This is a genomic window from Streptococcus porcorum (assembly GCF_053203725.1).
Genome location: NZ_JBRUDG010000011.1, coordinates 1 through 57,671, shown reverse-complemented (window position 1 = coordinate 57,671; position 57,671 = coordinate 1). Strand labels below are relative to the sequence as shown.

The window sequence follows — 57,671 nt, the reverse complement described above, 5'->3', positions numbered from 1 at the left end:
AAGCGGTTTAAAGCTTTTTATAATCCGTTTGAAGACTTAACGGACTCAGGACACCAGTTAGCCAATTCTTATTATGCCATGAGTAATGGTGGTTGGTTTGGTCGCGGTTTGGGAAACTCTATTGAAAAAAATGGTTACCTTCCAGAAGCTCAGACGGATTTTGTGTTCTCAATTGTTATTGAAGAGCTTGGTCTGATTGGTGCTAGTTTAATATTAGCTCTAGTGTTCTTCCTTATCTTACGTATTTTTTTAGTTGGTATTAAAGCTAGAAATCCCTTCAACTCAATGGTAGCACTTGGTTTGGGTGCTATGATGTTAATGCAGGTTTTTGTAAATATCGGTGGGATTTCAGGCTTAATTCCATCAACAGGGGTAACTTTTCCTTTCTTATCGCAAGGAGGAAATAGCTTATTGGTATTATCGATTGCTGTAGGTATTGTTTTGAATATAGATGCTACCGAAAAAAGAGAGAAACTGACGCAAGAAATTGAAGAAGAATTATATGAAGTATTCTAAAAAAGATTGGATTGACCAATCTTTTTTATTTATTTGATATTTATTGATGGATGATTGATTGATAAATAACTAATCTATAGAAAGAGTAGGGATATTAAATCAATCCAGTCCTGAACGGCTAAAAAGAAGTTAGTACAGCGAGATTAAAAGAAAAATTCTGAGCTTGCTATAGAGAGTTACTTTTATTAAAGTAGTTTATTTGATATAGGAGAGAAGAAATCGGTAAAAAAAAAGTAAAACACTTGCATTTTTATCATAATTTGATAAAATAATAAGGTAAAGTTAGACTGTATTGCCTACTGTCTATCTATAAAATATATTTTATTGGAGGCTTTTACTCAAATGGCAAAAGAAAAATATGACCGTAGTAAACCGCACGTTAACATTGGTACAATCGGACACGTTGACCACGGTAAAACTACCCTAACTGCAGCTATCACAACTGTACTTGCACGTCGTCTTCCATCAGCTGTTAACCAGCCAAAAGACTACGCGTCAATCGATGCTGCTCCAGAAGAACGCGAACGCGGTATCACAATCAACACTGCACACGTTGAGTACGAAACTGAAAAACGCCACTACGCTCACATCGACGCTCCAGGACACGCGGACTACGTTAAAAACATGATCACTGGTGCCGCTCAAATGGACGGTGCTATCCTTGTAGTAGCTTCAACTGACGGACCAATGCCACAAACTCGTGAGCACATCCTTCTTTCACGTCAGGTTGGTGTTAAACACCTTATCGTCTTCATGAACAAAATCGACCTTGTTGATGATGAAGAATTGCTTGAATTGGTTGAAATGGAAATCCGTGACCTTCTTTCAGAATACGATTTCCCAGGTGATGACCTTCCAGTTATCCAAGGTTCAGCTCTTAAAGCTCTTGAAGGTGACACTCAATTTGAAGATATCATCATGGAATTGATGAGCACTGTAGATGAGTACATCCCAGAACCAGAACGTGATACTGACAAACCACTTCTTCTTCCAGTCGAGGACGTATTCTCAATCACTGGTCGTGGTACAGTAGCATCAGGACGTATCGACCGTGGTACTGTTCGTGTTAACGATGAAATCGAAATCGTTGGTATCAAAGAAGAAACTTCAAAAGCAGTTGTTACTGGTGTTGAAATGTTCCGTAAACAACTTGACGAAGGTCTTGCTGGAGATAACGTTGGTGTTCTTCTTCGTGGTGTACAACGTGACGAAATCGAACGTGGACAAGTTATTGCTAAACCAGGTTCAATCAACCCACACACTAAATTCAAAGGTGAAGTTTACATCCTTACTAAAGAAGAAGGTGGACGTCATACTCCATTCTTCAACAACTACCGTCCACAGTTCTACTTCCGTACAACTGACGTAACTGGTTCTATCGAACTTCCTGCAGGTACTGAAATGGTTATGCCTGGTGATAACGTGACAATCGACGTTGAGTTGATCCACCCAATCGCCGTAGAACAAGGTACAACATTCTCAATCCGTGAGGGTGGACGTACTGTTGGTTCAGGTATCGTTTCAGAAATCGAAGCTTAATTTAAATTAAGTTCCCAAATTAACAATTAGAGTCAGACAACTTTAATTGAAGCTCCACTTAGGTGGAGCTTTTTTTGATAAAATCTGATAAATTCCTTTTGTTGCTTCTAAAAATATGATAAAATAGTAAGGTAAATAAAAAAAGAAGAGGTATGTGAAATGTCACGTAAACCAATTATTGCTGGTAACTGGAAAATGAACAAAAACCCTCAAGAAGCTCAAGCTTTTGTTGAGGCAATTGCAGGTAAATTACCTTCAGCTGATCTTGTAGAAGCAGCCATTGCAGCTCCTGCAGTTGATTTGAATGCACTTCTTTGGTTCGCTAAAGATTCAGAACTTAAAGTTGCAGCACAAAACTGCTACTTTGAAGATGCAGGTGCTTTTACTGGTGAAAACAGCCCTAAAGTATTGTCTGAAATGGGTGTTAACTATGTTGTTATTGGTCACTCAGAGCGTCGTGATTACTTCCACGAAACTGATGAAGACATCAATAAAAAAGCCCATGCTATCTTCCGTAATGGTATGACGCCAATCATTTGTTGTGGTGAGTCACTTGAAACTTACGAAGCTGGTAAAGCAGTTGAATTTGTGGGTGCTCAAGTTTCAGCAGCACTTAAAGATCTTTCGGCAGAACAAGTTGCTTCACTTGTGATTGCTTATGAGCCAATTTGGGCTATTGGTACTGGTAAGTCAGCGACTCAAGATGATGCACAAAAAATGTGTAAAGCAGTTCGTGATGTTGTTGCAGCTGATTTTGGACAAGATGTTGCTGATAAAGTACGTGTTCAATATGGTGGTTCTGTAAACCCATCAAACGTTGCAGAGTACATGGCATCTCCTGATGTGGATGGTGCACTTGTAGGTGGTGCTTCACTTGAAGCAGATAGCTTCCTAGCTCTTCTTGACTTTGTAAAATAAAATTTAAAAAGACTTGTGTTTTTCACAAGTCTTTTTAAATTTTATAAATATTTTTAGTTTCCTATTTTTTGGAAGATATAATGGATCTCAATTAGGGATGTTCTGTTAATTTCTACCGAGTAGTTTTTTGATGAATTGATAAGTCTTATGCTTGAGTGGATGTGGATGGTAAAGGAAATATCCTGGTTTATGTTCAATATATCCCTCAAAGTTTTGCTTAAACCTTAAAATACTATCAGTACCATCAAATACTCCTTTTATACCAAGAAAGTTGTAGCGTTTTAAACCACGTTTCATGGCTTCTAACATAGCATATTCTTGTAAGATAGCAGGAGCATAGAAACGGTTAAATTCAGAATAAGATCCACTGTAGAGGTAGAAGGCTTCTTTTTCTAAATAGAGGAAGAGACTAGCACATAAAGGGGTGTCGTTTTGTCCATATTGGTTGATTAATTCTTGGGCCTCTTTTTTACGGACATCAAATGTCTCGAATTGACTAGATAACTCTCGGTACTGATTCTGTTTTTTCTCAGAATTTGGGTTTTTCTCAAGGTCATTTGCTAGTCGATCAATTTTTTCTTTTAATTTAGCTTGATCGGTATTAAGGTTATCCAAGTAGTCTTGGAAATTTAATGTCGCGATGACAAATTCTGCCTTATCGCCAAAGCTATCAAAAAGATACTCATAGTATTCCAATGGTTTATCATCAAAGTCACGACGATCAGAGGTGGCAGAGGTGATTTCCTTGAAAATTGCTAAATCTGATCTCTCTAATTTTTTGATTTTTATTCCAAAGGTTTTAGCTTTTTTAACGAGCGGTCGTCCCTTTTTACTGAAAGATTTAAAGAGTGTCTCAGGTGTTAGCTGACTAAGATCTTTAACATAATTCCAATCTCCTGTATGATAGCCAACTTCTAAGCCAGAGTGTTGAAACCCTAAATGTTGCATGTGGTCAATCAGGGCCTGATTTTCCTCTGATAAGGCTGAGCCATTACTGTCTAAGATTTGATAATTATCGTAAGGTTTAACCTTTAACTCAATAGCACCTTCTTGTTTTGAGAAATTTTGGAGGCCCTTATAAAAATCTTCCAAGTAGGTTGGATCGGTAACAATAGGACCGTTATTGATTTCCATAGCTAGTCCACCAGCGATAGGAGTGCTGAATACTAGAGCAGAAACCTTAATGTCGTTATCTTTTACATAGCCGACCATTTGGATACGATAACCTCTTTTTTTCAATAGAAGAGCCATCTGAGGAGATTGCTCAAATGCTTGGGCGTCTGCTGCTAAAATATGGTTATGAAATTGTTGAGGGGTAATAATTTGGAATGCCATAAGACTCCTTTATGAACGATGAAGTAATGATTTTAGTATTTGAATAACTTTGTATAAAATAGGTTTTGGATAGTAACGGAAGGTTCCCATTTTTCTAACAATATAGCCATTGAAGTTTTGCTTAAATCGTAAAACACCATCAGAACCGTCAAATTCTCCCATTATCCCTAAGAAGTTATAAAAAGTGATGCCACGCTTAATGGCTTCTTGCATGACATACTCTTGTAAAAGGGCAGGAGCATAGAATTTATTAAATTCTGGATAAGATCCGCTGAAAAGGTAAACTGCTTCTTGAGGAGTATAAAGAAAGAGGCTTCCTGCTAAGATCTTATCTTCATTTCCATATTTCTGAATGAATTCTTTTGCTTCTTGTTTCCGAGTTTCGAAGGTTTCATGTTGCTGAGAAAACTCTCGGATTTGGTTTTGGAGTTTTTGGGACTGAGGTTGAGCTTCTAAGCGTTCTGTTAATTGATTTATTTTATTTGAAAGTTTTTCTTGATCCTCCTCGAGGTGTTGGTAATAATCTTGAAAATTTAAGACTGCCACCATAAATTCAGCTTTATCACCAAAACTATCATAAAAATCTTGATAATAGTCTAAACTTTTATCGCTATATTCTCTGCGTTCTGAGGTAGAGCTAGTAATTTCTTTAAATAAGTGAAGTTCGTCCCGATTTAGGCGTTTCAATTTTATCCCAAATGTTTGGGATTTTTTTACTAAGGGTCTGCCCTTTTTACTAAAGGACTTTAGAAGTGTTTGAGGATTAAGGTCAGTTAAATCTTTGACATAATGCCAATCAGGCTCCCCACCAGGATAACCTGTTTTTAAGCCATCGTGGAGATAGCCTAGGGAAGTTAAATCAGTAATCAATTCAGTGTGTTCTTTCGAGATTGGATTTCCATCAGTGTCAAAGGTTTGATAGGTTTGATAGGGTTTGACGACAAGTTCTATCACACCTTTTTGTTTAGCATAAATTTGTAATTCTCTATAAAAATCAGAAAGATAGGAGAGATCAGTAGCGACGGGGCCAGAATTTAATTCCATGTATAGCCCACCAGTCATTGGTTTTGTATAAACTAAACTAGAAATCACTATTTCCTTTTGGGAGTTTTTTAGACCAAGATAAGTAACAGTGTATCCACGTTTTTTTAACAATGTGGCCATTTCTTCTGATTGTAAAAAGGATTTTTTGTCAGCGAGTTGACAGTGGTTTAAAAACTCTTTCTTGCTAATAGTAGAAAAAATCATTAATTTTTACTCCTCAATTTTTTACGAATTTTATAAGCACTATTAGTGAGACGGTAGAAAATAGTGTTTACGGGGAGGTTAAATTCACCTGCAAATTCTTCAATAATAGGATTAAATTTAGATTTATAGTTGTAGAGTCCTCCGTCAAGGCCATTTTCTACTCCTCCCATATTTTGCCAGATGGCACCACGTTTAAAAGCATGTTTAGCCGTTTCATACCAAGTGATAATAGCAGGCTGATAACGACGGAACTCGTCATCCATACCTGCGTAGACGTTTTCAGAGGTTTGAGCGAACTCTAAGGTTAAAGTTCCAGCTAAGGCAACTTTTTTTGGACCATCTTTCAGTTTTTCTTCCAAAAATGCGAGTTCCTCTGTTATTCTATCTAACTCTTGTTGGTTATGAGTGATTTTACTTGCTTTGGTTTTTTCAGTAAATTTAGCAGCTTCATTCTCTAATTTAGTTTTTTGTTGAAGAAGAGAAGTTTGACGTTTTTCTAGGTCTAAGTGAGCTAGAGTGATATAAGAGTGTTCAGGGTAGGTTTCTAGTAATTTTTTGTAGTAGTTTTTTCCGCGAAGTGAGATGGATTTGCGGTCCTCTGTTTTTTTCATGAGATCTGAAAATTCATCTAAAAATTCGGTCTGTCCAAAACTAATTTCCACCCCTTTATTTAGAGAGGTTCGGATGGCTTGCTTAGTACTTTTGGAGAGTTGTTCATCTGAAAAATAATCTTGATAGATATTGGCTTGGAAACGAGGTTGAATATTTTCATCAAGATTTGTTGTTCGTCCAGTCCATTCACAACCTAAACTCTCTAAAGTAGTGATGATTTCAAGAGTTTCAGCATTGTCTGATTTTTCTTCTGTGATCAACCCTTTGGTTAAAAATAAGCTAGGATCAAATTTGATGAAAATAGCTCGTTTGGTTTTTCCAAACTCTTTAAGACTTTTTAGAACAAAAGCGACAAGTTTCTTATCTGTGTAATCCATAATGGGACCGCGAGGGATATATAAGAGGGTAAATCCAAGTGGCAGGGGCTGGATAAGGATAGAAGCCACAGCTTTTAGTATCTCATTTTCATAAAAGCCAATTCTTGCATTTCCCCAATTATCTTTTACCTTTGCCCAAGAGCTACTTTGTAAGAGATTAGCTTGTTTATGAGAGCTGACAAAGTCATCATGCTCTTTTTCAGTAATATTCACTTGATAGGTGTACATTATTTTAATACCCACTCTCTAATAGCATGTGCAACACCAGATTCATCGTTTGATTTGGTGATATGTTTGGCGATTTTTTTCAGTTCAGGATTCCCATTTTCCATAACGACTGGATGGCCAACAACTTCTAGCATGGCACGGTCATTTTCCTCATCTCCAATAGCCATGGTTTGCTCCATAGTAAGACCAAGTTTTTTAGCAAGATGAATAATTGCATTCCCCTTGCTGACATTTTTGTGAACCACTTCTAGGTAGAAGGGTTGTGATTTAACCAGGTTATACTTTTCATAAAATTCAGCTGGAATATTTTTGATAGCAGGGTCAAGAATCTCAGGTTCATCAATAAACATGATTTTGACAATTTCTTTATCTGCCATCTCTTCAGGCGTGCGGTAAAAAATTGGCATATTGACTAGCGTTGCTTCATGAACGGTGTATTTACCAATATTTCGGTTGGCGGTATAGATACCATCTTTGGTAATGGCGTGCATATGAAGACCAAGTTTTCGTGCTAGGTATTCAATTTCCAAATAGTCTTCATAAGTGAGCGTCTCTTTCACTAAATCTTCACCAGTCGCCGTATCTTGAACCAGTCCTCCGTTGAAAGTAATGACATAGTCACCTTCATCTTCGAGATTGAGTTGAGATAAGAGAGATTTAACTCCTGCAATGGGACGTCCTGTCGTAATAACAATTTTGACATCAGCTTGTTTTGCTTCTTGTACAGCTTGATAGACTTCTGGAGTGATTTCGCGTTTACTGTTAATGAGTGTACCGTCAATATCGACAGCAACAAGTTTGATGGACATAGGTTCTCCTTATTGTTTCAAAAGTAATTTAAAAGCTTGCTTGGTTTCTAAAAACAGATCATCTTCTTCTAACATTTCTTTTGGAAAATAGAAACGAAAGTCGATTTGATGTTTTCCAGTTAGGCTACTGACTAGACTGGAGAGTTGTGAGAGTTCAACAATAGATCCGTGCTTATCTAATATATCAATTTGTGTCCGAGGTTTTTTATCTCTTGGATGATAACTATCGTAGGGTAAATCTACAGTTTTGTGGCATCCTGTGTAATAATCAGGATCAAATCCAACTGCTGCGATACATTGTTTGAGAGCAGACAAGGTACTGGTATCCTTTTCATCTAGAGAAAGTGATTTGAATAGCTTACGGTTGATAAAAGAAGCAGCCAAATCAGATAAAATAGCATCCTCAGACTCTATCCAACTTTGAAAATAGCTCGTTAAGATGCTATCATCTAGATAGAGATAATCTTCTAGGGTAGTGATTTCTTTAAAGAAGGGAACTAGCTTTGGAGCACTCAAAGAAAAATAATTTGGATTTTTTTGATAGAGCCATTTTGCACGTTGTAACAATTTTTCTAACACTAATTCAACCGACCGACTAGCAGGGTGGAAATAGATTTGCGTGTACATTTGATAGCGACGGATGATATAGTCCTCGACAGCATGCATCCCTTTTTGATCAAAAGCAATTCCTGATGCTACAGGGCGAATGGTTCTTAGAATATGGGTTAAATCAAACTGTCCGTAACTTGCCCCAGTATAGTAAGAATCTCTTAATAAATAATCCATTCTATCCACATCAATTTGACTTGAAATCAGAGAGACAATAGTCTTATTAGGATGTGTATGGTCAATCACACTAGCCACTTGATTTGGGAAATCCTCAGAAACGGTTTTAAGAATCTGACAAATTTCTGTCTCAGGATTTGTAATAATCTCTTGAGTTACAGCCTCATGATCAGTATGAAATAAGCGTTCAAAGGTGTGTGAAAAGGGACCATGCCCCAAGTCATGTAAAAGTGCAGCAACCATGGTTAAAAAAGACTCCTTGGGAGACCACTGATTTGGATAATGCCGTTCAAATTTATCAGAGACCCGTCGGGCGATCTCATAAGCCCCTAAACAGTGAGAAAAGCGACTATGTTCAGCACCGTGAAAGGTAAATGAGCTTGTTCCCAGTTGTTTGATTCGTCTAAGACGCTGAAATTCTTTGGTATTGATGAGGTTATAGATAACCAAAGAATTGACTTGAATGTAATTGTGAACAGGATCACGGAAGATTTTTTCAATCATAGTTAGTATTATAGCAAAAAGTCCTATTTTTTGGAAAAGTTAGCGCTAAACAAACAAAGACAAATTTGTGGAATTTTTGATAGAATAGAAAAGAATAGTTTAAGAGGAGATGTCGTGGTGAAAATTAGTCTAAAAAATAAGATTCAAATGGGTGAAGAGGTCGAATACATTCACGAAGTCCATGAGGGAGAATGGCTTCAAAAAGGAGGGTATGACTATTTACTGTTTACTAATTCAGAGAAAGAAAAGGTTGTGATCAAGTTCTCATCCGTTGAGATGACAATGACACGCTTTTCAACTCCTAAAACCATTATGCGCTTTTTAGAAGGTCAGGAAGCAGTTGTCACTATTCCGACACCTTTAGGGATTCAACACTTTGTTACTCAAACTGACGTTTATCAAGTTGATTTAAATCAACAATGTCTTCATTTATCTTATCGTTTAAAAGGGTTAGAGAGTCAAGAAATATTTGCAGACTACGAAATGAAAATTTCATGGATTTAGAAAACGATTTCAAAAGTAGAAATGGTTTGAATTTCCTTATAAATTTGCTATAATAGAGAACAAATCGAGGGAGTAGCTAACGATATTTATCGTGATAGGGTCGTCAGTCCGAAATTATTTCCGGCCCTATCTTAAATAGCGAGACTTGTTTTAATAAAAACAGGTCTCTTTTTCATTTAGAAATAGAGGCCAAGGAGGAGAAAAATTGTCCAAAGAACAAAAGCGTGATACTTTTTACACGCAAAATGCAGACGATGTGTTGACAAGCTTAGGCTCTTCAGCAGAAGGATTAACTGGTGAAGAAGTAAGTAAACGTCTCACAGAGTACGGTCGTAATGAACTTGATGAAGGGGAAAAACGCACCCTCTTAGCAAAATTTCTAGATCAGTTCAAAGACCTGATGATCATTATCCTGTTGGTTGCCGCAGTTCTATCAGTTATTACCACAGGTGGTCATGATTGGGCAGATGCTGTCATCATTTTGGCAGTAGTTGTCCTTAACGCAGCTTTTGGTGTCTATCAAGAAGGTCAAGCTGAAGCAGCAATCGAAGCCTTAAAAAACATGTCTAGTCCAGTTGCTCGTGTCCTTCGTGATGGTCACGTAGTAGAGGTGGACTCTAAAGATCTTGTTCCAGGTGATGTGGTTATGCTTGAAGCGGGAGATGTGGTGCCTGCAGATATGCGCTTGTTAGAAGCAAACTCTCTTAAAATTGAAGAAGCTGCGCTGACAGGTGAGTCTGTTCCTGTTGAAAAAGATTTGACGGTAACATTAGAAGCTGATGCAGGGATTGGTGACCGTGTAAACATGGCTTATCAAAACTCTAACGTCACTTATGGTCGTGGTATTGGTGTCGTAACCAATACAGGAATGTTTACCGAAGTTGGTAAAATTGCAGGGATGTTGGCTAATGCAGACGAATCTGATACACCACTTAAGCAAAACTTGAATGGCTTATCTAAGACACTTACTTATGCTGTTTTAGTGATTGCAGCCATTACTTTTGCGGTTGGTGTGTTCATCCAAGGACAGGCTCCACTTGAAGGTTTGATGACCTCTGTGGCACTTGCTGTTGCAGCTATTCCAGAAGGACTTCCTGCCATCGTTACCGTGGTGCTTTCTCTTGGAACACAGGTTCTTGCTAAACGTAATTCAATTGTACGTAAGTTGCCTGCTGTTGAGACACTTGGTTCAACTGAAATTATTGCATCAGATAAAACTGGTACTTTAACGATGAACCAAATGACAGTTGAAAAAGTCTATACAAACGGTCAATTGATTGATGCAAAAGAAGCATTTGAGGCAAGTAACTCAACTCTTCGTGTCATGAACTTTGCGAATGATACTAAAGTTGATCCAACAGGGAAATTAATTGGAGATCCAACGGAAACAGCTCTTGTTCAGTTTGGTCTTGATCATGATTTTGATGTTCGTGAAGCTTTAGTTGATGAGCCTCGTGTTGCGGAGTTACCATTTGATTCAACACGTAAACTCATGTCAACCATTCACCAGCAAGCAGATGGTAAGTTCTTGGTTGCTGTTAAAGGTGCACCTGATCAACTACTTAAGCGCGTTACACAGATTGAAGACAATGGCTCTATCCGCCCAATCACAGAAGAAGATAAGTCTGCTATCTTATCTACCAATAAATCATTGGCTAAACAAGCCCTTCGTGTCTTGATGATGGCATACAAGTATGTTGATGCTATCCCTGAACTTGAGTCAGACATTGTTGAAAATGACTTAGTCTTCTCAGGCCTTGTCGGAATGATTGACCCTGAGCGTCCAGAGGCAGCAGAAGCAGTTCGTGTGGCTAAGGAAGCTGGTATTCGTCCAATTATGATCACAGGAGACCATCAAGATACTGCAGAAGCTATCGCTAAGCGTCTTGGTATTATTGAAGAAGGTGATACAGAAGACCATGTCTTCACTGGCGCAGAACTTAATGAATTATCTGATGAAGAATTCCAAAAAGTTTTCAAACAATATTCTGTTTATGCGCGTGTTTCTCCTGAACATAAGGTTCGTATTGTGAAAGCATGGCAAAATGACGGTAAGGTAGTTGCTATGACCGGTGATGGTGTTAATGATGCACCATCACTTAAGACAGCCGATATTGGTATTGGTATGGGGATTACAGGTACAGAGGTATCTAAAGGAGCATCTGATATGGTCCTTGCAGATGATAACTTTGCAACCATTATTGTTGCTGTTGAAGAAGGACGTAAGGTCTTCTCTAACATTCAAAAAACGATTCAGTACCTTCTTTCAGCTAATACTGCAGAGGTTCTAACCATCTTCCTTGCGACTTTATTTGGTTGGGATGTTCTTGAACCAGTTCATCTTTTATGGATTAACTTAGTGACTGATACCCTTCCAGCTATCGCGCTTGGTGTTGAACCGGCAGAACCAGGTGTTATGACGCATAAGCCTCGTGGACGTAACTCAAGCTTCTTCTCAGGTGGTGTGATGAGTTCCATCATCTATCAAGGAATTTTACAAACTATCCTCGTTCTTGGGGTATATGGTTTTGCACTTCTTTACCCAGAACATGCAACTTATAAAGAAATTCACGCAGATGCATTGACGATGGCATATGTGACTTTGGGTCTTATCCAGTTGGTGCATGCTTATAACGTTAAATCTGTTTACCAGTCTATCTTTACAGTGGGACTCTTTAAAAACAGACTCTTCAACTGGTCTATTCCACTTGCTTTCTTGTTGTTGATGGCAACAATTGTTATTCCAGGATTTAATACCTTCTTCCATGTGTCTGTCTTATCTCCGACACAATGGTTAGTAACCATCATTGGAAGTTTAATCATGGTATTGGCAGTTGAAATCGTCAAATTTGTTCAACGTAAACTTGGTTACGATGAAAAAGCAATCTAAAATTTTGATGATTGAGAAAAAATGATAAAAGAGCTAAGGTCAACTCCTTAGCTCTTTTATTAATTCTTGACACAATATTGCATTAGTGATACAATACAATAAAAGGGAGGTGGCAGTCATGAAAAAGGGGTTCAGACTGGTTAGTCTCAGTGTGTTCAGTCTCATCTTATCTTTTTGGATTTTAGTAGCTTGTCGGCAAGTTTCAGCAAAGCAAGATCATATCCTTGTTTATAATGCTCGTCATGAACAAGTGGCAAAAATAACTAATCAAAAGACTTTGGCTATTTTAAATGAAAAAATTGGTGAGTCAGGAGCAAATACCAGTGATATAGAGGAGCTTCCAAAAGATGCCAAGGTCAGCTACCGTTACGAAGTGATTGATGTTCGAGATGATGGTAAAGCTCACAGCGTTACTTTTGAAGTCTATCAAAATTACCCTTATATGAGTATGGTAGATGTTCCCCTTTTGTCTCGCTTGACTTGGACTTTATCCGAAGAGGAAAATGATTTGTTTCAACATCCAGAAGATTTAGAACATCCTAAATAGGTTGGAGTTATCCAGCCTATTTTTCTTGCATCGCAAACAGCTTTCCACTAAAATAAAGATATGGATATTAAAAAAAGGATTCAAGAATTAGCCAATGATATTGGTATTTCAAAGATAGGTTTTACAACAGCTGATGATTTTTCTTATTTGGAGAAAAGCTTGCGCTTAGCAGTCGAAAATGGTACTAACTCAGGTTTTGAACATAAAAATATTGAGGAGAGGGTGAAACCAAGACTGTCACTGGAAAGTGCCAAAACCATTATCTCCATTGCAATTGCTTATCCTCATAAACTTCCCCAGCAACCTCAAAAAACTGAATATAAACGGGGGAAGATAACCCCTAACAGTTGGGGGCTTGATTATCATTACGTCGTTGCCGACAAGCTAAAAAAACTTTCAGAAGGAATCGAAGGGCTATGTCAAGAGGAAGGTTTTCCTTATGAACATAAGGCTATGGTTGATACAGGTGCTTTGGTTGACACGGCAGTTGCTAGGCGAGCGGGGATTGGGTTTATCGGAAAAAATGGGCTGGTTATCTCTAAAGAATACGGCTCTTATATGTTTTTAGGGGAATTGATTACCAATTTAGAGATTGAACCTGATCAGCCTGTTGATTATGGTTGTGGTGATTGCACGCGCTGTTTAACTTCTTGTCCAACCTCTTGTTTAAATGGTGATTCAACCATGGATGCGAAACGTTGTCTGAGCTTTCAAACGCAAGATAAGGGAATGATGGCCTTAGAATTTCGGAAAAAAATAAAGACGGTTATCTATGGTTGTGATATTTGTCAAATTTCTTGCCCTTATAATAAAGGGATTGACCATCCTCCTGTCACAGAGATTGATCCAGAATTAGCGCACCCAGAATTGATCCCATTTCTTGAATTATCAAATACTCAGTTCAAGGAGAAATTTGGAATGATTGCGGGATCTTGGCGTGGAAAAAATATCTTGCAACGAAATGCGATTATCGCTTTAGCTAATGCTCATGATAAAACAGCAGTGGTGAAGCTTTTAGAAATCATTGATAAAAATCAAAATCCTATCCATGTTGCAACAGCCATTTGGGCTATTGGAGAAATTATCAAAAAACCGAATGAAGAGCTTCAAAATTTTGTGTTAAGGATTGATTCATCTAATAATGATATTATGGACGAGCGTGCCAGAGTCCTTAAAAAATGGCAAATATAGGCTATTTATGATAAAATGAAAAGGATTGAAAAGAAAGAGGTATAGTATGGATATTGCAGAAATCCGTCAAAAAATAGTAGAACATAAAGAGAAGTTGACTAGCTTCAGGAGGTCTCTTTGACTTAGATCGCCTAGAAGAAGAGATTGCCCTGCTAGAAAATCGTATGACTGAGCCAGATTTTTGGAATGATAACATTGCAGCGCAAAAAACGTCTCAAGAATTAAATGAGTTAAAGCAAAAATATGAAACCTTCCACAATATGGAGGAGCTGGTTGATGAAGTTGAGATTCTTCAAGACATGCTAGCCGAAGATGCTTCTTTACAAGAAGAGTTAGAGGAGAGCCTTGTAAAGTTAGAGAAAATCATGACCAGCTATGAGATGACTCTCTTATTGTCAGAGCCTTATGATAATAATAATGCAATTTTGGAAATTCACCCAGGATCAGGGGGAACAGAGGCTCAAGATTGGGGAGAAATGCTCATGAGGATGTACACCCGTTTTGGAAACGCTAAAGGTTTTAAGGTTGAGGTTTTGGACTATCAAGCAGGTGATGAGGCTGGCATTAAATCTGTTACCTTATCGTTTGAAGGACCAAATGCTTATGGCTTGTTGAAGTCTGAGATGGGAGTACATCGTTTGGTAAGGATTTCACCTTTTGACTCAGCTAAACGACGCCACACGTCATTCACTTCTGTCGAGGTAATGCCTGAACTTGATGATACCATTGAAGTTGAGATTAGAGATGATGAGATTAAGATGGATACTTTCCGTTCAGGTGGTGCTGGTGGACAAAATGTCAACAAGGTTTCAACTGGTGTGCGTTTGACACATATTCCAACAGGAATTGTCGTAGCTTCAACGGTTGATCGTACCCAGTATGGAAACCGAGATCGTGCCATGAAGATGTTGCAGGCTAAGCTTTATCAAATGGAGCAAGAGAAAAAAGCCGAAGAAGTCTCAGCTCTAAAAGGAGATAAAAAAGAGATTACATGGGGAAGTCAGATCAGATCATATGTCTTTACTCCTTATACTATGGTCAAAGACCATCGGACTAGCTTTGAAGTAGCACAAGTGGATAAGGTGATGGACGGTGAGTTAGATGGCTTTATTGACGCTTATCTAAAATGGCGTATGGAATAAGAGAAAGGAAAAATATGGCCTTAATTGAACTTAAAGGAGTGACCAAAAAATATAAACGTGGCTCTACAGCACTCAGAGATTTATCAGTCTCTATCAATCAGGGAGAGTTTGTTTATCTTGTTGGTCCATCTGGAGCAGGAAAATCAAGCTTTATTAAGCTCTTGTACCGTGAGGAAACTGCAACCAAAGGGACCATTAAAGTTGGTGAATTTGAGTTGACAAAACTTAAAGCGCGTCAAGTTCCTATTTTACGTCGTAACATTGGAGTTGTCTTCCAAGACTATAAATTGCTTCAGCGAAAGACGGTTTATGAAAATGTTGCATTTGCCATGGAAGTGATTGGGAGCAAACGTAAGGATATTAAAAAGCGTGTGCCAGAGGTATTGAACTTAGTTGGTCTTAAACATAAATCACGTTCATTTCCTGAGGAATTATCAGGTGGTGAGCAGCAACGTGTTGCGATTGCGCGTGCCATTGTCAATAATCCAAAACTTTTGATTGCCGATGAGCCAACAGGTAACCTAGATCCTGAAATTGCACTAGAGATAATGCAGTTGCTTGAACGTATCAATCTTCAAGGGACAACTGTGATTATGGCAACGCATAATAGTGTTATTGTCAACACTATGAAACATCGTGTTCTAGCAGTTGAAGAAGGACGTTTAGTACGTGATCAAGAGGAAGGAGACTATGGATACGATGACTAATCTATTGAAACAAATTTGGCAACGTAGCCAAGAGGTGGGCGGAAATGCAGCTCCTTGGATTCTAATAGGTGTAGGGGTAATTATCCTTGCTTTGCTTGTGACTTTAATGGTGCGGATGCGTTTCTTTCGCTATAATTGGGAGTCACTGAAAAGTATTAAACGTAATGGTTGGATGACCTTTGCTGCGACAACCTCTGTGACGATTACCTTGATTCTATTGGGCTTGTTTGCCTCAGTGATGTTAAATGTCGAGAAGGTGACTAGAGATATTGAAGGGAATGTTCCTATTTTAGTTCGCTTATCAGAAGGATCGACAGACGCTCAAAAGACGATTAAAAATGATAAAGGTGAAACCGTTACAAATAAGAATTATCACAAGGTTTATGATCAAATTATGGCTTTTGATCAAGTCAAAAGTATCACTTATTCTAGTAAGGAAGCACAACTAGAAAAATATAAGGCTACTTTAGGTGATGATTGGGAATCTAGTCCACTTTTGGATGTTTACGAAGTTAAGTTGACCTCGTCTGATTCCTTGAAAAGTTTGAGTGCAAAAATTCAAGATTTAGAAGAGGTTGATTCGGTTGACTTTGGTGGAGCAGATATCGAGCGTTTAACAACTGTTACCAATTATATCCGTATTGGTGGTCTAGCAGGGACAGGTATTTTGTTATTGATTGCGATTTTTATCATTTCAAATACTATTCGTATCACCATTATGGCACGTCAAAATGAAATTCAAATTATGCGTCTTGTAGGTGCCAAAAATTCCTACATTAAGGGACCGTTCTTCTTTGAGGGGGCTTGGATTGGCTTAATTGGAACTATTGTTCCAGCTCTCTTGATGTTCTTTATCTATACTTGGGTTTATCAAGGGATGAATCCAAGTTTCCAAGAGGACAATCTCTCACTTTATGCCCCTAGCTTTTTCATCCCAGCTATGATTGTTGCCATGGTAGCTGTCGGTATGGTGATTGGAGCACTAGGTTCAGTTCTCTCAATGAGACGTTTCTTGAAAGTATAACAAAAGAGGCTTAGGCCTCTTTTTAATTTTTATTGTTTTTGAAGTTAATAATATTGTATAATAATGTGTGACTTGTTAAAGAAGGAGTAGTTGATGGAAATTGATAACCGACTGGTTCTCTTGGGGGATCAGTTAAAAGAACATCTAGGAAAAGGTAGTAAGGTAAAAATGGCTGCGGCAACCTTTTCTATGTTTGCTTATCAATCTTTGAAAGAAGAGCTAGAGCAAATTGAAGAGTTGAAATTTATTTTTACCAGTCCAACCTTTACGACTAATGAAGTTGCTAAAGAATACCGTGAATATATCATACCAAAGAAACAACGTGAGTCATCAATATTTGGGGCAGAGTATGAATTGAAATTGATGAACGAATTAACCCAAAAGTCACTTGCTAAAGAATGTGCTGATTGGGTACGTAGAAAGGCTCAGTTTAAGTCTATTAATGTCAATGAAGAAATTGATAACGGGATTCGTATTGAAAACAATCAAGTTATCACAGTGGATAAGCTAAAAAATTTTGACCGTAAAGAACTTGGCTATGAAAATTCTCTCTTTAAATCCAGTCGTAACCTTTATACTGAGCCACAAAGTTTGACCTATTTGAGAAACTTTGAAGATTATTGGAACAATGATGAGTATTTTCGTGATGTAACTGAGGAAATTTTGGAAAATCTAACCTTAGCTCACAAGGAGCACTCACCAGAGTTTCTCTATTATGTCATGCTTTATAATATCTTTAGTGACTTTTTAGAAGATGTCAATCAGGATCAACTTCCCAATGAGCATGTGCAATACAAGGAAACCAAGATTTGGAATCTCTTGTATGATTTTCAAAAGGATGCGGTCAAGTCCTTGATTTCAAAATTGGAACGCTACAACGGCTGTATTTTGGCAGATTCAGTTGGTCTGGGGAAGACCTTTACGGCTCTTGCTGTCATGACCTACTACGCATACAGAGGGAAACGTATCCTGGTGCTTTGCCCCAAAAAGTTGGAGCATAACTGGAATATGTACCGTCATGATTATGTTAATAATCCCATCTATGATCGCTATCTCCAGTACGATGTCCTTTACCATACGGACCTCAGTCGGGATAAGGGAACCTCAAATGGAATTGATTTGGCGCTTAATCGTTGGGACACCTATGATCTAGTGGTCATTGATGAATCACATAACTTTAGAAACGGTGGTTCTTCGGATGCAGAGATTGAAGAAGGTCGTGAAAATCGCTACTCCCGTTTGATGAATCGGATTATCAAAAGTGGCGTGCCGACAAAAGTCCTCATGCTGTCTGCAACCCCAGTTAATAACCGTTTTAATGACTTGAAAAATCAGATTGCCCTAGCCTATGAAGGTGATTCAGAACAATTGGATGCCAAATTAGATACTAAATCATCGGTCAATGATATCTTTCGCATGGCTCAAACCGCTTATAATCAATGGGTAGATCTGCCAGCAGAATCACGTACGACAGCAGCTTTGCTAGATAAACTTGATTTTGACTTCTTTAAAGTTCTTGATAGCGTGACCATTGCTCGTAGCCGTAAACATATTAGACAATTCTATGATAGAAATGCCATTGGTGATTTTCCGAAACGACTGGCACCCCAAAATTTTTATCCAGATTTGACGGTAAGTCAAAAAGATATTACTTATGAGCGAATCTATACCTTGCTCGATCAATTACAGTTGACCATCTATCAACCTAGTATCTATATTCATCCCTCAAAACGCTGTCTTTATGAAAAAAAGGAAGGTCAAGGATTGACTCAGCTTGGGCGTGAAACAGGGATTAAGAAACTGATGATGATTAACCTCTTAAAACGCCTAGAAAGCTCTGTGGAGGCTTTTAGATTCACCTTAATTGATGTAGTAAAGGCTTATGTAGATCAGACAATTTTGAGTATTGAAGCGTTTGAAACTGTCGGTGGAGATGATAAGATTTCCTTCCAAGAATTAGTTGAGGATGATTTTGATATTGAAGATAGCAATACGGATATCTTTGTTGGAAAGAAATTCCCTATTAAGTTATCGGACATGGATTACCTATCTTGGAAACGAGATTTACAAGCTGACCAGACAATTTTGAGGGAGTTAGAAGATCTAGTTAAACTTATTACTCCACAGGAAGATCAGAAATTACAAACCTTAATTAACCTGATAGATAACAAGCTAGCAAACCCTATCAATCCAGAAAACAAAAAATTGATTATCTTCTCAGCGTTTGCGACGACTACAGACTATCTCTATAAAACTATCAGTCAGTATCTTTTGGATAAGTACGGACTTCACACAGCACAGATCTCAGGGACCAAGGGCTTTTCGGCTACCTTACCGCTAAAAAATAAGGACTTGAACACCCTTCTGACCTATTTTTCACCGCGATCCAAGCAGAAGGACTTGCTTTATCCTGATGATCAGCGGGAAATTGATATCTTAATAGCAACGGATGTTATCTCAGAAGGTCAAAACCTGCAAGACGCTGATACCATGATTAACTATGACATTCACTGGAATCCTGTCCGTATTGTCCAGCGCTTTGGTCGGGTAGATCGTATCGGTAGTCAGAACAAATACATCCAGCTGGTCAATTTTTGGCCCAACATTGCTTTGGACGCTTATATCGATCTCAAGGCGCGTGTGGAATCCAGAATGAAAATTTCTGTACTGACTTCAACGGCTGATGACAATGTCTTGACCAATGAGGAAATCGAGGACAATAATTATCGGAAGAAACAACTTGAACGCCTCCAGACAGAAGTCATTGATTTGGAAGATATGAATGAGGGGATTTCCATTATGGATCTAGGTTTGGAAGACTACCGTATGGACCTGCTCAGCTATTTAGCCAAACACCCAGAGTTAGAGGCAATGCCTAAAGGTCTTCAAGCAGTGGTGCAGGCAGGGCAAGGGCAATCAGCTGGAGCCATCTTCCTCTTGAAGAATATTGCCCACCAGACCCATCTCAGTAAGAAAAATCGTCTTCATCCCTACTATCTGGTCTATATCAGTGACCAGGGAGAAACGGTCTACTCCATTGCGGATACCAAGGCATTGCTGGAACATTTACGCATGATTACCAAGGGCAAACATCAGCCTGAGAAAGATTTGGTGGCAACCTACAATCGTGCCACTGATGATGGTGCCAAAATGGAGCATTACTCCGACCTCTTGCAAAGAAGTCTTGAAAATCTCGTGGAGAGTGATGAGGAGACCTTCAATGAGTCCCTCTTCACGTCAGATACCATTGACTTTATGGATAGCGGGGTGGATGGGAGTGATGATTTCGAACTGATGGCCTTCTTTGCCGTTTTGAAAGGAGAAGACTAAGATGCCATTTTTACCATCTACTCAGATTCCAAGACCCAAAGTCCTCTACAAGCCTTATCAAAAAGGCAACAAGGACTTTCTAGATAATTTTGGCCTGTCTAAAGCTGATAAGCAGCTCCTCCGGCAACAAATCGGCCAGATTACTGCTACCCATCAACTAGATTCCAAGACCCTCCCCATTCCAGCGGGCAAGACCATTCAGCAAATCATCGTCCTTCGGATTGATCTCTTGAGTCAGCAACTAGACCCGCACTTACTAGCAGAGCTGGACACTTATCTGGGATTTCACACCCTCTTTCATCTGGTATTTCCAGATGGGACTAGCCAGTATTTGATTCATTTTAAGGAAAAGCTGGCGCAATCGAGAGAGGGACGGAATTTTAAGATTGTTCGTCACTTTCAAACAGACAAACCTCTGGCATTGACCTACCAAGAAAGGGACTTGGACCAGTTTTATGAAAACTTGGTCAAACAAGCGGGGGAAGAAGAACTGGTCGGGGGCGAAGCTTCTATCAAAGACCAGATTGAGCAGACGGAACGCTTAGCAGCAATGGAAAAGAAAGCAGCCCAGCTCAAGAAAAAGATGTTTGCCGAAAAAGCCATGCGCAAACAAATGGAACTTCGAAAGGCCTACAAAGCCCTAGAGGAAGAAATCCAACAGTTGAGAACCAGCATTCACAGTTCAGCACCTTCATCTAAGGCTAGTTTTTAAGCTAGTCATCGTTCGTTTTTTTCAAAATACAGCCAGTATTTCTTCAAAAAACTGCCTGGATTAGCTAAAAACTATTACTATATGAAAGCACTTCACAAGTGAACACAGGTTCAAAAAAATCCACAGTAAAATCTGTGGAAAATATGGTATAATAGAACAGTAGAAAAGTGCTCCTGTATCCATGAATGGATGTAGGAGAAAGACGGTGGTTACTTTCTAAGTGAGAGGACGGTGATGCCTATGTGCAATTCATCAAAATCTGACGGAAAGGGGGTAACAATCTTTTGACAGCATTTGAAGTGGTACAAACTTTATTGAGTTTTGGTGGTTTTACCATCGCCTTGATAGGTTTGTGCTATAAAATCTTCAAAGATGATGACCAAAAGAAATAGCCGTCAAAACTTTGGGGAGTGACGGCTATTTCTAAATTAGCATAACACGAACCACCGTCTTAAGCGGTTCTACTGGGATTGAGTTGACGCTCAATCCCTTTTTCAAAACCATTATACCACAAACTAAAATCGTTTGACAAATGCTACATGAAATTTTAGTAAGCATTAAAATCCAGGTGAATTCTGTAAAAAAACATGGTATAGAACAGTAGAAAAGTGCTCCTGTATCCATGAATGGATGTAGGAGAAAGACGGTGGTTACTTTCTAAGTGAGAGGACGGTGATGCCTATGAGCAACTCATCAAAATCTGACGGAAAGGGGGTAACAATCTTTTGACAGCGTTTGAAGTGGTACAAACTTTATTGAGTTTTGGTGGTTTTACCATCGCCTTGATAGGGTTGTGCTATAAAATCTTCAAAGATGATGACCAAAAGAAATAGCCGTCAATACTTTGGCTAGTAACGGCTATTTCTGAATAGTTAAAAATGAGCCACCGTCTTTAAAGCGGTTCTACTGGGATTGAGTTGGCGCTCAATCCTTTTTTCGAAACTATTATATCACAAACTAAAATCGTTTGACAATTTTTTATCTACATCATCAAAAAAGGCTTGACAGCCTAAGAAAAGGAGATTACCATGAGCACAGCAAAGTTTGGAGAATACACTCAAGTTGAAAAGCTAGACCTAACGTCAAAAGATATTTTATCAGACAACATTACAAAAATTGGTCAGCTTTTTCCTGAGGTTCTAACAGAAAGTAGTGATGAAAATGGCAGGTTGCGACCAGCCATTGATTTTGACAAGCTACGCCAATTCCTTTCACGAGAGATTGTTGAAGGGCGAGAGTCCTATGAGTTTACCTGGGTCGGCAAACGCGGAGCGATTGCGGAGGCAGGTAAACCGACCAGCCAGACCCTTCGCCCAGATCTTGAGGAAAGTGTTGACTTTGAAAAGTCTGAAAATGTCTTTATTACAGGGGACAATCTGGAAGTCCTCAAGGTCTTGCAGGAGTCTTATCTGGGCAAGATTGATATGATTTACATTGACCCACCTTACAATACAGGTCAGGACTTTGTATATCGAGATAGGTCGCAATTATCAGAGAAAGAATTAGAGGAGATTTCAAAACAAAGAAATGAGAATGATGAACTGCTCTTTAAGTTTGAAAAAAATGCTAAGCAATCTGCTAAATATCATTCTGACTGGCTCAATATGATGTACCCCCGCCTAGTTCTTGCCCGCAACCTCCTCAAGGACAATGGCGTTATCTTTATCTCCATTGATGACAACGAACAAGCCAACCTCAAAGCCATCTGTGACGAGATATTTGGGGAGGAGAATTTTGTGGCGAATTCTGTTAGAAAACGTCGCGATAGTCAAGCAAATTTATCTAAAAATATCTCCCCGATTCACGAATACGTTTTTATTTACTCAAAGAACGAGGGTGAGGTATTAAATAGAGTTAAAGGAAAGATTGATTTTTCATCATATAAAAATTTAGATAATGATCCTCGAGGAGTCTATGTTACAATGCCTTGTACAAATGTTGGAGGAGCAAAGTATTCCATTGTTACACCTTCAGGTATTGAGTTAACAGATGAGTGGAGATTCAAAAAAGAAACTTTCGAAAAATTATTATCAGATAATAGAGTTATTTTTCCTAAAAATGGAGCTGGAAAACCACGATATAAGGTATTTTTAAGTGATAAGATTAAAGAAGGAGTGTTAGCAAATACTTGGTGGGGTGATTTGCCATCGAATCAAGTAGCAACCAAAGAAATAAAAGAATATTTTAATAATTTTGCATTGTTTGATACCCCTAAACCTAGTGGATTAGTTAAATATATCTGCGAACTTGCATCTAATAAGAGTTCTTACATCCTCGACTTCTTCGCTGGTTCCGCAACCACGGCTGATGCGGTTATGCAGTTGAATGCTGAAGACGGTGGCAATCGCAAGTACATTCTCTGTACGCTGGATGAGCAGGTGGCAGACAAATCAGCTGCCAAGGAGGCTGGCTATGAAACCATTGACCAGATTTCTCGTGAGCGGATCCGTCGGGCTGCCAAAAAGATTCAGGAAGAACATCCAGAAACCCTTGGCAAGCAAGACTTTGGTTTTAGAGCTTATAAGCTAGACAGTTCAAACTTCAAGGATGTCAGCCAAACACCAGACAACTTTAGCCAAGAAAGTCTTTTTGACAGTGTTTCCAACATCAAAGACGGTCGGACAGACCTTGACCTCCTCTTCCAAATTATGCTGACCTGGGGCATGGAATTATCTCTTCCAATCGCTAAAACTCAAATTGACGGCACAGACATTTACAATGTGGCAGACGGTGCCTTGATTGCCTGCTTTGCAGATGAGATTTCAGAAAGCGTCATCCGTCAAATTGCCAAAGAAGAGCCACTCCGTGCTGTCTTTAAGGATGAATCCTTCGCCAACTCTGCAGCCAAAATCAACCTTGGCCAAATCTTCAAAGAAGAAGCACCAGGTACCGAAGTGAAGGTGGTGTAGGGGATGGTAGAGAGAAGATTTAGAGAAAATTCCATTGATGACGAGATTGAGAAAAAGATTTACTCTATCGACATTGTAAGAACTGCTAGGATTAAGGCAAGTGAACGATTATATAAATATTCAGATGCTTGGGATTTTCTATTTTTAGGGATGAACATTGTATCAGTTGCCTTACTGATTGTCTCTCTTTTGCCCTTGCCAATTAATAACAGTAAATCAGGTTTGATGATTTCTGCTTCTTTTTCGTTATATACAATGTTAGTCCAGTATTTTTGTTCTGCTCAGAACTATAATGAGCGTGCTCTGAAATATCACTATCACCAGTTAGAATTAGAAAATTTTGTATTACAGCTGAAAAATATTTTTTTAAAGCATAATACAGGAGAAGGGGAATATTCTGAACTTGATCGTTTTAGGAGATATAGGGCAATTATGGAGAAATATCAAATTAGTTTGCAGGGCTATGAGAACCATGAAGATGTTGATTACAAAATTGCTAAAAGACAACTGACAAGAAACTCCCAAGTACCAGAGAATGAACAGAATACAAATTGTTTTCAAAAATTTTTGATTTGGAAAGAAACAAAAGATTTTAGTCCAGATAATATTTTTATATACTTACAGATACCAATTGTGATTATTATTATTTTACTTTATTCATGGGTTGCTTATAAAGGACTGAAATGAGGAATATTTACTTTCATTTCGCTTATTTCCAAAATATTTAGAAAGGAATGTTCAGGTTTAACTGAACACGGGCTAGGGACTTGGACAAAAAGATCATTTTTACTTGGAGTAAACTCCAATTTAAAAATGCCTATTTTGTCTGTGTTCCTTAGACGCCCTTAGTATCTTAATTATGAAACTTCAATTTAAGAAGCAGCAATTTCAGTTAGATGCGGTGGCCTCTGTTGTGGATGTTTTTGCTGGTCAGGGTAAACACAGCGGTTTTGACTACCACATAGACAAGGGTCAGGGAATGGATGCGGAACTGGATATGAATTTTATCGGTTTCCGCAATGCTCCCATCCGGCTTTCGCAGGACATTGTCAGCCAAAAAGTTAGAAAGATTCAGCAAGTCAATCATTTAAAACCTTCCAAAAACCTATCCATCCAAAAAGTGGATGGTCGTCCGTCTTACAATTTGACCATTGAGATGGAGACAGGGACAGGGAAGACCTATACCTACATCCGCACCCTGATGGAGCTCAACAAGCAGTATGGCTGGCTCAAGTTTATCATCGTGGTGCCGAGTATCGCCATTCGTGAGGGGGTGCTCAAGTCCTTTGAGATGATGGCAGACCATTTCCAGTTGGAGTACGGCAAGAAACCACGCTACTTTGTCTATGACTCTAGCCGTTTGGGTGAGCTGGACAAGTTTGCCAACTCCTCGGACATTCAGGTCATGATCATCAACTCCCAGGCCTTTAATTCAAAGGGGACAGAAGCTAATCGAATTAATAACAGACAGGAAAGTTTTCGCTGGAGAAAGCCCATTGATGTCATCGCGGCGACCAATCCGATTTTGATTATCGATGAGCCTCAGTCGGTTGAGGGGAAAAAGACCAAAGAACGCCTTGTGGATTTCAAGCCCCTATTTACCCTCCGCTATTCAGCGACCCATAAGGACAAGCACGATATGATTTATCGTCTAGATGCCTTGGACGCCTACAATAAAAAGTTGGTTAAAAAGATTGCCGTAAAGACCGTGGAGCAGACTTCTACCACAGGTACACAAGGCTACCTTTATCTGCAAGAACTGGTTCCGCAAAAATCAGGGCCCAAGGCTCGGATTGAGTTTGAGATGCGAACCAAGTCAGGTAATGTCAAGCGGGTGACCAAGCTGGTTGAAGAACCGTTTGTCCTTTTTGAAGAATCTGGTAATCTCCCAGCCTATCAGGATGGTTGGACCTTGAGTAATTTTGATGCGTTTGAGGGTGAAAACTCCATTCAAATCGGTGCCAATCGCAAACTCCATGTTGGCGAAGTGATTGGGGAAACCAACGAAGATGACATCCGTCGTATTCAGATTCGGGAAACCATTGCCAGTCACCTGCAAAAAGAAGAAGGCCTATATAAACGAGGTATCAAGGTACTTTCTCTCTTCTTCATCGATGAAGTTGCCAAGTATAAGTGCTACGACGATCAAAATGATGCCTACAATGGCACCTATGCCCAGATGTTTGAAGAAGAATATGAAGCCCAGGTCAAGGCCTTGTTGGCCGATCCCAACCTCCATGGCAGCAACTTTTGGCACTATCTAAATAATCATCAGGAAGGCAATCCCGTTCACGCAGGTTATTTCTCCGTTGATAAGGTGAAAAAATCGGACAAGGTCAAGTTTGTGGATTACAAATCGGCAACTGAGAAGAGAAACAACCAGTCCAACGACAAGGATGCCTTTGATTTGATTATGAAGGACAAGGAGCGTCTGCTGTCCTTTGATGAGCCAGTACGCTTTATCTTCTCCCACTCAGCCCTCAAAGAAGGCTGGGACAATCCCAATGTCTTCCAGATTTGTACTCTGAAAAATACGGGTACGGAGACAGAAAAACGGCAAAAGATTGGTCGTGGGATGCGTCTTGCTGTTGACCAAAAAGGGGTTCGACAGGATGAGGAACTCTTAGGAGCAGATGTTCATAACATTAACAAATTGACCGTCATTGCCAATGAAAGCTACGAAGACTTTGCCAAGAACCTACAAAAAGAACTCAAGGAAATTCTGGCTGATCGACCAAGTAAAGTGGAAGTAGATCTCTTTGTCGATAAAGTCTTGGAAAATGAAGCTGGTCAAAAACTGACTGTTACCAAGGAAGTGGCTAAAGAGATTGAATGCCAGTTGATTAAGCAAGATTATATTGACAGCAAGGGAAATCTAACCGCTACCTATTTTGAACAAAAAGAAACGAGTCAGTTTGTTCTTTCTGAAAATCTAGCTGGCTATGAAGTAGCTGTAAAAGGTATTTTAGAAACGATTTACGATGCCAATCGTTACCAGATTGAGCGTGAAAATGATTCTGAAGTGGTCTTTGCTAGGGAAATTAACCCTGATAACTACAATCGCCAAGAGTTTAAGCGCTTGTGGGAAAGTATTCATCACAAGTCCACTTACTACGTTGAGTTTGATGATGAGGAGTTGATTGAAAAATCTATTAAGGCTTTAAATGAGGGCTTATTTGTCAAAAAGCCAAGCTATATGATTACAGAGGTTGAAGCAAAAGAAATGAAGGCTGAACAAGGTCTTGATTTCAAGGTTAATAAGGATGGCAAGCGTCAGGCTGAATTGGACAAGACCTCTATTCAACTCCGATATGATTTACTGGGTGAAATCGCCAGTCGCACGGAGTTGAAACGAAAAACTATTGCCAATATCTTGAATCAGATTTCACCAAGCAAGTTTGAGATGTTCGCCTATAACCCTGAGGCATTTATCCAACGAACAAGCCGCCTCATCAACGAGCAAAAGGCCAGTCAGGTGATTGAGCATATTCGTTACAATATCTTGGAAGAAACCTTTGACACTTCTGTTTTTACAGACAATCCAGAAAGTGGGAAATTATCAGATAAGCGGTTATTAGAATCCCGAAAAGGAGTTTATAACTATGTGAAGGTTGATTCGGATACAGAACAGAAGTTCAAAGAAGAGTTGGACCAATTTGAAGATGTTATGGTTTATACTAAATTGCCAAGCAAATTTAAAATTTCCACACCTCTGGGTGATTACAACCCTGACTGGGCAATTGCCTTTCGAGATGGTTCGGTTAAGCATGTTTACTTTGTAGCCGAAACCAAGGGTTCCATGTCTAGTTTGCAACTGAAAGGGGCAGAGTTGGCAAAAATTGAGTGTGCCAAGGCCCACTTCAAAGCCTTGAAAGAAAAAGGTTTGATAGAAGACGAACGTGTTTATGGTGTGGTAGATTCTTATGAGAGTCTCTTATCAATTTTAAAATAAGAAAAAAGCCCGCATAGACTTCAGATTGAAGAAAAAGTCCATTTTGGATAATTTTCTTCAATCTTTTTTCTTTATGTTGAAAATAAAAACTCTCAGAAACATTTGAATATCAACATTTCTGAGAGTTTAATAATTTGTCATCTTTCGCAAACTTCTCTAATTTTTTATATTTTTAGGAGTTTGTCTACGTTCTGAAGGCTATACGGACTTTTTTCTTATTTTAAAAACGGATTAAAGGTTTTCTCGTGTCCAATGGTGGTATCCCAACCGTGTCCAGGATAAACGGTATAGTGATTAGGGAGCGTCAGCAGTTGCTCTTTTATCCCAGAGATGAGATCATCAAAGTTACTAGTTGGCAAGTCAGTACGTCCGACAGTTTCTTTAAAAAGCGCATCACCAGAAAAGACAGTTTCCTCTTTTTCAAAGATAAAGGAAACCCCACCGTGTGAATGGCCAGGTGTAGGGACGACACTAAACTGAAAGCCAGAGAGCTGGTAAGGACTATGGTAGTTAAAAAAAGCATCTGCTGGCTTGATGATCACATCAGGCATATCGGAGTGGCGGTCAAGACCAGAAAGATTAAGCTCAGGGGTAAAGAGCCAGTCAGCCTCTTTTTCAGAAACATAGACTGGGCAAGCATAGCGCTCTCTAAGAATATCCACACTCATGATGTGGTCATAGTGGGTGTGGGTTAATAAGATAGCTGCCAAGGGACGATTTTGTTTTTCTAGTTGATGAATGATCGCAGCATGATCACTTCCTGGATCTATGACAAGACAAGCTTCATCATTTATTAAAAGATAAGTGTTTTCACGTGCGACAGCATTTAAAAGTCGAATAATTTCCATAAGTCCAGTTTACCTAAAAAAGAGGAAAAAGTAAATTTTTTGAAGTGCTTGCTATTTTGAAAAAGGCACTGTTAAAATGAAATAGTATTTCTTTAGAAGAGAATCTCAATTCAGATACTTACTTGATCGTAAAGAGAAGCTGATTTTAGAGAAGCTTATATTAAGAATTAACCTACTCACCGTATTTAGGTTGTTTGAAGGGAAAGCTATTCTGATTGTTTAAAAATCTGATATTCTTATTAAAATTTGCTATACTAAGTATATCAAGATAGAAAAGAGTAGATAATGTTAGAAAAAATGAATCCTAATGCCCTTCTGATTGATGTTCGAGAACCTGAGGAATATGCTCTAGGGCATATCACGGGCAGCCAAAATATTCCTATGAGTGACATTCCCCATTGGGCAAAAACTGCTGATCAAACACAGGAACTTTATGTCTATTGTAAAGCAGGGGTTCGTGCAGAACAGGTAGCCCTTTATTTGAAAGATGAGGGATTTACTAAAGTAACCAATCTAGGTGGCCTAGAGGAGCTTACGGATTTAGGTTTCACCATAAGTCAATAATCAGCTTGAGATTTAACAGTGTCAACATAACAGCTGCCGCATAAGCTAATATGGTATTCCATTTGCGATTTTGAAATTCCCCCATGAGGTCTTTTTTAGAGCTAAAATAAATCAAAGGAAAAATGGAAAAAGGAAGTGCGATAGATAAAAAGACCTGAGAGTAAATTAAGAGTTGATCTAGCGCCCCTTCTGTATTGCCAAAAATTAGGGCAGAGATGGCAACAGGTAATAGAGCAGCACTTCTTGTAATCATGCGAATCAACCATCTTGGTAAGGTGATATTAAGAAAGCCTTCCATGACAATTTCCCCTGTCAGCGTTCCTGTGATAGTGGAGTTTTGCCCACTAGCTAAGAGGGCTGTGGCGAAAAGTGTTGATAGGCTAGCACTGGCAATGCTACCAGCGATTTTTGGGTCTGCCAGTGCTTGATACATATCTGAAAATGCTTTAATATGCTCTGCTTTTCCTTGAAAAATGCTGGCGCCTAAAATTAAAAGGAGGGAATTGACCAAAAAGGCTAAGCTAAGTTGAAGATTAGAATCTAAGGTCATAAAATGAATGGCCTTTTTTAATGCCTTTTTATCTCTGGTATCAACTGCTCTTGTTTGTGAGATAGCACTATGCAGATAAAGGTTATGTGGCATGACAGTAGCCCCAATGATGCCAAGTGATAGGGTCAGAAGTGACGCATACTGACTAGGAGGACTGGAGAGAATGGTCTGAGGAAGGTAGCCAGCAAAGATTGCACTGGGGTGCGGTTTAGCTAGAAAGGTCAAATAAAGAAAAATCAAAAAGATGGTTAAAATGAGGGTACTAACCAGTGCTTCGATTTTTCTAAACCCAAATTTCATCAGTAAAAGAAGGATAAAAACATCAAATATGGTTACAAAGACTGAGAAAATCAAGGACCAACCAAAGAGTAAATGAAGTGCAATTGCAGATCCAATAACCTCAGCTAGGTCAGTTGCCATTAAAGCCAATTCTGCAATGACAAATAAGAGGTATCGGACAGGTTTTGGAAGATGTTCTGCTGTTAATTGTGCCAAATCTTTCTGGGTAACCATACCTAGTTTTCCAGCCATTTGCTGAAGTTGCATGGCAATTAAAGAAGAAATGAGAATCACAACGAGAAGACTATAGCCGTGCTTAGCACCTCCAATAACACTTGTTATCCAGTTTCCAGGATCCATATAGCCTACAGCTACTAGACTTCCAGGACCTATAAAAGTCATCAGAAGTTTCCAAAAGTTATTGGTTTTTGGGACAGAAATACTAGCATGAACCTCAGCCAGTGATTTTTTTGAGTTTATCATAACAATAATCGTCTTTCTAAAATAAGGTTAGAATCATTATAACATATGTCTAAATAAGATAAAATCTCCCTTTCTCATGCTGAAATAGTGTGCACTATGCTATAATTAAGGTGTTATGAGTCAAAAAAAATCAAGAAAATATGCCGTGGTTGATTTGGAGGCAACCTCTGCAGGTAGCAATGCTAGAATTATTCAAGTTGGTATTGTGATTATCGAAAATCATCACATTATAAAAACTTACGAGACAGATGTTAACCCTCATGAAAGTTTAGATGACCATATTGTAGAACTAACAGGTCTGACCGATGAACGTTTGGCTAAGGCACCTGATTTTTCGCAAGTGGCAAGAGAGATTTTTCACTTGATTGAGGATTGTATTTTTGTCGCCCATAATGTCAAATTTGATGCCAATCTTTTAGCAGAAGAATTGTTCTTTGAAGGGTATGAGTTACGAACACCTAGAGTTGACACGGTTGAATTGGCACAAGTCTTTTTTCCGAGCTTTGAAAAATATAGTTTACCTAATTTAGCAGAAGTCTTGGACCTAGATTTACAAGATGCGCATACAGCTATAGCTGATGCTTATGCGACAGCACAGCTTTTTCTAAAAATCAGAGAAAAAATGGCTAGCCTACCTAAGATAACATTGGAAACCATTTTGTCTTTTGCGGACCATCTTCTGTTTGAGTCGCGTTTGGTTCTTGAAGAGATTTTTGAGGAAGTCCCCACTCAGTTACCAGATCATCTCTTGGAAGTTGGTGGTTTGGTCATTCAACATAGCAAGCAATACAGAAAATCCAAATATTTATCACAAGACTTTCTGACTAATCTTGCTTTGTTAGATTTAGAAGAGAGAGCTGCACAATCACAATTTGCACAGCTCATTGAAGACGGGTTAGGTTCTTTCGTTCCTAGTTTTATTGAGGCACAGACAGGAATTGGTAAGACCTACGGTTACTTATTGCCTTTATTAGCTAAGGCAGAGGGGCAGATTTTAGTAAGTGTGCCGACAAAATTGTTGCAAGATCAGATCATGGAAAATGAAGCAAAGCAGCTCAAAGAGGTCTTTCACATCAATAGCCATAGTGTGAAAAGTCCACGAAATTACATCAAATTAGATGCCTTTTATCAAAGTCTGCAGCGCCAAGATAAAAATCGCTTACTCAATCGTTTTAAAATGCAAATCTTAGTGTGGCTGGTTGAAACTAAAACAGGAGATTTGGATGAAATTAGGCAAAAGCAGCGCTTAGAGTCTTATTTTGATGAGTTACGTCATGATGGTCAAGTGAAAAGAGATTCTCTCTTTGCAACGGTTGATTTTTGGGAGCGTTCGGACCAACTAGCAAAAAGCAGTCAAGTTTTAATTACCAACCACGCTTACCTTCTTGAAAGGATGCAAGATGATATCGATTTTGTAAAAGGAAAAGTATTAGTGATTGACGAAGCTCAAAAATTCTTTTTAGCTTTGGAAAACTTTTCTCGCCGACGTTTAGATATTACCCAGACCTTGCAATGGCTAGATAAAGAAGCCAAGCAGACGGCTAATCTTTTACAAAAACGTCTCCTTGAACGTCTTCAATTTAACCTTTCACAGGCCAGTCAGGCTTTTTATCAAAAAAAAGAAGTGAGTTTATCACAAGACCTCCTAGAGTTCATACGACAAGATATCAAGGAATATCCTCTTCGTTTAGAAGAAGATCTGTGGAAGATTTTTCTACCTTACTACAGCGATTATTGGTTTGAGAGTGAAGTCGATCAAGAGCAACGAAAAACCTACCTAAATGCAGCACGTCTTGACTTGTTCCGTTTTCAAACCTTCATACCTGACTTAACTAAAGTGTATTTTGTGTCAGCGACCTTAGAGATTAGTAAGCGTGTCACCTTACCAGATCTACTTGGCATAGCAGATTATGAGGCTTATCGGATTGAATCAAGTAAGTCTTCTGATCAAAAGATATGGGTTGACACTTCCATGCCAAATTTGGTGGATTTACCAGATGCCATTTATGAAGAAGAGATTGCTAGACGCTTGATGGCACTCTCCCAGCTAGAAAAGCCTATTTTAGTGTTATTTAATTCCAAACAGCATATGTTGGCAGTATCGGAGCGTTTGGATACCTTGATGGTGAAACATCTCTGTCAAGAAAAAAATGGCTTGGCTTACAATATTAAAAAACGTTTTGATCGAGGAGAAGCTAATATCTTGCTGGGGACAGGCAGTTTTTGGGAAGGAGTTGATTTTGTGCATCAAGACCAGCTCATCGAGGTGATTACCCGCCTACCTTTTGAAAATCCAGAAGATCGATTTGTCAAAAAGGTTAATCACTACTTGCGACAAAACCATAAAAATCCCTTTTATGACTATACCTTACCTGTCATGACCTTGAAATTAAAACAAGCTATCGGAAGAACTCAGCGCCGTGAAAATCAAGTATCTGCAGTTCTGATTTTAGATAAACGAGTAGTCTCAAAAAGTTACGGTAAACAAATTTGTCAGATACTTGAGCAAAATAATTCTCTATCTTGCAAAAAATTTCCTGATATTGTAACTGAAATCACAAGCTTTTTTTGATATAATAGAAAACATCAAATAATTTAGGAAGATCAAATGGGAAAGCGTAAAAGAAAACGAGTTCTCTCAACCAAAGAGCAGTTCATCATTGGTCTTGGTTTAGTCTTTTTCGTCTTATTTCTATCCACTATCTTAGTGATTTTTTTCTCTATGAAACCCAATATTGACACACAAAACATGGTGAAGGCTGTGGCAACAAAGGAAGCCCAGTTAACCAGTGTGAGTCGTATTGATCGGTATAATGGACAAACAAGCTATTATAGTGTCTTTGGTAAAACTGCTCAAGATGAAAATGTTGTGGTGGTGATTGGTATAAAAGATAAAGATATCCATATTATACCGACTAAAGAAGGGATTTCTAGACAAGCAGCAGAACAGATTGCTAAAGAAAATGGTGCTAAATCAGTTAAGGCAACTTTGGGTTATATGGATGATAAACCTATCTGGGAAGTGGCATCTGGAACAACCTACTATATCATTGATTTTAAAACTGGGGACTTGGTAAAAACGGAGGGTATATGACAAAACTATCAGAGCGTGTGCTTACTATGGAAGAAAGTGTTACCTTAGCTGCAGGAGCGCGTGCTAAGGCATTGAAAGCTGAAGGTCGTGATATTTTAGCTTTGACCTTAGGTGAACCAGATTTTGCAACACCTAAACATATTCAAGACAAGGCGATTGAAGCCATTTCAAATGGTAAAGCAAGCTTTTATACGGTGGCATCAGGACTTCCTGAGTTAAAGGATGCGATCAATACTTACATGGAAAATTACTATGGTTATTCTGTGACACCAAATCATGTGGTGGTGGCAACAGGTGCCAAGTTTGTTCTCTATGCCTTTTTTATGGCAGTTCTTAATCCTAATGATGAGGTAATTATCCCAACGCCTTATTGGGTATCTTATGCTGATCAGGTTAAAATGGCGGAAGGACAACCAGTTTTTGTACAAGCGACTGAGGAAAATCAGTTTAAAGTTACTGTTGAACAGTTAGAGTCAGCGCGTACAGAAAAAACAAAGGTTCTTTTACTCAATTCACCATCTAATCCAACAGGCATGATTTATACAGCAAAAGAGTTAAAAGCTATTGGTGATTGGGCAGTTGAGCATGATATTTTGATTTTGGCTGATGATATCTATGGACGTTTGGTTTATAATGGAAATCGTTTCACGCCTATTTCTAGCCTCTCTGAAGACATTCGTAAACAAACCATTGTGATTAATGGGGTTTCAAAAACTTATGCGATGACAGGTTGGCGCATTGGTTTTGCTGTAGGTGAGCCAGAAATTATTTCTGCTATGGCAAAAATTGCTAGTCAAACCACATCTAACCCGACAGCAGTTGCACAATACGCTGCCATTGAAGCCTTAACAGGTGACCAAGAGCCGATTGAAAGGATGCGTCAAGCTTTTGAAGAGCGCCTAAATACTATTTATCCTCTATTAGCTGAGATTCCTGGCTTTGAGGTGATTAAGCCACAAGGTGCCTTTTACCTTTTCCCAAATGTCAAAAAAGCTATGGAGATGAAAGGTTATACAGACGTGACAGCATTTACGAATGCTATTTTAGAAGAAGCAGAAGTTGCCTTGGTAACAGGTGCAGGGTTTGGTGCCCCTGAAAATGTTCGTTTGAGCTATGCAACTGACCTTGATACCCTTAAAGAAGCTGTTCGCCGTATTAAAGAGTTCATGGAAAAGAACTAGAGTGTTTTATGATTGACCACTTTAGCATTTGTGTTAAAAATCTACAGTCTCAACAGCCGAAAAACTTTATAGCCACTTGGTTATAAATTAAGATTCGACAATGAATATGCTGTTAGCTTTGGTTAGCTTAGAGGAAGTGCTCCTGCTTGAGATTTTTGGTTGGAGAGTGGTCAAGCAAATCCCCGTCACTTTGCTTTTAATACAAAGATGCGTAAGAAGTTGAAACCTTTTACCATACAGGTTTAGCTGCTGGTGACAAAGATAATGGCGCTCCTTAGGAACGTAACCATTATCATGAGGGTTATGACGCAGCTTTTATCATTGATCCAGACAGTAATAATATCGAGGCTGTTTGTCACAAAGAGGAATACAATTAGAAAAGAGAAAAAATTAATGTCTAGAAAATTAGTAACGATTATTGATGTGCCTAAGCATGTAGGAGAAGAAGTGACTATTGGTGCTTGGGTTGCCAACAAATCTGGGAAAGGTAAGATTGCCTTTCTTCAACTCCGAGATGGCTCTGCTTTTTTCCAAGCAGTTGCTTTTAAACCAAATTTCCTTGAAAAATTTGGTGAAGAAGAAGGAGCTGCTAAGTTTGATACTATCAAACGTTTGAGCCAAGAAACGTCAGTTTATGTGACTGGCATCGTCAAAGAAGACGAACGTTCAAAATTTGGTTATGAACTTGATGTGACTGATCTTGAAGTGATTGGCGAATCTGTTGATTACCCTATCACACCAAAAGAACACGGTACAGACTTCTTGATGGACAATCGTCATCTCTGGTTGCGTTCACGTAAGCAGGTTGCCATTCAGCAAGTTCGTAATGCGATCATCTATGCCACTTATGAATTTTTCGAGAAAAATGGCTTTATCAAGTTCGATAGCCCAATCCTTTCTGGAAATGCTGCTGAAGATTCAACAGAGCTTTTTGAAACAGATTATTTCGGAAGCCCAGCCTATCTCAGCCAATCAGGTCAGCTTTATCTTGAAGCTGGTGCTATGGCACTTGGTCGTGTTTTCGACTTCGGTCCTGTTTTCCGTGCGGAAAAATCTAAAACTCGCCGTCACTTGACAGAGTTCTGGATGATGGATGCCGAGTATTCCTTCCTCTCACATGAGGAGTCGCTTGATTTGCAAGAAGCATATGTTAAAGCTTTGATGCAAGGGGTTATCGACCGTGCTCCACAAGCACTTGAAACTCTTGAGCGTGATGTTGATGCTCTAAAACGCTATATTGCAGAACCATTTAAGCGCGTGTCTTATGATGATGCCATCAGCCTTCTTCAAGAGCATGAAGCAGATGAAGATACAGATTATGAACATTTGGAGCATGGGGATGACTTTGGCTCACCTCATGAAACATGGATTTCAAATTACTTTGGTGTCCCAACCTTTGTGGTTAACTATCCAGCAAGTTTCAAAGCTTTCTACATGAAACCAGTTCCTGGTAATCCAGAGCGCGTGCTTTGTGCGGACCTTTTAGCCCCTGAAGGTTACGGTGAAATCATTGGTGGTTCTATGCGTGAGGATGATTATGATGCCCTTGTTGCTAAGATGGATGAGCTTGGCATGGACAAGTCAGAGTACGAGTTCTACCTTGACCTTCGTAAGTACGGATCAGTGCCACACGGCGGCTTTGGTATCGGAATTGAGCGAATGGTGACCTTTGTTGCTGGTACAAAACACATCCGCGAAGCCATCCCATTCCCACGTATGTTACACCGTTTGCATCCATAAACAAATGATAGATTAAGAAAGCAACCGTCTATTGTCACAGGTTGCTTTCTATTTTAAAGATAAGCTGATAGTGAATAGATGAGATAGCTAGTTTACAGTTTTCTAAATGAAGAAAGGATATCATGAGCTATAAATTTTTACTATTTGACTTAGACAATACCTTGCTAGATTTTGAGGCTGCCGAAGAGTTTGCCTTGGATGAGCTGTTAAAAGAGCAAGAAGTAGAGGCGATTGAGGCTTATAAGGCTTACTATAAACCGATGAACCAAAGCATGTGGCAAGATTTAGAACAGGGAAAAATAGCAAAATCTGAGTTAGTGAATACACGATTTTCTAAATTGTTTTCACATTTTGGCCGTGAGGTTGATGGTAAGGCTTTAGCTAAGGCTTATCAAAATCATCTCTCAAAGCAAGGACAGCTGTATCACGGTGCTAGGGAATTGTTGGTCGATTTAACAGCTAGAGGTTACAAGCTCTATGCTGCTACAAATGGTATTGCCGCTATCCAAAAGGGACGTCTAAAAGTATCAGCTCTAGAGCCCTTCTTTCAGAAAATCTTTATTTCAGAGGAAGTAGGTAGCCAAAAACCAGAGGTTGCATTTTATCATCATATCGCAAACTCTATTCCAGGATTTAACAAGTCTGAAGCCTTGATGATTGGAGATAGCTTGAGTGCAGATATAAAAGGCGGAAATGATTTTGGGATTGATACAGTTTGGTATAACCCTAAAAAGAATCAAACGTCCTCCTCTTTACATCCAACTTATGAAGTACCGTCTTATCAGATGTTATTGGATTTGTTATAAAAAGTCTTCGTTAATGAAGGCTTTTTATTTTTTAGTATTATGAAACCTAGGAAAATATTTTGTTTCAATTCACCTCTTCTTTTTCATGAAAATGTGCTATAATGAATGCATAAAATATTAGCGAAAACTGACAAAAAAACCATACAGATTGCATGATTTTTAATGATTCGGTAATATTAAAAATACCATTATCAATCTTTTTGGATTGCTTATGAAAAGGAAAGAAGGAGAAATGATGAAAGGATACGGAAAAAAACATTTAGCCAGTAAAGCGTTTCTGACCATTCCTATGGTTTTAGCTTTTGTGGGAGGCATTCAAGCTCAGGCAGAAGAATTGGTGACCACAGAGTCTAGTCAGCCAGAGGTAACTTTAACTCAAAGTAGTGTAGCTGAGGTAAAAGGTGTACCAGAAACTAATGCTTTAACTACAGCCTCTTCAGAGTCTCAAGCTACGGTGACATCTCAGCAAGAAAGTAGTGAAACTAGCACGGAGCTTTCCTCCAATGTTGGCTCAGAAGTGACTTCAAGCACAGCCTCTTCTGAAACAGCGAGTTTAACCAGTGCTTCTCAAACAAGCAGTCTTTCTTCTGAGACTAGTTCGGTAAGTTCTACGCCAGTGACAGCCAGTTCAGAAAATACAGTCTCTAGCGTTAATACAACTGCTAGCACAACCAGCTTGACGAGTGAGTCAGCGGTGCTTTCTTTGGTGCAAGGTTATGCGGCAGACGTGACTAATCTTCCAGTGACTAGTGTGGCGCAAAAAGATCAAGCCTTGACCATTCAGTACAACCGTCCGATTAGTTCCGATGAAGTGATTAAGATTGCAGTTTGGTCAGACCTTAAAGGTCAGGATGACCTTAAGTGGTACACGGCAGACAAGTTAGGTGCAGCCTATGTGGAGTTGAAAAATCATCGCGATTATGGTAAGTACAATATCCACACTTATGCTGATCGTAGTGGTCGCATGGTGGGCTTAAATGCGACTGAACTGACAGTTGTTGCTCCAGCTAAACCTGCCATTACCGTATCCTCTAAAAGCGTTTCTGTTTTTGACGTCACCATTTCTAATGTTCCAAGCACCATCTCTTCGGTTAAGGTTCCTGTATGGACAAATCAGAATGGTCAGGATGATTTAGTTTGGTACACTGCGAACAAACAAGCTAGTGGAACTTATCAGGTAACAGTTGACACTAAAAATCATAAGTCAGAAACTGGTCAGTATCACATCCATGCTTATGGTCAAGCATCAGGTAGTCTTCAGTTACAAGGTTTGACCACGGCAACATACACTGTCACACCTTCTCAAGCAGACACTGTTAAACAACCAAGTGTGTCAGTTGTAGCAAAAGGTGAAACAGCTTTTGTTGCGACAATCACTAATGTTCCAGGCACCATCTCTTCTGTTAAAGTTCCTGTATGGACAAATCAGAACGGTCAAGATGACTTGGTTTGGTACACCGCGAGCAAACAAGCTAGTGGAACTTATCAGGTAACAGTTGAAGCTAAAAATCATAAATCTGAAACCGGTCAGTACCACGTTCATTTTTATGGACAAGAAAGTGGTCGTAGTCAGTTAGTTGGTTTAGCTGCAAGTACTTATACGGTTCCGACACCAAAACCAAAAGAGACCATGGCGACGACATCTACGGTTAAAGTAAGCACAAGTGACTACCAGAAAGAAAATGGAAAAGTAACTGTTGTCGTAGATACGGATGCAGAAGCTTCATCGGTTAAACTTGTTCGTGTCGCAGCTTGGTCTGAAAGTAATCAATCTAACTTAAAATGGTACACTGCAGCCGAGTCAAAAAATGGTCAGGTTCAGATTACTGTTGATACAGTCAATCATAAGTATATTGATGGAAACTACACGATTCATACCTATATTGATTATCAAGATGGCTCTACAAAAGGATTTAACCTAGGTCAGTATAACCTCCAAGTGCCAAAAGACAAAGCACAAGTGTCAACAACCTATAAAGGAACAGGAGTCTATGGTGTGACCATCAATCATGTGGTCACTAAGGGAGAAGTGGTCTTTGCAGTTTGGTCTGAAAAAAATGGACAAGATGACTTGAAATGGTATGGTGCAAAAGCAGTTAGTCCAACAACTTATGAAGCAACATTTGATAGTAAGCAGTATGCCGATGCTGGAAATTATATGATCCATGTCTATCAAAAACTGGACGGTAAAATGCAGTTTTTAGCATCAAGTACGCAATATGTTGAACGAAATCGTTATGAAATGCCTGTCTATAGCCAACGAGATGGACGTTGGGGAGGTCTTCAATATGGTTTGTTTAACTTGGCAACAGCTGGTTGCGTGCCAACCGCCTTATCAATGGTTTTCTCATCTCTGACTAACCAGGATATCAAACCAACTACGGTCGCTAATTACCTATATCATCAGACCAATCATTTCAATAAATATTTTATAGGAACGTCTAGTCTTGGAATTTTTGAAGCAAGTAAAAATTGGGGCTTAAATACAACCGTATTAAACAGCCAGTCAGCTTTAGAGAATGCTTTAAAAGAAGGGCATTATGTTGTTGCAGCTGTTCAATATAATAAGTTTGTGGCAACAGGATCTCATGAAATTGTTTTAAAAGGCTACCAAAATGGTCAAACTCTTGTAGCGGATCCTTATACAGGAAAAACAGAGTGGTATCCTGTCAGTCGAATCTTTTTAGAAGCAAGTACAGATAAAGATGATACAGCACATAAAGGCAAACCCTTTATCAAAATTACAGATTAGCTTGAGCTAATGGAATATTTATCGTCTTTTAGTTTACTTTTAGCACTAGGAATGAGCCAAAGCCCTAACTGGAGTTAGATAAGGCCAGTTAACGCAGTAATAAAAGAAAAACTAAATGACAATATAAGAAAATAACATCCCCCTCATCAGTAACTAGGTCGTCTAGGTTTTACAAGAGGGGGATTTTTATATTAAAAAACCTTAGAAAGACTAATTTCTAAGGTGGTTGCGAGTTATTTTTCTTTTAACAGTTGGAAGTTTAGTTGATCTTTGAGTTGTTTGATGAGAACAAATACAAGCGTTAAACTGACTAGGCGATCGAGATAGTCGGTTAGGATTTGGACGATGATCAAGCTAGTTGTTAGATTCATCCCCATAGCATGAAAGATTTGAGCTAGAAGACTGGAGCCACTTGAGGTGATGCCTTTAAAAAGGACGACAGTTATACTGGCAGAAATAAGTGTTCCAATTAGAGAGAGCGGGATGGTTAGGATCGCCAATCGTTTGAGCTCTGCTTTTTTTCTAAACATAAAGCCAGCTAAAAGAACGGTCACAATTGCAACGGGAGCATAGTAAATGGCAAAGATATCTGTTGTCAGCCAACTTAATAGGGCACTTAAAATAGCAGTTAAAGCTCCAAGCCATGGTCCAAATAATATAGCGATAAGAAGACTTCCGACCATGTCAAGATAGATAGGAAGTTTTAGAAAGAGAGCAATGTTGCTACCAACATAGTTAAGGGCAATCGCAAGAGCGATAAAGATAATAAGATGAGTTTTTTGTCTAGTTTTCATAGAAACCTCCGAGATTAAGTTGTAAAATGTCCTGTGAAATGACCTCCTTTGGTTGGTCTAAGATTGTCGTCAAAAAATCTTGCCAAAATCTAAGGGTATCAACCTCTGTTAAGATTTTACTATTGCTGTCTTTTTGATAAAAATGCTGAGCATCAACAATACTTTGTCCCAGTGCGATACCATCTGTGACAATATCAGTGTAGCTGTTAAAACCATGACAAATATTGGGATCAATAAGATAAGCTAGCGCCAGTGGATCATTGATGACACAACCTAAGAGATGTTCATACTTCCAATGAAAGTCGAAGTAAAAGCGAGTGATTTTTTCAATAAAGGCAGTTAGTTCAGAAGGAAACTTTTTTAAGTACTCTAGATGATTTGGGCTAAGAACAATTTTTCGGGTGACATCAAGACCTACCATTTCAACGCATCTTTTAAGGTGCTTGAAAACAAAGTTTGCTGCATGAGGATCACACCAATAGTTGTATTCTGCCACAGGAGAGCAATTGCCATTTGATTTAAAGTTACCTCCCATGCTGATAAAACGAGAGCAGTTTTCGCCCAAATTCTTATTTTTTTCTAAGGCTAAAGCGATATTAGTCAGTGGACCTAAAGATAGAATGGCGGTGTCTTGTTTTTGCTTAAAGTAATCTGCTAGATAGTCATATGCCTTTTTGATCTCAGGTCTTTTATTACAGTTTTGTTTTAAAAAAGTTTCACCTAAACCATCCATACCATGTGTGTCTTGAGCAGAGATAAAGGGGCGTTTCAGAGGAGTTTCTGCGCCTATATAGATGGGAATGTCTAGTCTATTGACAAGTTCTAAGATGAGGGCACAATTTTCAAATCCAAGCTGACTAGGAACATTTCCGCATACAATGGTAATGGCAACAACTTCTAAATTAGGGTGTTTGAGGGCGTAGATGAGGGCAAGAGCGTCATCAATACCTGGATCACAGTCGATAATAACGTGTTGTTTCGTCATATTTAACCTTTCTAAGATAACATTAGGGATAATAAAAAGAGAGAATGAACAGTTTAAATAAGGTTCATTCTCTCTCCCAGTACAGCAAAAAGAAATGGAGCGGGTAAAACCCAATACTCCACAAAAACTAGTTTAATCAAAATAATGATGCGACTTAGTTTTTTATTCTGGGAAGTTTTCGAACCAGTCTAGGATCATTGTCCTAATTTATTTGCATAGATATATTTTACTATTAAATCATTCATCTGTAAAGATGAGATTCGTTCGCTAAATCGTGGAAATTTTCTGACGATTTTGTTAAAATAAAGCTATTAAAGTTAAGGAGAATGATATGGTTAAGACAATTCATACAGATCAGGCCCCAAAAGCAATTGGCCCTTATGTTCAAGCGAAAGTGGCAGGTAACTTGCTATTTGCTTCTGGACAAGTTCCTCTCTCTCCAGAAACAGGCGAGATTATCGGTGAAACAATTGAGGAACAAACCAAACAGGTTTTAAAAAATATCTCAGCTATTTTAGAGGAGGCGGGAACAGATTTTGATCATGTGGTCAAGACAACCTGTTTCTTAAGTGACATGAATGATTTTGTTGCGTTTAATAGTGTCTATCAGACAGCTTTTAAAGCTGATTTTCCAGCACGATCAGCAGTAGAGGTGGCAAGATTACCTAAGGATGTCAAGGTAGAGATTGAAGTGATTGCTTATCTAGGTTAAAAGGAGAGAAATCTCCTTTTTATTGTTTTTATGACATAGGTTTCAGGTTAGGAATATGTTATAATGGCAATAGTAGATTAAAAGATAGAAGAGGGGAAGTTTCAATGTCTGAACATCAAATCAATCTTGTGATTGTCACTGGAATGAGTGGAGCAGGAAAAACTGTGGCTATCCAGTCATTTGAGGATTTAGGTTATTTTACAATAGACAATATGCCACCAGCGCTCGTACCGAAATTTTTAGACTTAATTGAGCATGGCAGTGACTATGATAAGGTTGCCTTGGTTGTGGATATGCGCAGTCGTCAATTTTTTTCAGAAATTAATAGTATTTTAGATAAAATTGAAAGTAATGACAACATCAACTTTAAAATTCTCTTTTTAGATGCAACAGATGGTGAATTGGTGTCACGTTATAAAGAAACGCGTCGTAGCCACCCGTTAGCCGCAGATGGACGTGTCTTGGATGGCATTGAGTTGGAACGGGAATTACTAGCTCCTTTGAAAAGCATGAGTCAAAATGTTGTGGATACAACAGAATTGACCCCACGTCATCTAAGAAAAACCATTACTGAGCAGTTTTCTGCTAAAGAGCAAGTGAATCAATTTCGTATAGAAGTGATGAGTTTTGGCTTTAAATACGGTTTACCCCTAGATTCTGACCTTGTATTTGATGTGCGTTTTCTACCTAACCCTTATTACCAAGTAGAGCTTCGTGAAAAAACAGGACTCGATCAAGAAGTATCGGACTATGTTATGAATCACCCAGAATCAGAAGATTTCTATCAAAACTTAAAAGGCTTGTTGCAGCCGATATTGCCTGGCTATCAAAAAGAAGGAAAATCAGTACTGACCATTGCAATTGGATGTACAGGAGGACAACATCGCAGTGTTGCTTTTGCCAGACGCTTAGCAAATGATTTATCCAAAGATTGGCATGTTAATGAAAGCCATCGTGATAAGGATAGACGTAAGGAAACGGTGAATCGTTCATGAGAAAACCTAAGATAACAATAATAGGTGGCGGAACAGGTATTCCCGTCATTCTTAATAGCCTTCGCCATTTTGATGTGGATTTGACCGCTATTGTCACAGTAGCTGATGATGGAGGGAGTTCGGGTGAACTGCGTAGTGCGATGCAATTAACCCCACCAGGTGATTTGAGAAATGTGTTAGTAGCCATGAGCGACATGCCTAAATTTTACGAGAAAATCTTTCAGTATCGTTTCGCTGAAAATGATGGCGCTTTATCTGGTCATCCTCTTGGAAATCTCATTATTGCAGGTATTTCAGAAATGCAGGGCTCAACTTATAACGCCATGCAGATTTTGACGAAGTTTTTTCATACAACAGGTAAAATCTATCCCTCCAGTGAAAATCCTTTGACCCTCCATGCGATTTTTAAAGATGGTCATGAAGTAGTAGGAGAGAGTCATATTGCTAATTATAAGGGGATGATTGATCATGTTTTTGTGACAAATTCCTACAACGATGATGAGCCAACTGCTAGTCGTAAAGTAGTTGAGGCGATTATGGAAAGTGACATGATTGTGTTAGGACCGGGCTCTTTATTTACCTCAATTTTACCTAATCTTGTGATTAAAGAAATTGGGCAGGCCTTGTTAAAAACCCAAGCAGAAGTTGCTTATGTCTGCAATATTATGACACAATACGGTGAAACTGAGCATTTTACAGATGCAGATCATGTTCGCGTCTTACATGAACACTTAGGACAACCATTTATTGATACAGTTTTAGTCAATATTGAAAAAGTTCCGCAGGCTTACATGGATTCTAATCGTTTTGATGAGTATCTTGTACAGGTTGAACACGATTTTCAAGGACTAAGAAAAGAAGTTCCTCGCGTGGTGTCCTCAAATTTTTTACGTTTAGAAAAAGGCGGAGCTTTCCATCACGGAGACTTGGTGGTTGAGGAGTTGCTTCGGATTATTCAGGTGAGAAAATGACTTTTACCATCAAAGTAAAAGAAGAGCTACTGCAACTGGTTCATCAGGATAAAAGTGAACTTTCTGCCATGATTAAGATGTCTGGAAGTTTAGGATTATCAGGTTCAGGCTTAACACTTTCTATTACAAGTGAGAATGCAAAAATAGCTCGCCATCTCTATGCCTTACTAGAGAGGTTTTATCACACACAGGCAGAAATTAAATACCATCAAAAGACCAATCTTAGAAAAAATCGTGTTTATACAGTTTTTTTAGAGGAAAATGTTGAGGCCATTTTAGCTGATTTGAAATTAGCCGATTCATTCTTTGGCATTGAAACAGGTATTGAGCCTGAGATTTTAAATGACGATGAAAAAGGGCGAGCCTATTTACGAGGAGCATTTTTGTCCAATGGTAGCGTCAGAGACCCAGAGACTGGTAAATACCAATTAGAGATTTTTTCAGTTTATTTAGACCATGCGGAAGATTTGGCGAATTTGATGAAAAAATTTATGTTAGATGCTAAGGTGATTGAGCGAAAAAAAGGTGCGATAACGTATTTACAAAAAGCTGAAGATATCATGGATTTTTTGATTGTTATCGGTGCAATGGAAGCTATGTCAGAATTTGAACAGGTCAAAATTTTGCGGGAAACGAGAAATGATCTTAATCGTGCAAATAATGCAGAGACAGCCAATATTGCTAAAACTATTACAGCTAGTATGAAAACGATTAATAATATTATCAAAATAATGGACACTGTAGGATTGGATGCTCTTCCTGTTGAACTTCGTCAAGTTGCACAGGTTAGGATTGCTCATCCAGATTATTCTATTCAACAGCTGGCGGATAGCTTAGATACCCCTCTTACCAAGAGTGGTGTTAATCATCGTTTAAGAAAGATTAATAAAATAGCAGAAGAACTATAAGGAGAAAATGATGTGTACCACGATTTTAGTTGGAAAAAAAGCAAGCTATGATGGCTCAACTCTTATCGCTCGAACAGAAGATTCACAAAATGGTGTTTTTACCCCTAAAGCATTTAAAATGGTTTTACCTAATGATCAGCCACGGGATTACCAGTCTGTTTTATCTCGGTTTTCTATCACCTTACCCGATAATCCCTTGGCCTATAGCTCAGTTCCTGATGCGCTAGGTGAAGAAGGGATTTGGGGGCAAGCAGGTATTAATGAAGTTAATGTTGCCATGAGTGCTACAGAAACCTTAACCACTAACAGCCGTGTACTCGGTGCAGATCCTTTAGTTGAAACAGGGATTGGTGAGGAAGATATTTTAACTTTGGTATTACCTTATATCAAGTCTGCGCGTGAGGGTGTTAAGCGTTTAGGAGAACTGCTAGAGGCTTATGGGACTTATGAATCAAATGGTATCGCATTTGCTGATTTGGATGAAATTTGGTGGATGGAAACAGTCGGTGGTCACCACTGGCTTGCTAGACGTGTGCCAGATGATGCTTATGTGGTGGTTGCTAATCAATTAGGGTTGGATCATTTTGAGTTTAATAATACAGATGATTATATGTGTTCGAGTGATTTAAAAGACTTTATTGAAGACTATCACTTGGAATTAAATTACTCTAATGAACATTTTAACCCACGTTATGCATTTGGTAGCCAAAGAGATAAAGATCGTCACTATAACACCCCTCGTACTTGGTTTATCCAAAAATTCTTTAATCCTAGACTAGAACAAGATCCACAAAGCTTCTTTATCCCTTGGAGCCAGAAGCCCTATCGTAAGATTACAGTTGAAGATATTAAGTATGTCTTAAGTGGTCACTATCAAGACACGGTGTATGACCCTTATGGTCCAGAAGGATCAAGTGTCACACAAAGATCGTTTCGTCCTATTGGAATCAATCGTACCAGCCATACAGCGATTTTACAACTTCGTCCAGATTGCCCTAAAGAAACAACGGGGATTCAGTGGATTTCCTTTGGTTCGATGCCTTTTACCACCAGCGTTCCCTTCTTTACACAGGTAGCAACAACACCAACGTATTTCTCGAATACAGGTGCACAAGTATCAACAGATAGTTTTTATTGGGCAAATCGCCTAATTGCAGGTCTAGCAGATGCGCATTTTAAAAAGCACGAGGGCATTATTGAGGATTATATCCAAGAAACCATGGCGCTAGGTCAAGCTATGATTCATCAAGTTGATAAAAAAATGGCTCAAGGTGGAGTAGTTGATTTTGAAAAAGAGAATCAACAATTAAGTGATCAGATTGAATCTAAGACTAATCAGCTCTTAGCTAAAATTTTATTGGATGCTAGTAATTTGATGACCAATCGATATGAGGTTAGTGACTAAAAAATTTGATAGCATAAAGTCAAATATAAAAGTGTTTAATCAGACTAAAAAGTCGAAACTGATAAGGTTTCGACTTTTTTTTGAAAAATTTTTCAAAAAAAGCTTGCAAAATCTTTTTGATGTGATATACTTAACCAGTAAACAAAAAAGATTAACCAGTTAAGAAAAGAGGGGTTTCATGAAAAAGAAATGGTTACTTGGTCTAGGGTTAGCATCTGCATTGGCTTTAGGGACAGCAGTGAGTCCAGCTCAAACTGTTCAAGCAGATGATAAAATCGATGTGGTGACAACTTTCTATCCAATGTATGAATTTACAAAGAACATTGTTGGTGATGAGGGAAATGTCGATTTACTTATTAAGGCAGGAACAGAGGTACATGATTTCCAACCATCCACCAAAGACATTGCGAAAATTCAAGAAGCAGATGCATTTGTCTATGATGATGATAGTATGGAGACTTGGGTATCCAAGGTAAAAAAATCCATTGATAGTAAGAATACGACTATTATTGAAGCCACAGGTGATATGATTTTAGCACCAGGTATTGCGGAAGAAGAGCATGATCATGAAGAAGGAGATGGTCACACCCATGAGTATGATCCACATCTTTGGTTATCTCCAGAGCGTTCGATTGAACTTGTGGAAAATATTCGTGATGATTTAACAAAAGCTTTTCCAGAAAAAGCAGATGAATTTAAAGAAAATGCAGCAGCCTACATCAAGAAATTAGAAGCTTTAGATCAAGAGTACGATAAGGCCTTATCTAAAGCTAAACAAACCTCATTTGTTACTCAGCATGCTGCCTTTGGCTACTTGGCTCTTGATTATGGTTTAAATCAGATTTCCATTACAGGTGTTTCAGCCGAATCAGAACCCTCAGCGAAACGTTTGGCGACTTTGACAAAATATATCAAAGAATATGATATTAAATATATTTATTTTGAAGAGAATGCTTCTAAAAAAGTTGCAGATACCTTGGCTAGTGCTGCGGGGGTTAAAACAGCAGTATTAAATCCGCTTGAAAGTTTAACAAGTCAACAAATGAAGGCAGGAGAAGATTATTTCTCAGTCATGCGCCAAAACTTAAAGAACTTGCAATTAACGACCAATGTGTCAGGTAAAGAAATACAATCAGAAGAAGATACCAGTAAGACCGTTTATAACGGGTATTTTGAGGATAAGGATGTTAAAAAACGCACCTTGGCAGATTGGTCAGGTGAGTGGCAATCGGTTTATCCTTATCTAGAAGACGGTACACTTGATCCTGTCTGGGATTATAAGGCTAAGTCTAAAAAAGATATGACTGCAGAAGAGTACAAAGCTTACTATACGACAGGTTATAAGACGGATGTCAGCAACATTACGATTGACGGTAAAAAAAATACAATGACCTTTACACAAAATGGAAAAACCTATCAGTACACCTATAAGTATGTGGGTTATGAAATTTTAACTTATAAAAAAGGTAATCGTGGTGTTCGCTATTTATTTGAAGCAACTGACAAAAATGCTGGTCAGTTCAAATACGTTCAATTTAGTGACCATGCTATTTCCCCACAAGATTCAGGACATTTCCATATCTACTTTGGTGGAGAGAGTCAAGAAAAACTATTGGAAGAAATGGAAAATTGGCCAACCTATTACCCAGCAGATATGACGGGGCATGAAATTGCACAAGAGATTGTTGCCCACTGAGTAAGGTGATTTTCTAATCAACTGAAAGAAATATTTTTATCCATAAAAGAAACTAGAGTTTAAAATCTTAGGGGCTTAAACTCTAGTTTTTTAGCTGATATTTTTATGATTTTTTAATAAAAAAGGAGTATAATAAAAGAAAATAACACCATTATTGCATATTAGCTTTTAAAAGAAAGGATGGAAGAAGTATGGCAACACAAGATCAATTTTTTACACACGATATTTCAAAAGACAACTCGCATTTTTCCACCTTGAAGACGATTGTTGAGACTGCTTTTTATGGCAACAATGTGACGCATTTAAAAGAACTTGGTGAGGTTTACCAGTTGGCAAAAAAATCACCATCAACAATTGTGTTAGATATGCCAGTCGCCTATCCTGAGAAACTACACTTACCTGATGAAGCGAAAATTTTAGTTCATAATGGTGGTGCTGTGACAGGTCGAACAGCAAAAGCGAGGCGTATTTTAGGAAGGAACTTACAAGAAGACCAACAAATTCTGCCTAAGATTCGAGAGGCGATTTATCAAGCCAGTTTAAAACCCTATTATGCCTCAGAAGCCTTAGTAGGACTAGATGAAGATTTTATGGTCCGTGCTCACTTGATGTTACCCAAAGAAGAAGTTGCCAATCTCTATTCTTGGCTTTTAAATTTTCAAGCCTTTACTGAGGCGTATTACCAGCGATATTTAGCTTCAAAACCACTAGATGAAAATGATATTTATATCTTTTTTGATCCCACTTGGAAAGATGAAGCCTACCCAGATGGCCTAGCTTATTTTGACACGTTGCATAATACTGCTGTTATTTTAGGATTGAATTATTTTGGAGAAATTAAAAAAGGAACGCTGACCTTAGCTTGGGCAACTGCTGCTAGACATGACTACGTTGCCTGTCACGGTGGTTTAAAGATTTTTAAAAAAGTAGAGCAAAAGCCTTATGTTGCTTCCTTTTTTGGTTTATCTGGTTCAGGAAAATCGACGTTAACCCATGCCAAACATGGTGGAAAGTATGCTATTCAAGTTTTGCATGATGATGCCTTTATTATTTCAACAAAAAATGGCTCTTCTATAGCTTTAGAGTCCTCTTATTTTGACAAAACCAATGATTACCCAGCAGGACATCCCGAGCAAGATTATTTTGTTACCGTACAAAATTGTGGTGTGACTTTAAATCATGAAGGCAAAAAAGTCTTGGTAACAGAAGATATTAGAAATGGTAATGGTCGAACAGTTAAATCACGTTACGCCACTCCAAATCGGGTAGATAAGATAGAAGAGGCGATTGATGCTATTTTTTGGATTATGAAAGATGATTCGCTCCCTCCCATTCTTAAAGTTGACAATAGTTCACTTTCTTCTACCTTGGGTTGTACCCTGATGACACAACGTTCTAATGCCGAAAATGGCGTTAGGGATTTGAGTCAATTGGTTATTGAACCTTATGCCAATCCTTTTAGAGTCTATCCTTTAGTAGAAGATTTTAAAAAATTTCAAGAATTATTCGATTCTGGTGTAGACTGTTATATTGTGAATACTGGAAATTATATGGGAAAAAGTATTCCAAAAGAAGTCACCCTTGCTGCGATTGAAAAAATAGTAGAGGGAGTAGGGAATTTTACTCCTTTTGGTGAGCTACCTGGCTGCTCTTATCTAGAATTGCAGGAATATCCCCTAGCGCCCTTTGATGCTCCTTATCGTCAATTGCTAAAAGATAGAATGCAACTTAGACTGGATTACTTGTTGAATTTTAACCATAAAAACGATCAAAATCCGATTCCAGTTGATGCGATCTACTACCTTCAAGAAGTCATTGACAGGTTGTAAAATAGCAGTTAATCGCAACTTAACTATTAGGAATCTTTTCCGGTTTTATAGGTTGCAATTCAAGTCTCTTCATGGCTTTCGCCATACTCATTGTAGTTTGCTTTTTGAAGCTGGGGCAAGTATAAAAGAAGTCCAAGAGAGATTGGGGCATGAGGATATTAAAACAACAATGAATATATATGCGCATGTGACAGAAAATGTAAAGGAAAAAACGGCTGAAAAGTTTGCCCAATTTTTAGGCGTTTAACCTCAACCGTTACTTTTTCCGTTACTTTTATAAAACAAAAGCCATTCCTACATGATAGGAATGGCTTAAAATCAACGTTTCTAGCAATTTTAAAGCGTTTGCCTTTTTCAGTTTCTAGAAGCAAAGAAAAAATGGTCCACTGGACCATTTTTTTATTTGAGACCGTATTTTTTGTTGAAACGATCCACACGTCCGTCTGCTTGCGTGAATTTTTGACGCCCTGTGTAGAATGGGTGTGAGTCTGATGAAATCTCAACACGGATAAGTGGGTAAGTTTCACCTTCAAATTCTACAGTTTCTTTAGTTGCTTTTGTTGAGCCACTAAGGAATTGGTAACCAGTAGTTGTATCAAGGAATACTACTGGACGGTAATCTGGATGGATGTCTTTTTTCATCTTTAAAAAATTTCCTTTCTGCCATAGCTCTTTTTGAGCCATAGTTAATTAACTATTCTAGTTTAGCAAATCTCAGCTCTCTTGACAAGTCTTTTGATAATTTTTTTCGGATTTATTTACAAAAGCACTTGATTTTAGTAAGCTGAAGAGAAAGGAGGACTCTATGCTAAAGAGAGTAGATGGTTATGAGATTAGACCTTTATTGGTATCTGATGTCACAGACTATTATGAAGAAGGGGTTAATCCTATAGATCCAAAACTTGTCTATTTTACAGGTGGACAAAAAGAATTTTCTAAAGAGGATATAACATCTTATGTAGAAAAAGTGACACAAGCAGATGACCGTTATGATTTTGTGATTTTAAATCCAGATGGAAACATCATTGGTGAGGTTGTATTAAATGAAATAGAGGATCAGCCTAGGCAGGCTAATTTCAGAATTTTATTATTTTCTCTAAAAGATCGTCATCATGGAATTGGCACTTGGGCAACGCAATTTGCTATTCAGTTTGCTTTTGAAGAATTACAGTTGCATCGCTTATCTCTTGAGGTATTTTCTTATAACAAGGTAGCTCAAAGGCTTTACCAAAAGGTTGGCTTTAGAGAGGAAGGACGCTTACGTCATGCTATTATGGACGGTGAGTCTTACGCAGATATTATTTTGATGTCTATTTTAGAAGACGAATATAACAAAGTAAAAAGCATATAGGTTTTCGCCTAAATGCTTTTTGACATCAAAAGATCTTTTAATTCTTGGTAAATTTGATCATTTTCCTCCAAGGAATAGGAATTAGCACCACTTGCTAAGGGGTGTCCACCGCCATCGTGACGCTTGGCGATCCCATTGATAATGGCAGATTTACTACGTAGGCGTACACGGAAGTGCCCATCAGCTTGTTCTACAAAGATAGCCCAAGCTTCTACATTATCAATACGTCCAGGTGCTCCGACGATAGCCGAAGTTTCAGCATCTGTTAACCCTTGTTCCTTCATAAAGGACTGTGTTAAGATAACACGCGCAACACCACAGTCATCCACTTCAAGATGATCGTAAACATAGCCTTGTAATTTAGCAATCTTATAAGGGAAAGAATCCATTTGTCTTGCTAGGGCAGAAAAGTCAAAATCATACTGGCGTAGTTGACTTGCAATGGACATAGTTTTAGCAGTAGTTGAGGGGTATAGGAATCTACCAGTGTCTCCAATAATACCCGCATATAATAACCGAGCAGCTTGGGCATTTAGAGAGAGCCCTGTTGAAAAAGCAAAATCTGTGATAATCTCACTAGCACTAGAAGCAGATGTATCTACATGGCAAATGTCTCCATAAACATCGTCATTAGGGTGATGATCAATCTTGATGAGGAATGCCCCAGTTGTATAACGGTTATCATCAATGCGAGGTTGATTAGCAGTATCAGTTACAATAACTAAAGCATCGGAGTAATCTTCGTCTGAAACCTTATCCATTTGTGTTAACCAAGTCAGTGTAGGTTCGTCAAAACCTACAGCCTTAACGGTTTTAGTTGGAAAGTTATGCTGGATAATTTCTTTTAATCCTACCTGACTTCCTAGAGCATCTGGATCAGGACGCATATGGCGATGAATGATGATGGTGTCATAAGTTTTAATTTTTTCTAAAATATTTTGAAAGATTGGCATAGTTACCTCACACATTTGTTTTAACCATTATAACACAGATACATAAAAAGAGATTTTCAAGTGATTGAAAACCTCTTTTTATTTATTTAATTTCTTTGTAATTGGCATTTAGCCCACGTTGAACAGCAGGACGTTGCGCAATTTTTTCGGTCCATGCTTGCAAATGTTTATAACTTTTGACGTCCAAGAAAATCCCTGCTTTATCCCAGATGTTATCTTGAGCTAAACGGCCATACCAAGACCAAATAGCGATATCAGCAATGCTATAGTCTTCTCCAGCTATATAAGGTTTTTTAGCTAATTCTTTATCTAATAAATCTAGTTGGCGTTTGGCTTCCATAGCAAAGCGGTTAATAGGATACTCTAGTTTTTCAGGGGCATAGTGAAAGAAGTGCCCAAACCCACCGCCTAAAAAGGGAGCAGCACCTGTTTGCCAAAAGAGCCAATTAAGAACTTCTGTTTTTTCAGTTAATGTTTTGGGGAGAAGAACTTGAAATTTTTCTGCTAAGTAGAGTAAAATGGAGGACGATTCAAAAACTCTGGTTTGCGATTCTTGATCAAGCAGTGCAGGTATTTTTGAGTTAGGATTAATGGAGACAAAATCTGATCCAAATTGATCCCCCTCCCCAATTGCAATCTTGTAAAGATCATAATCAGCCTTTAAACCAAGTTCTTTTAATTCTTCTAGCATAATAGTAGCTTTAATACCGTTAGGAGTGCCGAGGGAATAAAGTTGAAAGGTTTTTTCACCCTTTGGTAAATGTTGTTCAAAACGACTTCCAGCAGTAGGTTGGTTGAGACCACCCCATGCCCCTCCCATTTGACTAGGATTTTCCCAAATATCTGGTAATGTATAAGATGTCATATTTTTCTCCTTTATTCATCGTGAAATGTCAAAAGAATAGCACAAACTAACTTGAATTTCAAGAAAAATGTGATAAGATAGAAAAAATCTCAAATTAAAGGAGTGCGATGTGGATTACTTGGCATTACAAAAACTGGCGAAGGCAGAGCTCCATTGCCACTTAGATGGCTCAATATCAATGCAGACAATCCGTCAGCTAGCAGATTTAGCTATGATTGATTTACCTGAAAACGACGAAGAGTTAAAATCATTGATTACAGCGCCTGAAACAATTGAGTCGTTGATGGATTATTTAAAAACTTTTGATTTTATTCGTCCCTTGTTACAAAGTAAAGAGGCCTTAAGTTTAGCAGCTTATGACGTGGCAAAGCAAGCGGCCATGGAAAATGTGATTTATCTTGAAGTACGGTTTGCTCCAGAGCTTTCCATGGATAAAGGTCTGAGTGCATCTGACACAGTTGAGGCGGTATTAGATGGCTTAAAAAAGGCAGAGCAAGATTTTGGGATTGTGGCAAGAGTATTAGTTTGCGGTTTAAAACAGTCAGATCCTTCTCTAACCTTGGATATTTTTGAAAATATCATTCACCTAGCAAAGAAAGGTTTGGTGGGGTTTGACTTTGCCGGCAATGAGGCAGATTTTCCCACAGAGATGCTATCAAACCTTATCCAACAAACTCAGAATTTAGGCTTGCCAATGACCTTCCATGCAGGAGAGTGTGGCTGTGTTTCTAATATTTTAACAGGAATAGAATTAGGGATTAGACGATTTGGACACAGTACAGCTCTAGTAAAAGATCCAGATGCCATTGCTAAATTTGTAAAAGCGGGGGCAACTGCTGAGATGTGTTTAACCAGTAATTTACAAACAAAAGCGGCAAAAACAATAGACGACTTCCCTTATTTCCCCTTATACCAAGCAGGTGCTAACATCACCATCAATACGGACAATCGCACTGTTTCTGATACTAATCTCACAAAAGAATATGAACTGTGGAATAAGTATTTTGGCACTCGAAAAAAGGACTTTTATCAGTTCAATCAAGCTGCGATTAATGCAAGTTTTGCAAGTGAGAGAGAAAAAGAACTGCTACTAAGTAAACTCGAAAAAGCCTATCTGGTGTCAGGAAATGAGTTGGAATAATCAAAAAATTATGCTACAATAAAACCAATTAAATTTTGGAGGACCTTATGTCTTTAGCAAAAATTGTATATGCTAGCATGACAGGTAACACAGAAGAAATTGCAGATATTGTCGCCGATAAACTTCGTGAGTTGGGCGTAGATGTAGATGTAGATGAGTGTACAACTGTCGACGCTGATGAATTTCAAGATGTAGATATTGCTGTTGTGGCAAGTTATACATATGGTGATGGTGATCTTCCTGATGAAATCGTTGATTTTTATGAGGATCTAAAGGACCTTGACTTAACAGGTAAGGTTTATGGAGTTGTTGGCTCAGGTGATACTTTCTATGATTATTTTTGTAAGTCGGTGGATGACTTTGAACTAGCCTTTGCAGGTACAGGTGCTACTAAAGGAGCTGATTCTGTTAAAGTTGATTTAGCAGCAGAAGACGATGACATTGCTAAATTAGAAGCATTCGCAGAGTCTTTATTGACCAAATTACCATAACTCGTTGAGATTGAAGGTATTTTAGATCATCAGATGATAACAAGAGTGGTTGGTTTAAATGGATTAAATGGGGAGAGGTTAAGGATAGTTTTCAGAAAGTGAAGAGTATCCCGATCCTCTTTTTCTATGGATAAAGGGTAATATGAAAGCGTTGTTTAACGAACTAAAACGAAAAGAAAAATTAAATTGGTGGTTAAGCTCAGTAGGAGTAGGGGGCATTTTTGTCTTATTTTATTTCTTAATGTTGCGTTATCACGATGATTTCGTCTTTTTATTACACCTAGGAGAAAGCCCTAGTCGTTTAGAGCAGATGTTTAGAGCTCCGACTCTATTTGATTACCTTTTATTACTCAGTTTAACAGCTTTAATGTCTGCTGTGCCATTTTTTTCTAGTTCCGTTATTTGCATTGCAAATGGTTTAATTTTTGGACCTATTATTGGACTAGTTGTTAATATATTTGGTGGTATGCTTGGCAATTTCCTAAGTTTACAGATTTTAAAACAGACGCATTTAGCACAAAATAGCAGAAGGTCAGGGCATGTTGTGGATGATTTATCTCATTTTAAAAATCCAGTATTGGGTTTGAGCTTGGGCTACATGGTTCCAGTTATTCCAACCTTTTTGGTGAATTACACGGCTATTGAGCTGAAGCTATCTCGTAAAGAAATCTTAAGTGCAATATTTCTTGGTATGCTACCAGCATCAGCTTTATATGCTTATGGCGGGGATGCTCTATTTAAAGGCAATAAAGAACAACTCTTAGCCATCATTGGTATTGTGGTGGCCTTTGCTTTATTGTATCAGTTGATTAAAAATAAAAGAATGAAAAAGGGGAAAAAAATGAATTTAGAACAGACACGTCAGATGATCGATCAAGTGGATAAGGAACTTGTGGCTTTGTTAGAAAAACGAATGGACCTTGTTCAAGAAGTGGTGGCTTATAAAAAAGCAAATCAGATGCCAATTCTAGATCAATCTAGAGAAGAAGCAGTCTTAAATAAGATTGCTAAGCTGGTTACTAATAAGGAATATGAAGCTTGTTTACTTGGAACGTTTTCAGACATAATGAAACATTCAAGGGACTTTCAAGCTGATAAATTAAAGTGATGAAGCAAATTAGGTTACTGTTACATGTATTTATCCTAGCTGGCTTAGCAGGAGTTTTACGTTATTTTTTAGTGAGCTTGTTTCCAGGTATTCTCTCTCTAGCTATTATTAACTTTGTTGGAATTTTCCTGTTGGTTTTCTTTGTTAAAACCCTTTTACCATTAAAAAACTGGAGCCAAGATAGTTTAACTGCTTTAGGAGTTGGATTTTTGGGTGGCTTCACGACGATTGCTAGTCCTCTTTTTGACCTTGTGCAGTTTTTGTTGGATAAAAATTATATGACATTTTTGTGGTATGCAACACTCTATGTCGTCGGAGGAATTGGCGTAGCCTTCTTTGCGCACTACTGTGCTAGGATATATTTGGAGTTGAGAAAATGGAAGTAGTGTTACTGGCTCTTGCCTGTGGTATTGGAGCTGTTGTACGATATTACCTTGGTCTGATAAATCCTAAATTTTCTATCCCTTTGGGGACCTTGTTAGCCAATTTATTAGCGGCTTTTTTGATAGGGTATTTTTCAAAACACCTTTCTAATACTACCTGGAGAACAATTTTAGTAACAGGTTTTTTAGGAGGTTTAGGAACTTATTCTACCTTGAATTATGAATTGTTCTCTCTCTTTAATCGTAAGTATCATTTTATCTTTTATTGTAGTTTGACGTATATTTTAGGGTTAGTTTTTGTTTTTTTAGGAATTTTACTTTAAATAACTTTACAAGTGAAAAAGAATTTGCTAAGATATTAAGAGTGTGTAATGGACACACGAAAAACGGCTAATCCGCTGGGACGATAGGCTCTCAAGATTGGTAAGAGAAGGAGAAAAATAAATGAATCCATTAATTCAAAGTTTGACTGAAGGTCAACTTCGTACTGATATCCCATCATTCCGTCCAGGTGACACTGTTCGTGTTCACGCGAAAGTTGTCGAAGGAACTCGTGAACGTATCCAGATTTTTGAAGGTGTTGTTATTTCACGTAAAGGTCAAGGGATCTCAGAGATGTACACTGTTCGTAAAATCTCTAGCGGTGTAGGTGTTGAGCGTACATTCCCAATCCACACACCACGTGTTGACAAAATTGAAGTTATCCGTTACGGTAAAGTTCGTCGTGCTAAACTTTATTACCTACGCGCATTGCAAGGTAAAGCTGCACGTATCAAAGAAATTCGTCGTTAATAGTCTTATATCTAGACGTACACTAAAAAGCTCTTTATTAAAGAGCTTTTTAGTGTACGTTTATTTTTATAGATTAATAGTATATTATTTTGGCTCTTTGTCAACTGTAGTGGGTAGATGAAAAGCTAACACCTAGAGAGGACGAAATTCGTTCTCTCTTTCTTTATGTTCAAGGCAATCAAAATCCGTTTTTTAAAGTTTTCAAAGTTCCTGAA

Annotated in this window: 50 protein-coding genes, 2 pseudogenes and 1 riboswitch (1 of these 53 running past the window's edge); of the genes and pseudogenes, 40 read left to right on the top strand and 12 right to left on the bottom strand. The window is 38.4% G+C overall.

Annotated features, from left to right (window positions below; all coding sequences use genetic code 11):
* The 3 genes from ftsW to tpiA all read left to right on the top strand — a co-directional run.
* Positions 1-516 carry the 3' end of a cell division peptidoglycan polymerase FtsW gene (gene ftsW / locus ACVRWY_RS04510; RefSeq protein ID WP_354368273.1) on the top strand. The gene continues 711 nt to the left of window position 1, outside the view, so only the last 516 of its 1,227 coding nucleotides appear in the window; its start codon lies beyond the left edge, outside the window; the stop codon is at positions 514-516.
* Between the two features lie 342 nt (positions 517-858).
* The gene (tuf, locus tag ACVRWY_RS04505) at positions 859-2,055 is read left to right on the top strand and encodes an elongation factor Tu (RefSeq protein ID WP_354368275.1); all 1,197 of its coding nucleotides are present in this window, start codon (positions 859-861) and stop codon (positions 2,053-2,055) included.
* A gap of 159 nt (positions 2,056-2,214) precedes the next feature.
* Positions 2,215-2,973, top strand: a complete 759-nt coding sequence (tpiA, locus tag ACVRWY_RS04500) for a triose-phosphate isomerase (protein ID WP_354368277.1) — start codon at positions 2,215-2,217, stop codon at positions 2,971-2,973.
* 105 nt (positions 2,974-3,078) lie between these two features.
* Here tpiA and ACVRWY_RS04495 read toward each other — a convergent pair whose 3' ends face one another.
* The 5 genes from ACVRWY_RS04495 to ACVRWY_RS04475 are packed head-to-tail and all read right to left on the bottom strand — an operon-like array spanning position 3,079 to position 8,872.
* Positions 3,079-4,308 (bottom strand): aminoacyltransferase, encoded by a 1,230-nt coding sequence (locus ACVRWY_RS04495; RefSeq protein ID WP_354368279.1) that lies wholly within the window; start codon positions 4,306-4,308, stop codon positions 3,079-3,081.
* Positions 4,309-4,317: 9 nt separating this feature from the next.
* Complete coding sequence (locus ACVRWY_RS04490; RefSeq protein ID WP_354368280.1) at positions 4,318-5,556, bottom strand: aminoacyltransferase; 1,239 nt, start codon at positions 5,554-5,556, stop codon at positions 4,318-4,320.
* On the bottom strand, positions 5,556-6,773 hold the full coding sequence (locus ACVRWY_RS04485; RefSeq protein WP_354368282.1) for an aminoacyltransferase: 1,218 nt from the start codon (positions 6,771-6,773) through the stop codon (positions 5,556-5,558). The genes ACVRWY_RS04490 and ACVRWY_RS04485 overlap by 1 nt, the downstream gene beginning before the upstream one ends.
* Positions 6,773-7,582, bottom strand: a complete 810-nt coding sequence (gene yidA / locus ACVRWY_RS04480) for a sugar-phosphatase (RefSeq protein ID WP_354368284.1) — start codon at positions 7,580-7,582, stop codon at positions 6,773-6,775. Before yidA ends, ACVRWY_RS04485 begins: the two co-directional genes overlap by 1 nt.
* Before the next feature lie 9 nt (positions 7,583-7,591).
* Positions 7,592-8,872, bottom strand: coding sequence for an HD domain-containing protein (locus tag ACVRWY_RS04475; protein WP_354368286.1), 1,281 nt, complete (start codon positions 8,870-8,872; stop codon positions 7,592-7,594).
* A 117-nt stretch (positions 8,873-8,989) separates the two neighbouring features.
* Between ACVRWY_RS04475 and ACVRWY_RS04470 the strand changes: the two genes are divergently transcribed.
* From ACVRWY_RS04470 to ACVRWY_RS04405, 14 genes are all read left to right on the top strand, one after another.
* On the top strand, positions 8,990-9,376 hold the full coding sequence (locus tag ACVRWY_RS04470; RefSeq protein WP_354368288.1) for a YwiB family protein: 387 nt from the start codon (positions 8,990-8,992) through the stop codon (positions 9,374-9,376).
* Between the two features lie 205 nt (positions 9,377-9,581).
* Complete coding sequence (locus ACVRWY_RS04465; protein ID WP_354368290.1) at positions 9,582-12,266, top strand: cation-translocating P-type ATPase; 2,685 nt, start codon at positions 9,582-9,584, stop codon at positions 12,264-12,266.
* 118 nt (positions 12,267-12,384) lie between these two features.
* The gene (locus ACVRWY_RS04460; protein WP_354368292.1) at positions 12,385-12,813 is read left to right on the top strand and encodes a hypothetical protein; all 429 of its coding nucleotides are present in this window, start codon (positions 12,385-12,387) and stop codon (positions 12,811-12,813) included.
* Positions 12,814-12,873: 60 nt separating this feature from the next.
* Positions 12,874-14,004, top strand: coding sequence for a tRNA epoxyqueuosine(34) reductase QueG (gene queG / locus ACVRWY_RS04455; protein ID WP_354368294.1), 1,131 nt, complete (start codon positions 12,874-12,876; stop codon positions 14,002-14,004).
* Between the two features lie 46 nt (positions 14,005-14,050).
* Positions 14,051-15,146 (top strand): peptide chain release factor 2 gene (gene prfB, locus ACVRWY_RS04450; RefSeq protein WP_354368296.1). Its coding sequence is split into 2 segments (ribosomal slippage): positions 14,051-14,122 and positions 14,124-15,146, totalling 1,095 coding nucleotides; the frame shifts between segments, so codons are not numbered across the junction.
* A 14-nt stretch (positions 15,147-15,160) separates the two neighbouring features.
* Complete coding sequence (gene ftsE / locus ACVRWY_RS04445; protein WP_354368298.1) at positions 15,161-15,853, top strand: cell division ATP-binding protein FtsE; 693 nt, start codon at positions 15,161-15,163, stop codon at positions 15,851-15,853.
* Between the two features lie 106 nt (positions 15,854-15,959).
* The gene (gene ftsX, locus ACVRWY_RS04440; RefSeq protein ID WP_354368369.1) at positions 15,960-16,877 is read left to right on the top strand and encodes a permease-like cell division protein FtsX; all 918 of its coding nucleotides are present in this window, start codon (positions 15,960-15,962) and stop codon (positions 16,875-16,877) included.
* 93 nt (positions 16,878-16,970) lie between these two features.
* Positions 16,971-20,207: a helicase-related protein gene (locus ACVRWY_RS04435; RefSeq protein ID WP_354368300.1), complete on the top strand. Its 3,237-nt coding sequence runs from the start codon at positions 16,971-16,973 to the stop codon at positions 20,205-20,207.
* 1 nt (position 20,208) lies between these two features.
* On the top strand, positions 20,209-20,919 hold the full coding sequence (locus tag ACVRWY_RS04430; protein ID WP_354368302.1) for a DUF4391 domain-containing protein: 711 nt from the start codon (positions 20,209-20,211) through the stop codon (positions 20,917-20,919).
* Positions 20,920-21,218: 299 nt separating this feature from the next.
* Positions 21,219-21,311 (top strand): putative holin-like toxin, encoded by a 93-nt coding sequence (locus tag ACVRWY_RS04425; RefSeq protein WP_079269952.1) that lies wholly within the window; start codon positions 21,219-21,221, stop codon positions 21,309-21,311.
* A gap of 348 nt (positions 21,312-21,659) precedes the next feature.
* Positions 21,660-21,752 (top strand): putative holin-like toxin, encoded by a 93-nt coding sequence (locus tag ACVRWY_RS04420; protein WP_079269952.1) that lies wholly within the window; start codon positions 21,660-21,662, stop codon positions 21,750-21,752.
* Positions 21,753-21,947: 195 nt separating this feature from the next.
* Positions 21,948-23,828 (top strand): site-specific DNA-methyltransferase, encoded by a 1,881-nt coding sequence (locus ACVRWY_RS04415; RefSeq protein WP_354368304.1) that lies wholly within the window; start codon positions 21,948-21,950, stop codon positions 23,826-23,828.
* Between the two features lie 3 nt (positions 23,829-23,831).
* Entirely contained in the window at positions 23,832-24,515 is a 684-nt protein-coding gene (locus ACVRWY_RS04410; RefSeq protein ID WP_354368306.1) for an SLATT domain-containing protein, read from the top strand.
* Positions 24,516-24,687: 172 nt separating this feature from the next.
* The gene (locus ACVRWY_RS04405; RefSeq protein ID WP_354368308.1) at positions 24,688-27,780 is read left to right on the top strand and encodes a type III restriction-modification system endonuclease; all 3,093 of its coding nucleotides are present in this window, start codon (positions 24,688-24,690) and stop codon (positions 27,778-27,780) included.
* Between the two features lie 215 nt (positions 27,781-27,995).
* Here ACVRWY_RS04405 and ACVRWY_RS04400 read toward each other — a convergent pair whose 3' ends face one another.
* Positions 27,996-28,628 (bottom strand): MBL fold metallo-hydrolase, encoded by a 633-nt coding sequence (locus ACVRWY_RS04400; RefSeq protein ID WP_354368310.1) that lies wholly within the window; start codon positions 28,626-28,628, stop codon positions 27,996-27,998.
* A 285-nt stretch (positions 28,629-28,913) separates the two neighbouring features.
* Between ACVRWY_RS04400 and ACVRWY_RS04395 the strand changes: the two genes are divergently transcribed.
* The gene (locus ACVRWY_RS04395; RefSeq protein ID WP_354368312.1) at positions 28,914-29,192 is read left to right on the top strand and encodes a rhodanese-like domain-containing protein; all 279 of its coding nucleotides are present in this window, start codon (positions 28,914-28,916) and stop codon (positions 29,190-29,192) included.
* Here ACVRWY_RS04395 and ACVRWY_RS04390 read toward each other — a convergent pair.
* Positions 29,176-30,504 (bottom strand): Nramp family divalent metal transporter, encoded by a 1,329-nt coding sequence (locus ACVRWY_RS04390; RefSeq protein WP_354368314.1) that lies wholly within the window; start codon positions 30,502-30,504, stop codon positions 29,176-29,178. The genes ACVRWY_RS04395 and ACVRWY_RS04390 overlap by 17 nt on opposite strands.
* A 115-nt stretch (positions 30,505-30,619) precedes the next feature.
* Here ACVRWY_RS04390 and ACVRWY_RS04385 point away from each other — a divergent pair, with 115 nt between their 5' ends.
* The 7 genes and pseudogenes from ACVRWY_RS04385 (at position 30,620) to ACVRWY_RS04355 (ending at position 40,077) form a co-directional block, all read left to right on the top strand.
* Entirely contained in the window at positions 30,620-33,076 is a 2,457-nt protein-coding gene (locus tag ACVRWY_RS04385) for a bifunctional DnaQ family exonuclease/ATP-dependent helicase (protein WP_354368316.1), read from the top strand.
* A 36-nt stretch (positions 33,077-33,112) separates the two neighbouring features.
* A complete protein-coding gene (locus ACVRWY_RS04380; protein WP_354368318.1) occupies positions 33,113-33,598 on the top strand; it encodes a cell wall elongation regulator TseB-like domain-containing protein in 486 nt (161 codons plus the stop codon).
* On the top strand, positions 33,595-34,779 hold the full coding sequence (locus ACVRWY_RS04375) for a pyridoxal phosphate-dependent aminotransferase (protein ID WP_354368320.1): 1,185 nt from the start codon (positions 33,595-33,597) through the stop codon (positions 34,777-34,779). Before ACVRWY_RS04380 ends, ACVRWY_RS04375 begins: the two co-directional genes overlap by 4 nt.
* Before the next feature lie 8 nt (positions 34,780-34,787).
* Positions 34,788-35,156, top strand: a pseudogene (locus ACVRWY_RS04370) (VOC family protein).
* A gap of 16 nt (positions 35,157-35,172) precedes the next feature.
* A complete protein-coding gene (gene asnS, locus ACVRWY_RS04365) occupies positions 35,173-36,519 on the top strand; it encodes an asparagine--tRNA ligase (protein WP_354368322.1) in 1,347 nt (448 codons plus the stop codon).
* Between the two features lie 122 nt (positions 36,520-36,641).
* Positions 36,642-37,325 carry a pyrimidine 5'-nucleotidase PynA gene (gene pynA / locus ACVRWY_RS04360; RefSeq protein ID WP_354368324.1) on the top strand — a complete coding sequence of 228 codons (684 nt, stop codon included), beginning with the start codon at positions 36,642-36,644 and terminating at the stop codon, positions 37,323-37,325.
* 235 nt (positions 37,326-37,560) lie between these two features.
* Positions 37,561-40,077 (top strand): GBS Bsp-like repeat-containing protein, encoded by a 2,517-nt coding sequence (locus tag ACVRWY_RS04355; protein ID WP_354368326.1) that lies wholly within the window; start codon positions 37,561-37,563, stop codon positions 40,075-40,077.
* 233 nt (positions 40,078-40,310) lie between these two features.
* Here the strand turns inward: ACVRWY_RS04355 and ACVRWY_RS04350 are convergent, their stop codons facing one another.
* Together ACVRWY_RS04350 and ACVRWY_RS04345 are read right to left on the bottom strand one after the other, a co-directional pair.
* The gene (locus tag ACVRWY_RS04350; protein ID WP_354368328.1) at positions 40,311-40,871 is read right to left on the bottom strand and encodes an ECF transporter S component; all 561 of its coding nucleotides are present in this window, start codon (positions 40,869-40,871) and stop codon (positions 40,311-40,313) included.
* Positions 40,861-41,856, bottom strand: a complete 996-nt coding sequence (locus tag ACVRWY_RS04345; protein WP_354368330.1) for a nucleoside hydrolase — start codon at positions 41,854-41,856, stop codon at positions 40,861-40,863. Before ACVRWY_RS04345 ends, ACVRWY_RS04350 begins: the two co-directional genes overlap by 11 nt.
* Positions 41,857-42,004: 148 nt before the next feature.
* Positions 42,005-42,049, bottom strand: a riboswitch (PreQ1 riboswitch).
* Between the two features lie 138 nt (positions 42,050-42,187).
* Here ACVRWY_RS04345 and ACVRWY_RS04340 point away from each other — a divergent pair.
* The 8 genes and pseudogenes from ACVRWY_RS04340 to ACVRWY_RS04305 all read left to right on the top strand — a co-directional run.
* Positions 42,188-42,568, top strand: coding sequence for a RidA family protein (locus ACVRWY_RS04340; RefSeq protein WP_354368332.1), 381 nt, complete (start codon positions 42,188-42,190; stop codon positions 42,566-42,568).
* Positions 42,569-42,672: 104 nt separating this feature from the next.
* Positions 42,673-43,563 carry an RNase adapter RapZ gene (rapZ, locus tag ACVRWY_RS04335; RefSeq protein WP_354368334.1) on the top strand — a complete coding sequence of 297 codons (891 nt, stop codon included), beginning with the start codon at positions 42,673-42,675 and terminating at the stop codon, positions 43,561-43,563.
* Entirely contained in the window at positions 43,560-44,534 is a 975-nt protein-coding gene (locus ACVRWY_RS04330) for a YvcK family protein (RefSeq protein ID WP_354368336.1), read from the top strand. The genes rapZ and ACVRWY_RS04330 overlap by 4 nt, the downstream gene beginning before the upstream one ends.
* Positions 44,531-45,442 carry a DNA-binding protein WhiA gene (gene whiA, locus ACVRWY_RS04325; protein ID WP_354368338.1) on the top strand — a complete coding sequence of 304 codons (912 nt, stop codon included), beginning with the start codon at positions 44,531-44,533 and terminating at the stop codon, positions 45,440-45,442. The genes ACVRWY_RS04330 and whiA overlap by 4 nt, the downstream gene beginning before the upstream one ends.
* A gap of 7 nt (positions 45,443-45,449) precedes the next feature.
* Positions 45,450-46,847: a C69 family dipeptidase gene (locus ACVRWY_RS04320; RefSeq protein WP_354368340.1), complete on the top strand. Its 1,398-nt coding sequence runs from the start codon at positions 45,450-45,452 to the stop codon at positions 46,845-46,847.
* A 178-nt stretch (positions 46,848-47,025) separates the two neighbouring features.
* The gene (locus ACVRWY_RS04315; RefSeq protein WP_354368342.1) at positions 47,026-48,543 is read left to right on the top strand and encodes a zinc ABC transporter substrate-binding protein AdcA; all 1,518 of its coding nucleotides are present in this window, start codon (positions 47,026-47,028) and stop codon (positions 48,541-48,543) included.
* A gap of 191 nt (positions 48,544-48,734) precedes the next feature.
* The gene (locus ACVRWY_RS04310; protein ID WP_354368344.1) at positions 48,735-50,372 is read left to right on the top strand and encodes a phosphoenolpyruvate carboxykinase (ATP); all 1,638 of its coding nucleotides are present in this window, start codon (positions 48,735-48,737) and stop codon (positions 50,370-50,372) included.
* Between the two features lie 7 nt (positions 50,373-50,379).
* Positions 50,380-50,619 (top strand): annotated as a pseudogene (locus ACVRWY_RS04305) (tyrosine-type recombinase/integrase); the annotation flags it as partial.
* A 152-nt stretch (positions 50,620-50,771) separates the two neighbouring features.
* Here ACVRWY_RS04305 and ACVRWY_RS04300 read toward each other — a convergent pair.
* Positions 50,772-51,014, bottom strand: a complete 243-nt coding sequence (locus ACVRWY_RS04300) for a type B 50S ribosomal protein L31 (protein ID WP_354368346.1) — start codon at positions 51,012-51,014, stop codon at positions 50,772-50,774.
* Between the two features lie 163 nt (positions 51,015-51,177).
* On the opposite strand from ACVRWY_RS04300, the gene ACVRWY_RS04295 reads away from it, so the two are divergent.
* On the top strand, positions 51,178-51,723 hold the full coding sequence (locus ACVRWY_RS04295; RefSeq protein ID WP_354368348.1) for a GNAT family N-acetyltransferase: 546 nt from the start codon (positions 51,178-51,180) through the stop codon (positions 51,721-51,723).
* A gap of 8 nt (positions 51,724-51,731) precedes the next feature.
* On the opposite strand, the gene ACVRWY_RS04290 is transcribed toward ACVRWY_RS04295, so the two are convergent.
* Both ACVRWY_RS04290 and yghU read right to left on the bottom strand, forming a co-directional pair.
* A complete protein-coding gene (locus ACVRWY_RS04290) occupies positions 51,732-52,676 on the bottom strand; it encodes a DHH family phosphoesterase (RefSeq protein WP_354368350.1) in 945 nt (314 codons plus the stop codon).
* Positions 52,677-52,758: 82 nt separating this feature from the next.
* Positions 52,759-53,541, bottom strand: coding sequence for a glutathione-dependent disulfide-bond oxidoreductase (gene yghU, locus ACVRWY_RS04285; protein WP_354368355.1), 783 nt, complete (start codon positions 53,539-53,541; stop codon positions 52,759-52,761).
* A 109-nt stretch (positions 53,542-53,650) separates the two neighbouring features.
* On the opposite strand from yghU, the gene add reads away from it, so the two are divergent.
* The 6 genes from add (at position 53,651) to rplS (ending at position 57,456) form a co-directional block, all read left to right on the top strand.
* Complete coding sequence (gene add / locus ACVRWY_RS04280; RefSeq protein WP_354368357.1) at positions 53,651-54,682, top strand: adenosine deaminase; 1,032 nt, start codon at positions 53,651-53,653, stop codon at positions 54,680-54,682.
* A 47-nt stretch (positions 54,683-54,729) separates the two neighbouring features.
* Positions 54,730-55,173 carry a flavodoxin gene (locus tag ACVRWY_RS04275; protein WP_354368359.1) on the top strand — a complete coding sequence of 148 codons (444 nt, stop codon included), beginning with the start codon at positions 54,730-54,732 and terminating at the stop codon, positions 55,171-55,173.
* Positions 55,174-55,315: 142 nt separating this feature from the next.
* Positions 55,316-56,281 carry a chorismate mutase gene (locus ACVRWY_RS04270; RefSeq protein ID WP_354368361.1) on the top strand — a complete coding sequence of 322 codons (966 nt, stop codon included), beginning with the start codon at positions 55,316-55,318 and terminating at the stop codon, positions 56,279-56,281.
* On the top strand, positions 56,281-56,667 hold the full coding sequence (locus ACVRWY_RS04265; RefSeq protein ID WP_354368363.1) for a fluoride efflux transporter FluC: 387 nt from the start codon (positions 56,281-56,283) through the stop codon (positions 56,665-56,667). Before ACVRWY_RS04270 ends, ACVRWY_RS04265 begins: the two co-directional genes overlap by 1 nt.
* The gene (gene crcB / locus ACVRWY_RS04260; protein WP_354368365.1) at positions 56,658-56,987 is read left to right on the top strand and encodes a fluoride efflux transporter CrcB; all 330 of its coding nucleotides are present in this window, start codon (positions 56,658-56,660) and stop codon (positions 56,985-56,987) included. Before ACVRWY_RS04265 ends, crcB begins: the two co-directional genes overlap by 10 nt.
* Positions 56,988-57,108: 121 nt before the next feature.
* A complete protein-coding gene (gene rplS / locus ACVRWY_RS04255; RefSeq protein ID WP_354368367.1) occupies positions 57,109-57,456 on the top strand; it encodes a 50S ribosomal protein L19 in 348 nt (115 codons plus the stop codon).
* Positions 57,457-57,671 lie beyond the last annotated feature (215 nt).

Bases quoted from the DNA above. Each gene is read 5' to 3' on its own strand.
- ACVRWY_RS04495 (WP_354368279.1), bottom strand. From the start codon at position 4,308: ATGGCATTCCAAATTATTACCCCTCAACAATTTCATAACCATATTTTA.
- ACVRWY_RS04490 (WP_354368280.1), bottom strand. From the start codon at position 5,556: ATGATTTTTTCTACTATTAGCAAGAAAGAGTTTTTAAACCACTGTCAA.
- tuf (WP_354368275.1), top strand. From the start codon at position 859: ATGGCAAAAGAAAAATATGACCGTAGTAAACCGCACGTTAACATTGGT.
- pynA (WP_354368324.1), top strand. From the start codon at position 36,642: ATGAGCTATAAATTTTTACTATTTGACTTAGACAATACCTTGCTAGAT.
- tpiA (WP_354368277.1), top strand. From the start codon at position 2,215: ATGTCACGTAAACCAATTATTGCTGGTAACTGGAAAATGAACAAAAAC.
- ACVRWY_RS04310 (WP_354368344.1), top strand. From the start codon at position 48,735: ATGGCAACACAAGATCAATTTTTTACACACGATATTTCAAAAGACAAC.
- ACVRWY_RS04315 (WP_354368342.1), top strand. From the start codon at position 47,026: ATGAAAAAGAAATGGTTACTTGGTCTAGGGTTAGCATCTGCATTGGCT.
- ACVRWY_RS04295 (WP_354368348.1), top strand. From the start codon at position 51,178: ATGCTAAAGAGAGTAGATGGTTATGAGATTAGACCTTTATTGGTATCT.
- queG (WP_354368294.1), top strand. From the start codon at position 12,874: ATGGATATTAAAAAAAGGATTCAAGAATTAGCCAATGATATTGGTATT.
- ACVRWY_RS04390 (WP_354368314.1), bottom strand. From the start codon at position 30,504: ATGATAAACTCAAAAAAATCACTGGCTGAGGTTCATGCTAGTATTTCT.
- ACVRWY_RS04375 (WP_354368320.1), top strand. From the start codon at position 33,595: ATGACAAAACTATCAGAGCGTGTGCTTACTATGGAAGAAAGTGTTACC.
- crcB (WP_354368365.1), top strand. From the start codon at position 56,658: ATGGAAGTAGTGTTACTGGCTCTTGCCTGTGGTATTGGAGCTGTTGTA.
- ACVRWY_RS04290 (WP_354368350.1), bottom strand. From the start codon at position 52,676: ATGCCAATCTTTCAAAATATTTTAGAAAAAATTAAAACTTATGACACC.
- ftsE (WP_354368298.1), top strand. From the start codon at position 15,161: ATGGCCTTAATTGAACTTAAAGGAGTGACCAAAAAATATAAACGTGGC.
- rplS (WP_354368367.1), top strand. From the start codon at position 57,109: ATGAATCCATTAATTCAAAGTTTGACTGAAGGTCAACTTCGTACTGAT.
- ACVRWY_RS04355 (WP_354368326.1), top strand. From the start codon at position 37,561: ATGAAAGGATACGGAAAAAAACATTTAGCCAGTAAAGCGTTTCTGACC.
- ACVRWY_RS04415 (WP_354368304.1), top strand. From the start codon at position 21,948: ATGAGCACAGCAAAGTTTGGAGAATACACTCAAGTTGAAAAGCTAGAC.
- ACVRWY_RS04340 (WP_354368332.1), top strand. From the start codon at position 42,188: ATGGTTAAGACAATTCATACAGATCAGGCCCCAAAAGCAATTGGCCCT.
- ACVRWY_RS04430 (WP_354368302.1), top strand. From the start codon at position 20,209: ATGCCATTTTTACCATCTACTCAGATTCCAAGACCCAAAGTCCTCTAC.
- ACVRWY_RS04485 (WP_354368282.1), bottom strand. From the start codon at position 6,773: ATGTACACCTATCAAGTGAATATTACTGAAAAAGAGCATGATGACTTT.
- ACVRWY_RS04395 (WP_354368312.1), top strand. From the start codon at position 28,914: ATGTTAGAAAAAATGAATCCTAATGCCCTTCTGATTGATGTTCGAGAA.
- ACVRWY_RS04320 (WP_354368340.1), top strand. From the start codon at position 45,450: ATGATGTGTACCACGATTTTAGTTGGAAAAAAAGCAAGCTATGATGGC.
- ACVRWY_RS04385 (WP_354368316.1), top strand. From the start codon at position 30,620: ATGAGTCAAAAAAAATCAAGAAAATATGCCGTGGTTGATTTGGAGGCA.
- ACVRWY_RS04270 (WP_354368361.1), top strand. From the start codon at position 55,316: ATGAAAGCGTTGTTTAACGAACTAAAACGAAAAGAAAAATTAAATTGG.
- yghU (WP_354368355.1), bottom strand. From the start codon at position 53,541: ATGACATCTTATACATTACCAGATATTTGGGAAAATCCTAGTCAAATG.
- ACVRWY_RS04435 (WP_354368300.1), top strand. From the start codon at position 16,971: ATGGAAATTGATAACCGACTGGTTCTCTTGGGGGATCAGTTAAAAGAA.
- ACVRWY_RS04475 (WP_354368286.1), bottom strand. From the start codon at position 8,872: ATGATTGAAAAAATCTTCCGTGATCCTGTTCACAATTACATTCAAGTC.
- ACVRWY_RS04400 (WP_354368310.1), bottom strand. From the start codon at position 28,628: ATGGAAATTATTCGACTTTTAAATGCTGTCGCACGTGAAAACACTTAT.
- asnS (WP_354368322.1), top strand. From the start codon at position 35,173: ATGTCTAGAAAATTAGTAACGATTATTGATGTGCCTAAGCATGTAGGA.
- ACVRWY_RS04330 (WP_354368336.1), top strand. From the start codon at position 43,560: ATGAGAAAACCTAAGATAACAATAATAGGTGGCGGAACAGGTATTCCC.
- ACVRWY_RS04345 (WP_354368330.1), bottom strand. From the start codon at position 41,856: ATGACGAAACAACACGTTATTATCGACTGTGATCCAGGTATTGATGAC.
- ACVRWY_RS04275 (WP_354368359.1), top strand. From the start codon at position 54,730: ATGTCTTTAGCAAAAATTGTATATGCTAGCATGACAGGTAACACAGAA.
- rapZ (WP_354368334.1), top strand. From the start codon at position 42,673: ATGTCTGAACATCAAATCAATCTTGTGATTGTCACTGGAATGAGTGGA.
- ACVRWY_RS04350 (WP_354368328.1), bottom strand. From the start codon at position 40,871: ATGAAAACTAGACAAAAAACTCATCTTATTATCTTTATCGCTCTTGCG.
- ACVRWY_RS04265 (WP_354368363.1), top strand. From the start codon at position 56,281: ATGAAGCAAATTAGGTTACTGTTACATGTATTTATCCTAGCTGGCTTA.
- ACVRWY_RS04405 (WP_354368308.1), top strand. From the start codon at position 24,688: ATGAAACTTCAATTTAAGAAGCAGCAATTTCAGTTAGATGCGGTGGCC.
- ACVRWY_RS04300 (WP_354368346.1), bottom strand. From the start codon at position 51,014: ATGAAAAAAGACATCCATCCAGATTACCGTCCAGTAGTATTCCTTGAT.
- ACVRWY_RS04460 (WP_354368292.1), top strand. From the start codon at position 12,385: ATGAAAAAGGGGTTCAGACTGGTTAGTCTCAGTGTGTTCAGTCTCATC.
- ACVRWY_RS04380 (WP_354368318.1), top strand. From the start codon at position 33,113: ATGGGAAAGCGTAAAAGAAAACGAGTTCTCTCAACCAAAGAGCAGTTC.
- whiA (WP_354368338.1), top strand. From the start codon at position 44,531: ATGACTTTTACCATCAAAGTAAAAGAAGAGCTACTGCAACTGGTTCAT.
- ftsX (WP_354368369.1), top strand. From the start codon at position 15,960: ATGGTGCGGATGCGTTTCTTTCGCTATAATTGGGAGTCACTGAAAAGT.
- ACVRWY_RS04410 (WP_354368306.1), top strand. From the start codon at position 23,832: ATGGTAGAGAGAAGATTTAGAGAAAATTCCATTGATGACGAGATTGAG.
- yidA (WP_354368284.1), bottom strand. From the start codon at position 7,582: ATGTCCATCAAACTTGTTGCTGTCGATATTGACGGTACACTCATTAAC.